Here is a 41,234-nt window from a genome sequence, read left to right as displayed (position 1 = left end):
TCCTGTCTCCTTCTTCAATGCCTTTTTTCAGTGATTAAATTCACTGGAGATAGAGCGGTATTATCCTGTTTGATTAGCGTAATTATTACGCTAACTGTTAGTTACTTTTTGTCCAAAGTCCAATTAGTATAGCTATCTATAATATCGAGACTGAATATTAATCTAAAATAATAATCACTCAATTGGATGAACCAGTTGAAGGATGTGGTTTTTCAGGAGTTAGGAGATGATGAAGTTGTAGATAACTAAGGGTCTTGAACCATGTCTTATCTCAACTTCAGCCAAGTCCACACTAGAAACCAAGAAGTTTATTCTCAGCTTTCAGAAGCAATTTATTTAGTTAGATATAGCAAAGCAAGCATCTTCTGATGCCACAGCTCTTCATTCAATTCAAACAACTATTGAACAATTAATTAATTTACGAAATCGTGTTGGTTCAGGAGAGCTTTGAATCTATAAAATACCTATAAAAAAATTTTATTACACCAATTCAATTTTGGTGGAGTAAGGCAGATAATAATATGATTCTACAACAAGTGCCAAATTATTCCTGCCTTTCTCCGTTTTAATCTTTTATAATTTATTGATAATTTAAGGTTTAAATCACTTCTTAAACTGACAAGCTACCGCCTTTATTCTGAGTCGCAAATCACACAAATTTTACGATGTAATATAGCTAAATAATGCCTTAATCAAATATTTTTTCTTTCTACTTTCCCTATGGAAATTTGACTCACAATTTGGTGGAGTATCAGGAATAAACTTGAGACTGAAAACTTGACTTCAAGATATTCATTTAGAGACTCATCATCAAATATACAAATTAATTAATTTTGCGTCACTACTTAAACATCTACTTCCTAAACACAAGGTCAACTCATACATTTACTTTTTTACTGATTCAATGTAAAATCCTATATCATTTTAGTTTAGCGGAAAATTAAGAGCGATCGCCGATTATGAAATCTCAAATTTTAACTATAAAAAAAAAAGGCACAACAATTCAAAATCTTCAAGTTACAAAAGTAGTTGATGGTGACACAATCAAAGTTTTATTAAACGATAAACGAGAATTTATCAGAATGGATTATGTTGATGCTGAAGAAAGCTATTCTGAATATTCCAAACCAGTGACAGACATGGGTAAAGCAGCATCAGAAATGGCAATAAAATATTTCATATTACCTGACGGTGAACTTGCTCAAGTCGATCTTGAATTTGATACAAACGACCCTGTAGAAAATTGTTTAGAAAAATATCGCGACCATCAAGGTCGTTTAATAGCTTATGTAAATAAAAATGGAGAAAACTTTAATATTAAACTAATTAGAGAAGGCTGGAGTCCCTATTTTATTAAATATGGGAATTCTAGACTTTATCATCAAGAAATGATAGCTGCAGAAATAGAAGCTCAAGCTAATAATCTTGGTGTTTGGAATCCTCAAGTAAATCGAGGTAAACGTAAAAGAAATTATAATTTGCTAGTACCTTGGTGGTCATTAAGAGCTTCCATTGTAGATAATTATCGTACCTATGGAATAGCTTCTGGAGTTCTAGAAGTGAGATTAGATTTTCCCAAGATTTTAGCAGCAGCAAGAGCTGAAGAATATGTAACAGTTTTCTATGATTTACAGGGAGGAGTTTCTAAGTGGTTAGATAATGGTGCTTTAATTTATGATGGAACTAAAGACCATCGTTTAAAATTATGGATTCCAAATACTAATACTGAAGAAATGAAGCCATTATTACAACTATTAAAAAATCGTTACTTTGGTTTAGGTAGAGGATATGTTTATATCACTGGGCAACTACATATGTATAGAGATAAACCAGAAATTATTCTTTCTGGAATAAACCAATTATCAGATTTTCCACCTACAGTATGAGGGGGTTAACGAAGTCAGAAGTCAGATAGGGGAGCCGTCGGATTGGCGACGTACAGAAGTTAACCCACCCCTAACCCCTCCCAGGAGGGGGATGCGTGAGCAACTCTCCAAAAATATTTGGCCTTAAAAGGCGAGGTTCGCAACCCATATTATTTTGATAAAAACTATGATTTTAAGCATTCCGCAGGAAAGCAGAAGGCTTGAAATACTTAATTTTCTTTTCTCTTGGTCAAGTAAGATGCTTGAATACTATCTTTTTCTTACTCACATTTAAGCGCCTTTAAAATTTTAGGACTACTAATTTACTTGACTGGGTATAGAAGTTTAATAAATAAGGGCGCATTCATTAAAAAAAGTAGCAAAATTGACCGCTAATAGCTGTTTGCGCAGTATTCCGCAGGAAACGCCTAAAATATTCTTCAACTGTTATTAACCGTTCAGCAAAATTTTTATCTAATAGACATCTCCAGAAAATAAACTTGCTCTTTATTTAAGATAAGCTAGAGTTGTAAAAGTCACTGAAAAATCATTTTTCGTAATCTTTGGCCGTGAACATCTATGTCCCTGTTCTCTGTTCCCTAATGTGTGCAAAAAGTCTATATCTTTTTAACCAGAGGTTTAATAATTATTATTTACCGAATAATTAAGGTTTAAAGCCTCTCCTTTAAAGGAGAAACAAGAAAAAATTTTCATGATTAGTCAATCCTCTTCTTTTCAAGGAGAGGAAATAATTAATAATTAATAATTAATTATTAATTGTTGAATTTAGCCCTCATATTGAGTTAATATTTCTACACCTGTTTCAGTAACAGCAACAGTATGCTCAAATTGTGCAGATAATTTACCATCCTTAGTAATAGCAGTCCAACCGTCGTCAAGTACCTTTGCTTCCCAAGTACCTTCATTAATCATCGGTTCAATAGTAAATACCATTCCAGCCCGCAACTTTTTCCCTTTTCCTCTGGTACCATAATGAGGAATCTGTGGTGCAGTGTGGAAAATATTGCTCACACCATGACCAACAAAATCTCTAACTACAGAAAAACCTTCTGCTTCAGCATATTCTTGAATAGCAGCTCCAATATCCCCAATTTTATTTCCAGGTTTAACTTCAGCAATGCCTAAATACATAGATTTTTCTGTAACTTCAACTAATTTTTTAGCCAATGGAGAAGGTTCACCTACGAAAAAAGTTTTAGAAGTATCCCCATGATAACCATCAAGAATTGGAGTCACATCAATGTTAATAATATCTCCCTCTTTTAAGATTTGTTTTTTGTTAGGAATACCGTGACAAACTACCTCATTAATACTCGTACAGATAGACTTAGGAAAACCATGATAACCAAGGGGAGCGCTACGAGCGCCATGAGCTTGCGTCCAACGTTCTGCTTCTTCATCTAATTCTAGAGTGCTTACTCCAGGCTTGACAAGAGGTTCAAGATGATGTAATAATTCTGCAGCCAAACGTCCTGCCCGACGCATTTTTTCTATTTCTCTTTTTGATAATAAAACGATAGTTTCAGTTGCCATTGGTTATTTGATTAATCCTGTAAGCTATACGGTTGATAGACATAGCTTACTTTAGCATATAAATAGCGACGGAGTTCTCAGGAGTCAGGAGTCAGGAGGAAAAAAGAAGAAAGTTTTTTATCTAAGATTTACGCAGTACAACCTATTTTCCTCATTGTGACTGACAGGGAAGCAATCTCAAATCCTAATTTTTCCTACATCATGGGTAATATCATGTCCGGATAATTAGTTATAAAAAAACTTTCTCCTTCAACTCCAGTTGTTCTTCTTTATTCCCTCTTTCCTCTTTCCTCCTGACTTCCCCTCCACCGGAGGGGTTAGGGGTGGGTTGACTCCTGAGGACTCCGTAGTTATTTATTTATCACTGTTTAACCAGACATGATATAAGTCCTGATACAGTTATCGCAACCTCTACTTCTATTAATTTTATATATAATAGACATCTCTAAAAATCAAAAATAAAATCAATTATTACCCATAAATTATCAATTACTCCCCTCCACCGGAGGGGTTAGGGGTGGGTTCCCTGTTCCCTGTTCCCTGTTCCCTCTTTTCTGGAAAATTATCTGATGTCTCATCATCATAAAAGCGATAAAACAAAGGCTCATCTTTAAAATTATGTTCGTCTAAAACATGATGAATTATGCCCTGTTCTAACATTAATTGACCCATTAAAATAGCTTCTTCCCGAGTAGCTCGTTCGTGAATCATTAGCCACTCTACCGCATCCGAACCAAAAAATACATTTTGAAATTTCTTAAATTGAAATTTGCGGTCTTTGATAGAAACTCCGTTAGCTCCACGCATGGCAGTGGCGATCGCCCCCCAGTCGTACTCTTCTTTGATAGCAGGTGGCTCGATAGATGGAATTTCTTCAGGTTGGGATTGATATTCTACAGGAGTTTGCGACCGCAACCAAGCATAGATTTCTGGGTCGAGGTCTTTGATATGTAAGTCTTGTTGAGGACGAGCTACTTCTACTCCATACTTTCGCAAATATCTTTCTATTTGGTTATAGAGGTGGGTTCTCACCTTTGGTTGCTTGAGAGGGTCGCGGATAAAAGCTACTACCCGAAACTGTAACCCATCCTCTGTATATTGCCGAAATTTTACTTTCGGGGGTGGATGACGGAGAATATCTGGATGTTCTACTTGAGCAGCAGCAAGCAAAACTTTGTAGACAAAATCAATATCTGTTCCATAAGGAACTTTCACATAAGTTTTCACTCTAGTTATACCACTGCGGTTCCAGTTGAGGACTTCCCCTTCAATAAACCGAGAGTTGGGAATGGTAATAATGTAGCGTTCGATATTAGAAATATCAGTTGTTCTGGCACCGATACGTTGGACTAAACCTTGAAATTCTCCAACTTGAACTAATTCTCCAACTTTTACCGGACGAGCGACAATTAAAATTAACCCACATATGAAGTCTTTGACAATATTTTGTAATCCAAAACCAATTCCCACTCCGAGCGCTCCAAGCAAAATAGCTAGAGACTGAAAGTCTACTCCTCCAGCATTAAGAATTAAAACCGCTCCTACAGAAAGCAGTCCGTATTGGACAAAAAAAGCGATCGTGTCTTGGTGACTGCGTTCAGCTTCTGTAAGGGGGAGGAAGCGAGATTTGAGGATTCTCACAAACCAGCTTACCCCTACCCAAAGTGCGACTATAGTTAGGGCGATAGTTAATATTCTGGTTAGGGAAATGCTTTCTTCTCCCAGTTGAAACATTCTAGAATTAAATGTACTGTCTAGAAGTTTGAAAGCTTCATAAAACCAAGCTCTAGTTATGGGAAATAGTTGAATTCCATACTTGATAAATGTTGCCCATACTCCCACTTGCAATAATAGTAAACCTAATAGTTGTAGGGAGTTCCAGCGTCTCTGAGGATTTTGTAGTTTCTGGCGTTGAATGTAACGAAATAGTAATACGAGTCCCCCCTGAAGTAACAGAGTAATCAAAAAGGCAATTATCAGCTTTTTGACTGCCCAACGGGTATAAGCAGGGGTGCGTTCCCGCCAACTTTGATTTAAACCCTGCTGGAGTTTTTCCTGCCACATTTGTACCTGCATCTCTGAGTACATGGAGTTGAGGACATCCGCTTCTGTCACCTGCATTAAGGGGCGACTATCGATTTTCAATACCACTTCTTGATTAGAGCGGATTACTTTTATCTGTGGTGGTGTTCCTCGTTGGATACTCTCAGCTAAGGCTGATTTCAGAGTTGATGTCATTAATGCGGCTCTCTCCTGGGCAGTCACTTTTTCAAAAGGGCCAATTTCTAAAAGTTCTCGACCATCTAATACTACGGGAGCTTTTACACTTGTTGCATCTTCTGCTAGGACGGGAGAGAATAGAAATATTGATAGTAAACAGATGCACAGTGCCAGAATTAACCTAAACCCATATTTCTGAAGTTTTGAGACATAGTTGAAGGAAGAAGGAAGAAGGAAGAAGGAAGAAGGAAGAAGGTTGATATTTCGTTGTTTTAGATGTTCCATAAGTCAAATTAAGGAAGGAGGAAGGCTTTAGTTATCTAGGATAAAGGAAGAAGGAAGAAGGTTGATATTTCGTTGTTTTAGATGTTCCATAAGTCAAATTAAGGAAGGAGGAAGGCTTTAGTTATCTAGGATAAAGGAAGAAGGAAGAAGGTTGATATTTCGTTGTTTTAGATGTTCCATAAGTCAAATTAAGGAAGGAGGAAGGCTTTAGTTATCTAGGATAGAAGATTAAATAATATTAGGTTGTTTAAACTATTCCATAAGTCAAATATAGTAATGCTACTGCTATATCTTATAGCAAAGAAAAAGGGAAAAGTGGATGAAGAGAGTCTTCGACAAGTGACTTGTCTAGATGCTGGTGCATTGTAATGGTGGTCTATTGTAATTATTTTGCTCAAGGACAAAAACAGTGGGAGCATCTTGCTCCCTTACTTGTATCTTGCTCCCATAAAGTGGCATTGTTCATCCCCATCTAGCATTTAGTATTACGCGAGCAGGACTACCCGTGTCTACAAACGCTAACCAATTGTAGATATATCGTTTGTCAAGTTACTGAGGTACAGTTGTTTTTTTTATTTTCTGCTCCCGGTAGTTCTGCGTAGTAAATGATATATGTAGATTAACAACGGCGCTTCATGGGAGCAAGATGCTTCATGGGAACAAGATGCTCCCACTACCGTGTCTGGTAACAAAGATTATTACAATCTACCAGATTTATGTTTCAATTAATCTAGCAGAACTAAAGCTAAAATAGTTAGATAATTTATGTTTGAACTGAGATAAAGTAAGCCAATCAAAATTAATTATGTACTGCTAATTAAGCCTATTAAATCAAAACAGCAAATCTGAATTTTTTACCAATCTATGCACAAAAAATTATATGAAAAAATCAATACTATATTTGACGGTTCTAATCATCTGTGGGTGCCGTGACTTATCTACTACTGAAAATCCATTAAACTTGCCTACCACATCACCTACTCCTACCTTTGTAGAATGCCCACAAAAACCAATAATTCGTCTGGATAAAACAGACGCTAAATCTTTATCTTTAACTGAAAATATTATTACTATATCCGATACTGTTAACTCTGAAAAACAACTTAGCTATAAATTCTATGCTAGAAGGGATAAAGATTTTAACTATAGAATTAGCAGCAATGTTTGTATTTGGATATTTGCCCCAGATACGAAACTATTACAACGTCGAGAATTAATCATCGCTGAACAGAGGGATTCACCAATTTCTGGAGAACAAATGTCTATCGATCTACCTCTAACAGGAGAATATATTGTACAAGTGTCAAGCCCTAGTGAATCTACAGAATTCAACCTAGAAATGAGTTTAGGAGATTTACCAACACCAGAACCTTCTACAGTTAATATAGACGAAACTTCATCAACGTCAAAATCAGAAACAACACCTCAAGAATCTACTCCTAAAACTTCTAGTGAAGCAGCAGTAAAAAATTATTATTCTAATCTTAATCAAGGTAAATATGAGCAAGCTTGGAATCAACTATCAACAAGTTTTCAAGATAATCAACAACTACATCCAGATGGTTATAATTCCTATTATGACTGGTGGACAGGAATTAATAATATTGCTATTCAAGATGTTAAGCAGGTCAGCACAAGTACAGAAACGGCTACAGTAAATGCTCTGGTAAAATATACAAAAAAATCAGGAGAAAATATTGCTCAATCTCTGGAGTTATTTTTAGTTTGGAATTCTACAGATCAAAAATGGAATATAGATACAGTTAGCCTAAATTAGTTAGAATTATTATGGTAGAATATTCTTTGACTCTCACAAACAAAAATACTAATCAAATATCTAGATATATTCTAGACTTAGAAGAATATTATGAAAATCAGCCTGCCAGTTTTTTTACCCCAATAGTATGCAATAAAATTAGAAATGAACTACAAAGTCAAGGTAGCTTTCACATTAATGATATGTACTTACAAATAATTATCAAAACATGGATTCAAGATATCAAAGAAGGATATAGAGATAGTAATGTTGTTCTAGATTTACCTAAAATTAATCATCGGAATATTAACAGTCTCAAAGAATCAGGAAATCAAGAAATTCCCCAACTTATTTATCCAGATTTATCTGATATAGAACCAAAAATTGGCGCCTTACCCCCCCTAGACTTTTCTTAAAGAAAGAAGGAAGGAGCAAGAAGGAAGAAGGTAGATTAAGTAGGGTGTGTGACGAGACCCTTACCGTTCTGGAATAATGGTCGATTTTATTGTCACGCACCGCGTGCTGTGGGATGGTGCTACAGGATCTAATATTTATTTGACAAGCGCTCTCTAAAGTAATATCAAGTCTCATTAATTAGCCATAATAAAAATGTTCTTCTTTTGAGAGAAAATATTTTTTCGGTGCGGAATGCGGAGCAAACAAATTTCCCCTGCTTCCCTGCTCCCTGCTCCCTACTCCCTAAATTTTTCCGGGTTATTCAAAGAGAGATGATATAAGAAAGAATGAAGGAGCAAAAAGGAAGAAGGTAGTTAGCTCAAGACTGTTACTAAACAAAAACATCAAATTAAAAATTATGTTGTAGAAAGGGAGTTAAAATAAATTTATTTTTGAGGAGGATTATGGCTATTAATTGTAATGTATGTTTCTACGATAGAAATTCCGACAAAAATCAATTTTGCGAAGTTTGTGGTTCAGAAATACAACCATCAATTACTTTGTTTGAGGCTGGAGAAAAAGGTATTCAAGAGGGAGAAAAACAAACTGTTTTACAAACATATGAACAGACAGTAAATTCTCATCAAAGGATTAATAAAAATATTAATCAAAATATTAATAATAATCCTGTTACTCCACCTGTTTATACAAATATTCAAACTAGCTCACCTCCAACTCTAGAAACTGCTAAAAAAGCAAATATTTTACCTAAAAATTCTGCTAATCCTACTCTGATTACTGGAACAATTGCTAAACTTATTCCGAAACAAGTAGGTTCCCCTGTACCAGAATTTATTATCGATAGTAACAATGCTCTTATTGGCAAATTTGACCCAAATATCGGTCCTGTAGAAATTGATTTAGATGGATTTTATGGAGATGAAACAGTTTCTTCTACTCATGCAGAAATCTATTTTGAAAATAATCAATGGCAGATTAAAGACATGGGTTCTACTCATGGTATTTATATTAAACCTACAGGTAAAACTAGGTTTGGATACCGGACTAATAAACCAGAAATTTTAAACTCAGGAGATGAAATTGCTATAGGTAAAATTCGGTTACTATTTTTGATTATTTAATTTAGAAGTCAGTCCTCAGGAGTCCAGGAGTCGTATGGGAATGGCTTCAATACCATTTTTTAGGTCATAATTCTCTTTTTTATCAAAGAGACATCTCCTGCAAAGTAGGGGCGTTAGCGGCAGCTCTGCGTTAGCAAATGGCCATTCGCCCTTACCAAATAATTAAGGTTTAAAGCCTCTCCTTTAAAGGATAAAAAAGCGGTCGTTAGCGAAGCTTCCCGTAGGGTAGGATGGCGTTTGCTACCGCAAAGCTTTCCGTTCCGGAATGCTACCGCAAATGCTAACAGCGGAGCAACTCTGATAATGGTACTTAGACATTTTTTGGTAGGAAAAATGCGTCAAAGTCAGTCTAGACAAGGGAATTACGTCAAAGCCTTAAAAATGGCTAGAACCCTTAGTAACTCAGGATTTATGCCTTTTCGACGTGAAAACCTCTACCCATCTATATCTGAGCCTATTTTCTGCCTTTATTTTATGTAAGTCCCAATGAGAGCGGGTCTCGGAGCTGGCCGACCATCGACCAAGAAAAGAAAAAATTTTCCTTTTATTCAACCCTCTTCTTTTCAAACAGAGGTAATAATTAATAATTAATTATTAATTATTAATTATTAATTGTTGAAGCCTTCCTTCTTCCCTCTTCCTTCCTCAATAAAATAAGGATACAAAAATGTCGATCAACTGCCCAGTTTGTGGCGCAGAAAATTCTGATACTGCCATTACCTGTCGTGCTTGTGGTTGCCCTTTAACGAATATAAATTCTGTAGGATATCAACTACCTAGTGGCACTTTACTTCAGCAAGGTAAATATAGAATAGAAAAAACATTAGGTGAGGGTGGTTTTGGCATTACTTACAAAGCAACTGATTTAGAAAATTTTACCGATGTTGCGATTAAAGAACTTTGCCCAGATAAGTTTCTGAGACATGGCATAAATATTATTTGGCCTCCTTCTATTACTGCCAAAATTAAGCAGGAACAAATCCAAAAATTTAAGATAGAAGCAGAATATTTACAAAAATGTGTCCATCCCAATATTGTTAAAGTAATTAATTGGTTTGAAGCTCATAATACAGCTTATTTAGTAATGGAATTTGTCAGAGGTAAACCCCTGTCTAAAATTTTGCAAGAAAAAGGTAAGCTACCAGAAAATATCGTCAAAAAATATTTTATTCAAATTGCCGAAGCTTTACAATTGGTTCATGCCAATAATTTTCTGCATCGCGATATTAAACCGGATAATATTATTATTAATTTCCTAGATAAAGCTATCCTAATTGATTTTGGTTCCGCTAGAGAATTTTTGGCAGGTTTCACTCATAAAATGACCTCTATGTTGACGCCTGGATATGCACCAATAGAACAATATACTAACTTCGGAAAACCCAATCCTAGTGCAGATTTATATGCTGTTTGTGCTTCAATTTATCATGCTTTAACAGGTAAAGTACCAGTAACATCATCTGCTCGATTAAGTTCAGAAACTTTGATTTATCCACGGCAAATAGAACCATCAATTCGTCCTCAAACAGAACAAATTATCTTAAAAGGAATGAAGATGAATATAGAGGAACGTTTTCAAAGTGCTGAGGAATTAATTAATGCACTTAAAGGTAAGTTTATTTCTCAACAATTAAGTCAAGCTAGACAGATTTTAAAACAAGGAAATTTGACAGAAGCAGTCACAACTTATCAACAATGTTTGTTAAAAGAACCCGATAATGGTATTGCTGCTGTAGAACTGGCAATGCTGTTAGTTTATATTGACGATCGCCAAGCTATTTTTGCTGCTAATCAAGCTATTAAAATTAATCCAAATGATGGTAGAGGCTATGGAGTTTTAGGGCTAATTAGTTGTCGTCAAGAAAATTGGGTGCAGGCACTTCAACAGTTAAAAAAAGCTGTAAATTTATCTCCGGAAGAATCTTGGATACAGGCTAACTATGCTTGGAGTTTAGCAAAATTATCTAGATGGAAAGAAGCATTAATAGTATGCGATCGCTCCTTGAAAATAGATAGTAATTCTGCTTTTGCATTAGGATTAAAAAGCTGGATTTTAGCTAATCAAAAACACTGGTAAAAAGTCATCGGTACTATTCGTCCTGCAATAAAAAATTCCCAAAAATATAATAGTAGCGATGGGTAAGCATTCAGCAGTCAGCTATCAGCTATCAGCTATTGCTTTTAGTTTTAGATAAAAGCTTTAATAATTGAGGCAGAATTTATACTTACTACCAAAGTCGGCTGTAAAGTCTATATTAATTTGAACCTCCTCATAAGAGCTGAGAGCTGACAGCTAATAGCTGAATACTTACAGCGATGGGCAAAAATTACTTTCTTGGTTATACCCTTCTTTGATGTTTGCTATAGACCAAGAATTACTAGGTAAAACTACTCCAGATATAGATAAATGTATTGAATAATGTATTGAATAATTTATTACTAAATTGCCTAACAGTAGTTTTGCTTGGGGATGCAAAGGTTGGAAACTAGGCTGCAAAAATCAATGGCAAGAGGCTATTATTTCTCTAGAAAAAGCTACCAATTTATCTGATATTAAATCTTGGATATTTTTAAATTTAAGCATTGCTTATGAACATCAGGGAAACTATCAAGCTGCCATTCAAATATATAAAAATTTCAGTCAGAATCATCAAAATGAAATTGCTCTATTTCGTTTAGGCACTTTCCTTGGTCGTCAACAACAATGGTTACTCGCTAAATCCTTCCTCGAAAAAGCAATTAAAATCAATCCAAATTATGCAGAAGCTTATCATAATTTAGGGTGGGTGTTGTTAAATATTAAAAATTCTCATGGAGAGATTCAAAACTTACAAGCAATGGAATCAGCTTATGGTCAAGCTATTGAACTTTATGAACAACAAAATAAGTTAAATTTAGCTAACAGTATTAAACAAGCATTTCAAGTATAGCTGGTCACTACAAATACGAGGCATTTTTAACCAACTTGCCCATAAATGATAGTTGGGCAGAGAAATGTCGAGTATGAAAAATTAACTCCTTACACCTCTAAGAATAGAGAATATACCCATAAATAGTTATTTTAGGTTAAGAAAAATTAGATATTTTGCTTCTCTGCCCATTGCTTCAACTCTTCTAAAAAAGAAAGTGTTGTTTTCCCAAAATCAGTTATCTCGTAGGTTACAGCAAAAGGTCTTGTACTAATTACCTCACGCTTAACCAAACCATCATTCTCCATCTCTCTTAGCCTTTGAGTTACCATCTTTTTGCTTGCTCCGCGCAGTTGACGAGCTAAATCTCCAAAACGCACTGGTTTATCCTTGAGATGCCAAAGAATAAATCCTTTCCATTTTCCACCTATAAGCCTCATTCCGCGTTCAATTGGACAGGGTGTAAGACAAGGTTCAATTGCCTGCTTGCGACCTAGATCGTCGGTTTCAATTTCAATTTTAGAACTCATTTCCCACCTGGTTACTAAAAGTATACTAGTTGACTATGGTAACTTAATTTTGTATCTTTCAATTATGGCAGTGACAAAGATCAAATTAATCAGGACAACTAATGAACACTCTGCTTTTAATTTTAGGCAAAGAAACTAACGAATTTGCTAAAGGTAGCTACAATCAAAGTCTTTTTGAGACCGCAGTAGAAACTTTAAGCAATCGTTATAAAATTTTGACTACTATTGTTGAAGATAGCTACAAAGTTCCAGAGGAAATTGCTAAATTCAAACAAGCTGATGCAGTAATCTTTCAATATCCAGTTTACTGGTTCATGATGCCATCAACCTTAAAACGATACCTAGATGATGTTTATGCTTATGGTGAGTTTTTTGCGTTTAGTGGTGGTGAATATGGATCGGGTGGACTGATGAAAGGTAAAAAGTTTATGCTCTCTACTACCTGGAATGCACCCATCGAAGTCTTCAATAATAAGAATCCGAATAGCTTTTTTGAAGGGCGATCGGCAGAAGAAGTATTGCTACCAATGCGTAAATCTCAGGAATATTGTGGTTTAGAGGAGTTACCTCATTTTTCTTGCCACAACATTATTAAAAATCCTCAATTTGAGTCCGATCAAGAGCGGTATATTCTTCATTTAACTAAAGTTTTTCTCGATTTCAATCCTTTTATAAACGCAGACACTCAACAAGTAGCATCTATAGTCAGTAATCCTGGTTAATGCTCGATTTATCCTCGAAAAAACACTATTGCAGGATGGCGGAAATAACTGACCAGTTACAAAATCCGGCGTTGGTAAGTTAAGCTATGATATTAATCTTAATTACTTAGGAGTCAGGAGTCAGGAGGAAAGAAAGAAGAAGAAATAAGGAATAGAAGGAGAAAGTTTTTTGTTTGCGCTCTTATCCGGACAATATATCATACCTCTTTTCACCAACGCCCAAAATCCTAAAACAATTACAAATCAATACTTTTGACTTTTGAATTTTAACTTCCGCGTAGCGGCACTATTAATTTAAAACTGAGAAAAGATCGTGACCAAACAACCAGATATTCATCTTTATACAGCTTCTACTATGAACGGATGGAAGCCAGTAATTTTTCTTGAAGAAGCTGAAGTTGAGTATGACATGACCTATATTGACTTTTCTAAAAAGGAACAAAAGTCAGATTGGTACATGAAGCTCAACCCAAACGGACGTATTCCAACGATCGTAGACCGGAGTAATGACGATTTTGCTGTTTTTGAGTCGGGTGCAATTCTCTGGTATTTGGCGGAAAAATATCAAAAGTTTCTCCCTCAAAATGAAAAAGCTCGCTCTCAAACACTTCAATGGTTAATGTTTCAAATGGGTGGCATCGGACCAATGATGGGACAGGCGATGTATTTTCAAAGGATTGCCGAACCACAGGGACATCGAGATGAGTTTGCTATAGAGCGATATGTAAAAGAGTCGCGCAGGTTACTGGAAGTATTGGATAAACAACTTGAAGGTAAAACCTTCTTGGTGGGAGATGAATTTACGATCGCCGATATCGCTACTTATCCTTGGGCGAGATCCTACTACTGGGCAAAGGTTTCTGTAGACGGACTGAACAATCTTCAAGCTTGGTTTGACCGTATTGACGAACGACCTGCGACCCAAAGAGCTTTAGAAAAACCCAAACCCGTACCTGAGTTTTTTGGTCGGGGTGATGTTGATACTGCCCAAGCTGCCAATGCAGCTAGATTTAAGGATAACTGATGCACCAACTCCAATCCTAGTAACCAATAGAAAATTAGAGACAAAGAGTAAAGATAATGAGCGAAAAACTATACACTGTTGCCGTATTGAAGGCTCAACAGGGAAAGTTTGACGAGCTAGTTGCGGTTCTAGAAGAGCTAGCAAGACAGAGTCGCCAGGAAACAGGGGCGTTGCAATATGGGTTTTATCGTAACCAAGAAGATCCTAACACCATACTATCTTTTGAAGAGTGGCAAGATACGGATGTTGAATCTGCACATTGGGAAACACCCCATCTTACTTCAGCGGTTGAAAAATTCAAGGACATTTTGGATGGCGAACCGATCGTCTATAAAGGTCATCAAATCATCTAAGTTTGTTTCATAAATCAAAGTATTTTTTCCAAGAAAGGAGATTTCTCATGAGTAAGACAATTTTAATGACGGGTGCAGGTTCGGGATTCGGTAAAGGTACGGTGCTGGGGTTGGCAAAAAAAGGTCATAAGGTAATTGCTACCTGTGAAAACTGGCCTCAAGTCACTGAACTCAAAGCAGCAGCAGAACAAGAAGGTGTGGAAATTGAAGTCGCTAAGATGGATCTGCTGAATAAAGAGGAACGCGAATTTGTGTTTGAGAAATATGCCGACGATATCGACATTTTAGCTCCCAACGCAGCTACTGGTGAAACGGGTCCAATCGCTGAAATTCCTGTCGATCGAGTACGTCGCGTATTTGAGGTGAATGTATTCTGCACGCTAGAATTTATTCAGCCCTTCGCTCGTCATTTTGTCAAAAAAGGCAAGGGAAAAATTATCTTTACTTCTTCGATTGCAGGGTTTTCCACCTTCCCATTTCTCGCACCCTATTGCGCATCCAAACACGCCCTCGAAGCAATTGTGCAGTTGATGCGTGAGGAAATGGAAGGTACTGGAGTACAGATTGCAACTATTAACCCCGGTCCATTTCGTACTGGCTTTAATGATCGTATGTACGACACCCTCGACCAGTGGTACGACCCCGAACGAAACTTCACCTCAGAGAAGCCAGTTCGCGATACACAGCAACTATTTGCGGGGGAAGATTTGCAACTCGACCCTCAAGGAATGATTGACTTCATGATCGAGACTATTCCTCAAGACCATCATAAATTTCGCAATGTTTATCCTCCGCGTTTTATTGAGGATGTTAAGAAGTATCAGGAAAGCTTGTGGGATATTAAGGTTTAATATCATGTCTGGTTAAACAGTTATAAATAAATGATAGAGTCCTCAGGAGTCAACCCACCCCTCGCCCCTCCCCCTCCCAGGAGGGGAAGTCAGGAGTCAGGAGGGAAGAAAGAATAAAGAGGAGGAAAAGGAGAAAGTTTTTTTATCACTAATTATCCGGACATGATATTACTACTTTAGTTAACTTTTATCGTCGAAAAATTTGTGTTTTCAACCTTTATTCTCAGTTTAATACCAATTTGATAAATGTTTGCTACAAATCCTGGAACTGTTTCTAGTAGTCAATAGTCAGTAGTCAGTAGAAAGAGCTGTTATTATCATTTTTGACCCTGAAATAATTCTATTCTGCTAAATATATATCTGACTTTAACCATTTTTGTTGACCAAACTATTCGTAACATTCTTTTTTCAAAATGGTATAATTTATTGCTTAAAGTGGTTCCCTAATTTTATATTTAACTTCCTCATTTATTCCACCTATCAAGCAATCAACATAAACATTACTCCTTCTACCTGGTGTACCATCAACTTCTGACCAATTCACTGTTTCTCTTCTAATACGAATCTCGCTAAAATTTTTATCAGTATAGTCATACATACATTCTCCTTCAACTGTCAATATATAATTCTGTCTTTCGTTTTCTTTTGTACTTTTAAAATCTGATAAATGATACTTTAGCTCAAACTCTATAGCTAGTTTCTTTGTAGCCTCTGTAATAAATGCTGAAAATGAAGATAAATCTTGAGATAATTCTACTATTTCAAAACCTATCTCTCGATCCAAGCGAGGAATTCTTTCTTTATCTATTCCCAGAATAATATTTGTTTTATCCAATTCTGGTACATTAGATTTAAGCCGATCTAAACATGATTTTAAATCTTTATATATAAACACTTCTTGACCTAAAGTTTTGCACTCTTCATAGAGATTCTTAGCAAGACGACTATAGTTTTCATTTCTATTCTCAAAAAAACCTTTATCTTGAGTTACAAAATGAACTTCGTAATTTTCTTTTAGTAGAGAAAGAATTGCTTCCCAAATAGCAGAATCTTTAAATTGTTGATTTTTTCCATTAGGTGGTGTTCTTTCATCTACCCGCTGAAGTGCTGACTTAGCCTGTTCAAAAGTAAACGGTACTCTTTTAATCCACGGCTCAATTTCTTTCATTCTGCTTTCTATAGCATCTTTAATTTTACTTTCGTCTGGTACTTGGTAATTAGAGCGTTTTCCCATGATAATTTCAATTTTTTTTAAATTAGAGTTAATTTGTTCAACAGCTTTACATCCATCTTTAATTGTATGTTTTAAGACTTCATTTTCTATAACTTCTGGTAATCCAAGATAGCCATTATTTTGTTTGAGACAATAAAGTAATGCTCCTCCTAAAGGCGTTTTTAGTAAAATATTAGAATCTTGTATCCATGTATTAGTATCAATTACCACACAGAGTTTTTTTGAATTCTCTTCCATTCTTATAAAATGTGTAATTAACTTGTTATTTGTACTGATTTATATGACTATGCTTGATGCTTTTGAAGATATTCTCCCCAGAGCTTATTATCAATGTCAATTTTTAGCAATTGTCTAATAGTCTGTAATGATTAAGAACTTTTAGTTAACTCTTTTAATGAAGTATTTTAACTGTTTAAATTCATTGAAATTACCTTTTTTATGGGAGCATATAAAAATTAAAACGGAATTTCTTCATCAAAATCAGACTCATTTTCCCGTACTTGAGACTCGGCAAAAATTGCCTCTGCCTGTTTAATTTTTTCAAAAATTGTAGCTCTAGAATAAGGTCGTTTTTTCATCAGTCGATCAATTTTGTATTTAGCTTTAATTGCCTCTCGATATTCTTGAGAAATCGCTTCTTCCGGCCAATTCAGATCGCTAGCTTTGATAACTGGTAGCCGAGAACCTAATTTTTCTATTGGCATTTCTGGTAATCGTAGGAGAAAATATTCTCGCCTACGTTTTATATTTTCAGCTCTATTTTCAATTTCTACTAATACACCTAATAACTGACTAGGATGATGTTCATAAATAGCGACTATAACCTCAATATCATCTAAGGGAATACCTAAACTTTTTGCTTTAGCTAAAAATTCATCTGGAATATGATTTATTATCGGAGGATTAATGGCAGCAGAGATTTCTGCCATAGCTTTTTTGATAGTTTCTTGAGCAAATTCAACTGTTTGATAATTAGCTTGATTTGTCGATTTTTCACTGACAATATATTCTAATTTTTGGGTAGCATTTGTTAACAATTGAATTGCTTTTTTAAGATGTGCGTAATTCATTTTTACCGAAAAATTGTGGGTATGTGCCTCCTCTTTTAACGATCACTTATAAGGAACTCCTGAAGACCTTGTGGGACCCACCCCTAACCCCTCCCAGGAGGGGAAGGGGAGCAGGGGAGCAGGGGATAAAGGAGAAAGAATCATAGTAGATAGGAAAAACTACTTAATTTATCAAAAAAAATGTACTTTTTAATACACTTTTTATCTGACAAAAACCTTTTAAAGACTTGAACATAACTTGTATATAATGTCTACGTTTTATGTTAATAAATATGTTGATAAAGCAGAGCTTTTTAATAGGATAAAAAAAGATAATTTTCAAGATTTAAAGCCTCCTTATTGCAGAGGTATTAATAACTAATAACTAATAACTGATAACTGATAACGGATAACTGAAATGACTATTCAATAGCTTCTAATTCTTGTGTTGATTGCCATCCAGGTTTCCAAAGAGAACGGTCTTTTAGTTGTTTAGCATTTAACCAAAATCTCACACTAGAGTCACAGGAAGCTACCATTTCAGCAAATACCCATTGACCTTGATTTTTACGATTTACTACTTGGAAATGTCGCCATCCCCAGGTTTTTTGATTGGCTGTCCATTTTGAACCAACAAGATAAGGAAACTTTTGTTTTTTTGACATTTTTATTGAAGAAGGAAGAAGGAAGAAGGAAGAAGGAAGAAGGAAGAAGGAAGAAGGAAAAATCTTAAATTTCTTAGTTTGACAGCGCTTTTCAGATTGATGAACCACATCATCATAACAAAAATCGTTTAAGGGGAAATGGCCATTCGCCTCTACTGTGGTCTACTGAAATAAAAATTGCTGTAAGCTTTTAATTTCTCCTAACCTTTCCTTCAACTGCTATAAGTCTAAGCGCATTTCATTATTTTGATCAAAGCCAAGATGAGAATATAGAGGTTTACCTTGAGACGAAGCATGAAGAATAGCTTTAGTACAATTAATAGATTTAAGATAAGCGATCGCTTCTCCAGTCAATTTTTTAGCAATTCCTTGACGGCGATAATTTGCTTCAACATAAACACCCCAAATATAACCATATTTTCGATATTCCGGCTTGAGAATATTTGGATACAAACCAGCAAATATTTGACAGCTAATTGAACCAACTATTGTATTATTTACTTCAGCAATAAAACTTTCATAAGATAGTTCTTTTCTAGCATTATCAATATGCTCTTTTGTAATTTCTAACCAGTTAGATTCAATAGAATCAGTAGGTACGCCCATATCTTGCCACATTTTATAAAAATGCTCGGCAATTATATAATTTTCTGATAGATTTGCTGTTCTGATATTAAGATTTTCTAGCATTGAAATTCAAAAAGAAGGAAGAAGGAAGAAGGAAGAAGGAAAAAAAGATTTAGGACTAACCTTGTTGGAAAAATTGGATGGGGATAGTTATTTCAGTTATCACTTGCCATAGTTACCGAATAATTAAGGTTTAAAGTATCTCCTTTATAAATAAAAAATTAAAAATTAAAACTTAAAAGCAATATAAAAATTGTGCTACTTACCAAATAGACATCTCCAAAAATCAAAAAGAAAATCAATTATTATCCATAAATTATCAATTACTCCCCTCCTGGGAGGGGGAGGGGCGAGGGGTGGGTTCCCTGTTCCCTGTTCCCTGTTCCCTGTTCCCTCTTCAATCAATTCTAAGATTAAAAGGCAAACGAGTATAAATTCCATAAGGGTCATTCATAGCTCTCAAACTAGCTAACTCCTGCTGCAACTTTTGAAATTCTGCCGTCAGTGGGTCTACCGGAGAAGTAGATATTTCAGCTTCCGCACCAGAAAGACTGCGGAAAATTCTTTGCTCCAAACTACGAGACTTAGGATATTCTTCAACTTTCCAACTATCCCCCAATTCCGCTTTTTCTGCCGCAAACTTAATCGCACCCTCTATTCCAGTAATCTCATCTACCAAACCTAATTCTTGAGCATTAACACCAGACCAAACTCTACCTTGAGCAATTTCAGCTACTTTCTCCTTTGGTAAATTACGAGCAGTTGCTACATTTGTAATAAAACGCTCATAAATTGAATCCACCATATTTTGAATTAACGCTAACTCCTCCTCCGTTTTAGGACGAGAATTATTATTCAGATCGGCAAATTGACCAATTTTCACTGTATCCCAAGTAATGCCATTTTCATTGCCTAGATCTTGAATATTGAACAAAACACCAAAAACTCCAATTGAACCTGTAATAGTAGTAGGTTCAGCGAATATTTTGTCTGCATTCATGGAAATCCAATATCCACCAGAAGCAGCTATATTACCCATAGATACAATTATAGGTTTTTGCTCCCTTGTCAGTTTGACTTCTCGACCAATAACTTCCGATGCTGAAGCACTTCCACCAGGACTATTCACTCGCAAAACTACAGCTTTAACTTTGTCATCAAATCGCAGTCGTCGCAATTCTTTTGCTAGGCGATCGCCTCCTATTTGCCTAGGAGTACCCGTACCATTAACTATTTCTCCCTCAGCGTAAACTACAGCAATTTTGTTTTTGCTTTTAACATCTCCACTGGCAACTTCTGCAACTTTTGGTACTCTGGTATAGTTGTTGAGACTAATTTGTGTAAAAGTTTTGTCATCCTCTTCTTTGCCAGTTAGCACTTTGAGTTCACTTAGCACTTCATCATAGTAGTCAACTCGGTCTACTAATTTACTATCTTCCGCAGCATCCGCCATCAAAATTCCCTGCTCATTAGCGATCGCCTGTAACTGCTGTATTGTTAACCCCCGACTGGGGGCTATTGTTTGCAGGTATTTACCCCAAATATCCCGTAACAATTGGAGATTTTGCTCTCTGTTTTCTGGACTCATTGTTTCTCGGATAAAAGGTTCAACCGCAGACTTATATTTACCCACCCTCGTTACTTGGACTCCAATACCAAATTTATCAAACGCCCCACTTAAGAACATAGTCTGTGAACTTAAGCCATTGAATTCTATAGCACCGAGAGGGTTAATCACAATTTCATCTGCTACCGAACCTAAATAATATTCTCGCTCTGTCCAGTCTACATCGTAGGCAATGATTTTTTTACCTGTTTCCCGGAACCGTTGAAGTGCCTGACGTATTTCTTGTAGATTTGCCAGTCCTGTTCTTCCTGGTGTACTGCTACCTTTAATGTAAAGACCGATGATTTTTTCATCTTGGGCAGCAGTATCAAGAGCATTAATTGCTTTTCGGAGAGTAATAGTTGCAGGTTGGTCCCCAGAGAGAGCTTCTTGAAGTGCTTCCCCGGTAGTGGAGATGGGTCTGGTGTCTGTAATATTCGTAGCGAGGTCGAAAACTAAGACCGATTTATCTTTAACTTGTGGGCCGATGTCTTTGGCCTTACTCGCGATGGAACCAACAAGAAATATTAGTCCGCCAAATCCTAAGCCGACAATTAGAGCAATTCCTAGTAAACTGCCAATCAGGCTGGCAAAAGTATATTTGAAGAAGTCTTTCATGTTTTCAGGTGGTTGGTTTTGGGTTTTTGGTGGTAGGTGGTAGGTTTTAGTCAAATAAATTAGGACTTACGCAGTACAACTTAATTTTCGTCCGAAGCGACCGACAGGGTTTGCGGAGCAGTCCGGAACAGAAAGCAATCTCAAATCCTAGTTTTTCGTACCTCATGCGTAAGTCCTGTTGGTTATTATAGCGTTTTCATCTGGGTGGTAGGTTTTAGGTTCAGGCGTTGCTGATTTAATGTATGAAATTCAATTAGTGGTAAATTTTCACCCAAAACAATAGTGGAAATTATACCTATTTCTGACTCTAAAGTCATTGGAAAATTCCTTTCTACCTACTGACTCAGTCCTCGGTCTTCCTGTGAAATCAAATCCGGTTGAATACTTATTATATAGTTGGGGGAGATGGGGAGATGGGGAGATGGGGAGATTGAAGTGTGGATAGAATTATCAGGACTTACGCAAATTGACTTTTAAAGCACCATTTGTAGGGGCGTTAACGATAGTTATGCGAAGCAAATGGTATTTGCTAACGCAAAGCTCCGAATGGCGCCCTCGCTATATGTAGAGTCTCTGCGTAAGTCCTGATTATAAACATATACTGTATAACCGGATTCTATATGAAATCATCAGCGAAACACACCGAAAATTAAAATCTAGATGGTGCGTTACATTTGATTAACGCACCCTACTGGACTACTACTCCCTACTCCCTACTCCCTCTTTTCTAGACTGCCAGATTTTTTCAGTTCAGATAAATTAGCATTACCCGTGCAAAAGAGGACTGTTGTAATTTCTGCTATTAAAATATCTACTAATATATTGAGAGATTCTTCTGATTCAGCCGCAGCTTGAAGGAATGGCCAAGCTAGCCCACTGAGGTCTGCACCGAGAGCGATCGCTTTTGCCACATCTACCCCATTGCGCAAACCTCCAGAAGCAATGAGCGGAATGTCTGAGTTGAAGGCGCGGATGTCAGTAATACATTTTGCTGTTGGTATACCCCAGTTGCCAAAAGTTTCTCCTAACCTGCGCTGACGTATATCTGTTGCTCGTTCCCCTTCAATTTTTGCCCAAGAAGTTCCTCCTGCCCCAGCTACGTCAATTGCTGCTACTCCAGCATCTATTAATTTTTGAGCCATTGTTCCGGAAATGCCATTACCTACCTCTTTGGCAATGACTGGTACTGGCAATGAGTAGCATAATTTTGATATTTTGTCAAATAATCCACGGAAATTTGTATCGCCTTCAGTTTGAATACACTCTTGCAAAGGATTAAGATGAAGAATCAGAGCATCTGCTTCTAAGATGTCGATCGCTTGTTGGCACTGCTCTATGCCATAATCATAATTTAGTTGAACTGCCCCTAGATTAGCAAATAGGAGAATATCCGGAGCGAGCGATCGCACAGCAAAAGTATCGGCCACTTGAGAATTTTCCACCGCCACTCGTTGTGAACCCACTCCCATTGCTATTTTATATTTTTGAGCAACTTTGGCTAACCGATAATTAATCATTTTTGCTTGTTCAGTGCCACCTGTCATCGAAGATATCAACAATGGCGCACCTAATTGTTTTCCCAGAAAAGTAGTGTTTGTAGTTATTTCGTTGCGATTTAGTTCTGGTAAACAACAATGGGTAAAACGGTAGCGGTCTAAACCATTAGTAATGTTATGAAATTGGACATCTGATTCCAGACAAATTCTGAGATGGTCTGCTTTGCGGTTTTGAGTTTGGGAGTTTGAATTCATCAGTTATATCATGTTCGGTTGAATACTTACACTTTGGAGGAAGGAAGGCAGTAGGCAGTAGGCAGTAGGCAGTAGGGAATATTGGTTCAAGGCCAGAAGTTTTTTATAACTGATTATCCGAAGATGATATTATGTGTTATTTCAAATGTTGGCATTAGTGAAAACATGTATGATATCATGTCCGGATAAGAGCGGGATAGAACACCGTTCCGCACTCCGCGTTAACGTGCGTTGTGCGCCAGGAAACAAAAAACTTTCTCCTTCTATTCCTTATTTCTTCTTCTTTCTTCTCTCCTGACTCCTGACTCCTGACTCCTGACTCCTAAGTAATTAAGATTAATATCATACCCTAATTTACCAACGCCCAAATGTTTATCAAAAAAATCCATTGCCATATCTATTAAAGCGGGGTCAAAAGCTTCACCTCTACCATGATAATGTCCCCAATCAGGTTTTTTTTCTAACTGAACTTCTACGCCTTTTTCTGATAGAGCATCTGCTAATAAAACACTTTGACTCATTGGTACAACATTATCTTTTTCTCCGTGCATAATTAGAAAAGGTGGATCTTGAGCATCAATATAATTAATGGGGTTAGTAAATGCTGCTAATTCTAATTTTTGCGAGACAGGTCCTCCTAATAACTTATGAGTTACTAAAGTATAAATATACCATTCTTTATCTTTATACTTTTCCTCAACAGCAGGAGTAATAGATTCTTCAAAAGCGGGAGGTACTTTCGTAAAGTCTGTAAGTGGATACCATGCACAAACTGCTTGTACGGCACTAGATATTTCTGGATTATTTGTTCCTTCCAATTCTTTTACTCCTGCTGATGTTCCTAATAAAGCACTTAAATGTCCCCCAGAAGAAGGTCCCCAAGCACCAACATTTTTAGGGTCTAGATCGTACTTATCTGCATTTTTTCGCAGCCAACGAACTGCTGTTTTAACATCCTGAATTTGGGCAGGAAATAGTGCTTCATTACTAAATCTATAGCTAATACAAGCCATGGCATAATTTCTCTGTACCACAATTTTTCCAGGGCAATATTCTTTAGTTCCTTGTAACCAACCACCACCATGAATGTAGATTAACAGAGGTAAAGGTTTCTCTGGTTTTGTTTCTGGTAAATATAAATCTAAAAGTAGTGCTTTTTCCTGATTTTGATAATTATAATTTCCATAAACAAGATTTTGTAAAACCTTAACTTCCATCGGTTTTTGCTGACAACTTGTAATTAATAATGTCAGCAACAGTAACAAAAATCTGAGGCGATGAGTCAACCTCCCAAAAACAATAGCCATCTGTTGTATTTTCTCACGAGAAATAATATAAAAATACACCTTAAATTAAAGAGTATTTTCTCTAACATAGCAATCTGTCTAGAGTTTGTCAAAAAACCAGAATAATATCAAATCCCCGTTTAAAAAACAACTTCTAACTTCTGACTTCGTTAAGCTGTTGGAGTCCAAAGTAACTCAAATACTAATAAATAATCAGGGGTAACTTTGCCTAACTCTTTCAAAGTTTGCTTGAAACTTTCTCTATTATTAACTTCAGCAAATAAAGGATAATCATCCTCCGTTCCCAACAACAAAGTCACAATAATATGACGATCTAGTTGCACATTATCATCAACAGTATTAACCTCAAACTTACACCTCTCAGCAAAAGATAACTGCTCAAAAATTCTTTCAGCTTCCTGTCTACTCTCCACGGTTTCCGAACTAGCAACAACATCAGTCCAATATTCCTTCGTTTGCAGCAGGACGATCGCCGACATCAATAATAACTCTACTCTACCTTCTGGGGTATCAATATCGATCTCCTCACTCATTTTTGCTAAGTTAGATTGAATATTATTTGCTGGTGCAACCATTGTTACCTGTAACTTACTCACAGTTACAATATCATTAACCAAATCTTCTGGTATAGTTGCAACTGGCAATGTTTCCTCAATAACTTCCACATATCCTGGTGACTCCTCAATAACTTCTATATATTCATCTTCCTCAGCTACCAATACTTCTCGACGACCGTCAAAAGCAGGAGCGATCGCCATAATTAAAACATAAAAAATACATACCAGCAAAATTCCAATTAAAAGTATAGTGAGAAACATTGGTAAAACTGTTGCGGGTCCATCGTAGTAGCTGTAAACAACTCGTTCGTGGACAGTAGGTTGGTAATAGTAACGGACTCTAGTAGTTGGATGCACATAATAAAATCGATTTGTACCAGGTTGCTCGTAATAATATCGTCTAGTGCTGCTATCAATAAAATAACGTTGCCCATTATCAATATTCATGTAGTAACGTCGTTGGGTTGCTGGTTGTACATAATAAAATCTCCCTGTACCTGCTTCCTGATAATAACGTTCTTGAGTTCCTGGACGGGTATAATAACGTCGTCCGGTAGCAGGTTCCACAGAGTAACGTTTTTTTGTAGTTGGAGCAAACGATCCACTGCGAGTCCGTCCACCAGTGTTGGTGTTATTGGTAGTGGGGCGAGTATTATTGTTTGGTTTGGTATTGTTGCTAGGTTGAGAAAATGAACCACTGCGCTGAGAGTTACTACCGGAAGTGGGAACTGGTTTTGTTGTGGGGCGAGTATTATTGTTTGGTTTGGTATTGTTGCTAGGTTGAGAAAATGAACCACTGCGCTGAGAATTACTACCGGAAGTGGGGACTGGTTTTGTTGTGGGGCGATTGTTATTGGTCGGTTTAACTATATTATTTATGGTAGGTTTGGGTTTTGAGTTACGAGGTTGAGACTGGGAACGGACAGGTTTACTGCGACTGGGGGAACTACTTCTACTTCTACTCGAACTTCCAGAACTACTTCTACTTGAACTTCCAGAACTACTTCTACTCGAACTTCCTCCTCTTCTTCCTGCGTAAGCAATGGAGGTATCTGTATTAATTAATTCGCTGATGTCATTACTATGGGGATTAATACTAACTTCATTAACCAAAAATAATGAGACAATTGTTGCTAAGATTAATTTAGATTTACGCATTTCCTGATTTTTCCTAATTTATCAAAGTAATTGAGTCTAAAATTCTTCCTTTGAAGGTGAAATATTTTTATAATGGGGATTTTGAACAACCCTCCAAAAATAACTTCTAACTTCTGAGTTTTGACTTCTGACTTCGTTAATAGCTAGCCTTTTTCTTAGCAATTTCTCGATTATTTCGATATAAATCAATTCTGTTTTGGGCAACCTCATATTTAGTGTGATATTCAGGAACTTCTTTCATTAAAACTAAAGCTTGATGCCAAGTTATCGCTACTTCATTCCACTGTGTTTGAGTATTAGCTATTTGAGCAAGTTCGGCTGCTTTTGTTGCTAGATTTATTCCCTCTATAAATGGGTCTGAAATAACTTCGGTTGTTTCTATATTTTTTGCAGTATTTTCGGAGTTAGTAGTAATAGTTGGATTTTCGGGAATATTGGCAGAATTAACCACAAAATTATTAGTTATATGATTTCCTAATGCTCCACTCCCTACAAGAGACAAAATCAAACCAATTATCATCAAGATAAAATTTTTTCTGATTTTTCTCTGACTCCAATTTGTTAGATAAAAAATGACAAAAGCAAAAGGAATAAATAAATAAGCAACACCCCATAATGTGCCTTCACTAAAAGCTTGAACTAAGCCCCATATTCCGCTTACTATTGCTAATATTAGACCTAGAATTAAGAATCCAATTCCTAGAAAAAACATTTTCCCTAAGTATCCTTAACGCAATGTATATTTATATGAGATTTATTTTTTTGTCTGTAATTCTATTTTAGGCTATTGAAAAAAAATATTCTACATTAAAAAAGCGGTTAGCACTCAGCACTCAGCACTCAGCAAGATTATTTTTCTAAAGTTTAGAAGGGGATTTTAATCCAAGCTCAAAAAGCTGATAGCTAGTTAAATATACTGAAATTTACGAAATGGACTAAGTTGTTTAAATACATAGCAGGAAATAGCGGTGCGACCCCGCGTTGGCGACAGATGCAAGCGGTCAGACCCCGCGACGACGACAGCTCGCTTGCGGAATGCTGACTCCTGTGAGGGAACGCGCACCAAGAGAGAGAATAGTGGGAAAAACATTCCCTTGTAATTTGATTCATCATTACTCTATGTCAAATAACAACTTGTTTTTGCTGCTAAATTTATAATATTCAGTTCAAAACGATCTGAAATTAACATCTTTTAGCCGTGTTAATATAATGTATTTCTCAGTGATATTTAAGATATGCAGATGAGAATAAACCACCAATATCAGGTTCACTTGATTAGCGATCGTAAAGTTATATCAAATCCGCCTGAAATTAACATCTTTTAGCCGTGTTAATATAATGTATTTCTCAGTGATATTTAAGATATGCAGATGAGAATAAACCACCAATATTATGAGATTAATTTTAACGACTGCCAGCATTTTTATCTGGAACAGGTGGTTGTTAGTTCTCTTGATGATTTTTTTGTTGTTGAATAATAGCTATTTCAGCTTCAGAAAAACTATCATTTAACTGATTTATTAGTCTTTTATCCTCTCGTAAAAAAGTCATAGTTGTTATGAAAAGTACTACCAACAAAAGAGAATCAAGTTTATTGTCCATAATTTTCTTTCTGGTACTTATAAATATATCAGAAAGAATTTAATGATTTATGCAAACTTAATTATTTTCAGAAATACAATTAAATAAATCTACTTAGAGTATTCATGTGGTAGCATTTTTTCAACTGTGAAAGATTAGTAACTAAGTACAGCAGTAGAAGCAAAGGTCAGGGCAGATATAGAAGCTCTAAAACTTAGGCAATGTAATACTTTTCCTTCTTCCTTATTCCTTCTTCTTTCTTCCTTCTTATCAAAGAAATATTTTCATATTATTTTGATAGCTATTTAACTCGTCACTTAAACTGTATAATTATTGAATTTATGCCAACTCATTCAAATTAGCATTCCGCAATTTATTCTCTAGTTCTTACAATAATCCTGCCGAATCTTGAACCATTGTATACAGACTAAGAATTTTTGCTTGTCGAGTATCTTTTCCAGCTTTTGCTAACTGAATATTTCGTTCTAAACTCGCAGCTAATTGTTCTAAGTGCTGTTGAGTAATATCAGAATTTGACCTTTGCTTACTCTTAACTTCTAATAGTTATCTTTGCAAATCCTCCACAGATAATAATGCCTCATTCTTCGGAATGTTTGCGGAGCATTCCGAAACGGAAAGCAATCTCCGTAATCTTGGCGATTACTCCTCTACAGTCGCAATGACAAGTATTTAACCGGACTTGATATTACGCATAAGGTAGGAAAAATTAGGATTTGAGATTGCTTCGTCGTTGTCGGTCGATTCGGACGGAAATACGTTGCAGGTGCGTAAGTCCTATGTATATCACAGTTGAAGGAAAGGGGACGGACATATCAAAAGTTTAAAATTCAGAAAACGCTGGATTTTTAGAGAACTAAATGCTTTCTTCCTTCTTCTATACTTAATCAATGATCCAATAACCATTTTCTCGCCAATATTGTTCTCTTAAAGCTGATTCTAAGTCATCTTCTCGAATCCAACCTTGAAATAATAAAAGCTCACCAATTTTTTGATCACATGAACTCTGAATATCTATTACTTGATTTAATTGATCTTCAGAAATTAATTGTCTGCGGATGAGAATTTCGCCTATTTTCATGATCATATTTCACCTATTTGAGATTGATGTAATTTTCTATAGGCACCCTCATAATTGACGTCATATATTAAGTGTCTATTTATCTTTATACTTAGTAATCAGCTAATTTCTGGAAATTTATGCAAAATTCGATCTAGCTAGGAATAAATCGTAAGAAATTAAAGCACCTGACTATATTATTCATCAACAAAACATGGCAATTTTACAGATATTACTAGTATCGTTTACAAAACTCAACATTTTAGATGTATAGACATTTCCATTCTACTAAACTCACCCAAAGCATTCAAAAAAAATGATCACTTATTTGACAGTTCTTGATAGGGTATCTCGAGAAAATCAGCCACAACATTAGCTAATTTTTTAACTTTTTCAATTTCAGAATCTCTTATTAAAGTGATTTCCAACTGATGATTTCGATTTTCTGCTGGTATACTAACTCTAATCTATAGGATTTATCTCCATCGCTATCTGTGCGACTTTCTAGAATTAATTCTTTGATTTGGGCAATAGAACTACTAAATCTTTTGTTGTTGAAGTCTTCCATTCCTAATTTTTTTTCTGAGGATATTTTCCCAGAAGGAAACATGGTTTTTTCGCCAATGCTACTATTAATTTTTGGAATCTCTGGAATTATGGTTTTAATTAATTGGTCTACATCTTTGAGCAGTAGAATAGCTGCAATGGATAATCCTGTCAATTCTAAGGGTAGTTTTGCTCGCTGAATAAATTTATACCAAATATTTTGTTGAGTCATTTTATCGGGTAAATATCAATTTTGAATAAAGCCAAAATTTTGGGTGCATCTCAATTTTGAATAAAGCCAAAAATTTATCGCTTTTAAGCAACAGGCAACAGGGAATATATAGGGAAAAAGTATTTTTACATATACAAGATACACCCATTTTATCCTAAGTAAATAAATTAAAATAGTAATTTATTGCTCCAGAATTACAAATTCATATTTTCCAGATTTACCATGAAGTTTTACCTGAACTAATACTGGTTTATCTTTCTCGATAAACTGGCGATCGCCTGACTCGCTAAATCTAATTTTTCCTGTTACTCCTTATCTCCACTTTAGGCAACAGACAACAGCTCCAGAAGGCAACAGGGAATATATAGGAAAAAAGTATTTTTACATATACAAGATACACCCATTTTATCCTAAGTAAATAAATTAAAATAGTAATTTATTGCTCCAGAATTACAAATTCATATTTTCCAGATTTAACATTAGGTTTTACCTGAACTAATACTGGTTTATCTTTCTCGATAAACTGGCGATCGCCTGACTCGCTAAATCTAATTTTTCCTGTTACTCCTTCTAGGGAAAAATTGGGATTAGATAAGATTCTTTGTAACTGTTTACGAGAATAATTACCCATCATTTCATCTACAGCTTTAATAATAGTTTTAGTCGCATCATAAGATTTAGCAGTACGCCAATTAATTTCCGCATTCCAAAACTTTTGAGCTGTTTGACTAAATTGGGAGTTAGGGTGACGATGCCAAGGAATAGCAAGAGTTAAATTTGCTCGGTCTGCTTGTTGACCTGCATCTTTTAATACCCTGGGATTATAAATAGAATCTCCACCCAATAATTTCAATCCTTTAGCATTATTAATGATGCCGATAACATTACTCAAAGTTCTGTCTGTAGCTGGAACTAAAAACATTATTTCTGCTCCTCGATTTTGTGCTTCTTCTACACAGTCACTGGCACTAAAATTCCCGGACGAAATATTGCACTTATATACGAATTTTTCTGGCAGTAATTTATTAAATTCTTTAGTTAAAGACTGACTATAAATATTACCAGGTATATAGGCAACTGCTATTTTTTTATCTGCCCAATTTTGTCGTTCCAAATAATTCCATAGAGTTTGAGCTGCTAGATGATCGTTTGGTGCAACTCTCAAGACAAATTTACCGAAATTTTTCAAAAGAATAGAAGTGCTAGTAGGAGAAATTACTACTAATTCTGCTTTGTTATAAATCTCTCCTGCTTGTAAAGTCATATCACTAGAAGAGTGACCAATAACGGCAATAATTTCTTCCTTTGCTACTAAGGTTTGAGCAATTTTTTCGGCAGTTTCTGGCAGATATTCATCATCAGCAATAGTAACTTTTAAAAATTTACCATTGAAACTACCAGAGCAATTTAGTTGATTTTCAGTATCTTTAATAGCCAGAGAAATTTCCGGTAAACCACAATTAAATTCGCTTTGAGCTTGAGCAACTCCTCGCAAAATTTCCTGGGAAATATCTGATTCCTGACTAATAGGAACGCTAACTGCTATTTCTATCTTTTGCCCAATATTAGTATCAGATTTTTGTTGAGCAATTGCATTATTCAAATAAATCAAAGTTTCCGGGTCATTTTTCTTGACTTGGAGAGACTGGCGAAATTGAGCGATCGCCTGAGCAAAGTTACCATTATAAAATTTTTCAATTCCTTCTTCTTTTGCCGGATTTTTCTCGGAAGAAATTAACAACTTTTCCCCCTGACTAATATTTTGTAAAATTGCTGGTTGTATCCCGATAACCTTAGTTTCAGTGAATTGATTTTTAACTAAATTTATCCCCAAAATTACCAATAAAATTCCTGTCGTTAGTCCTAAAGGCAGCTTAAATTTATTGATAACTTTCTGCCATAAATTGGAAGAAATTAACTGCTGCCAACTCAAAGGATGAGACAAAGCTGTTTCTTGAATACAAAGAGTAGGTAACCACATTGCCCCTGGATATTCAGATTCAAAATGTTCTAATCTTTCTCGAGCTATTCTCATAGATTTAAACAGAGATTGATTATTCGCAAATTCTGCGAAAAAATACTCTAAAAACTTCACTGCCACCAGGTCAGGAACAGGTTCTCGCATGACAATAATTCGTGATAAACCAAGCTTCGCTAACTGATTTGCTAAACCCAAACCATCACAGGAATTAAATATTGCCAACTGCAACCCATTATCTATTGCATATCTCAAAGAATTTTTAAATTCTTTAATACTTAATTTATCCCGTTCGTTCAAATAAATCCAACCAATTGAACCATCTTCTTTACTACAACTATGCCCGGCAAAAATCAATATATGATAACCAGGTTCCTCCCGCAAAGTATCAGATAAAATCTCCTGTGTTGGTTGATTTAAAAATCTTACCTCTGCACCCTTTTCTTTTAACTTTTGAATTACTTCTAAATCCAACTGTGTATTAATACCATCACTCTTACCAACTATGGCAATAATTCTTACTTTTGAAGATTTACGAGGCCGTCTAAATCTTCCTTGACCTCTAACTCGGATAGCAATTTCTGTTTGAGGAAAACGAGATTGAAATAAATTCCATTCTTGCCAAGGAATGCGACATAAATTAGGATTTTGAATATCCAAAAATAGACGAATTTCTGAATCAGAATTTCCTAGAGAACTTAACACAGAAATTAATTCATCCCGTACAGGTTGCCAACTACTCTCACCACTATCTAACCATTGATTAAGACTTATTTTAACTTGTTCTTTTTCCTCATTACTAGAATAATTAACTACTGATTGTGGACTAATCCGAGTTGCTACTTTTCTTACATCTTCTAACTGAGAATAAGCTGACTGCCATTGATTAAACGATTTTTCTAATTCCGCAGGTAGACATGGTAAAAAACCATCAATAGGCTCAAAATTAGCACCGATTGAATTTAAAATCACATGAAACCCATTTTCACCACTATCTATAAGTTTAATCTTAATAATTTTAATAGCTTCCATATTTATCTCCGGTCATCTTAAATTTAAGCATTCAGCCATCAGCTATCAGCCATCAGCTATTACTTTTTTTTTAGTTTTATATCATGTTTCCCCTCCGGGGGAGATACGCTAACGGACGGGTCAGTTATAAATAAAATTTAAGGGCTGACAGTACCAAATAAATACTGAAATTATCCATACTATTTTACCGAATAATTAATAATTAATAATTAAATAATTCTGGTTTAAAGCCTCCCCTTTTAAGGGGAAAAAAGAAATAATATTTCCTTATATTCAATTCCGCAACGGTTTTAACCAGAGGTAATTATCAATTATTCATTATCCATTATCCATTAATGAACATATTTCATAAGCATTCCTCCTTTCTTCCCTCCTGACTCCTGATGACTCACAACAGTTATTTATAAGTATTCAACCGTTAGCGTAGCTTCCCCCGGAGGGGGAACATGATATTAGATAAAAGCTTTACTAATTGAGTCAGAATTAAATTTTACTATCAAAACTGCTTTGAAAGTCTATATTAATTAAAATCTTATTATGAGATTTGAGAGCTGATAGCTAATAGCTGTTTGCGCAGCATTCCGCACGAAATAATTACCCTTAAACTACAAAATTTTCCCTAATTATTTGCTCATTTAAACTCATTTCTACAGTAAATTGTTCTTGAGGTTTACAACCAAACTCTAATTGTATCCAATCATCTGCTTCCCTAGCTTCAGTTTCCATGCAAGAATTACCAGATTCATCCAATATTTGCACTCGTAAACCAGCAGGTAAAAATGGAATTTTATTCGTAGTAGAAAGTCGCACACAAATATCTATTTCCTCCTCAAACTTATCCGTTAGTTTTACCGCTAATTCTGTAGCTTGTTCATTTACTCCACTACCCCAATTAATAATTTTCCCACAACTAATACTTAAATCATCCGTTGGAGATTGAGAAATACTATCCCTTGAAACTCTTAAACTTCTTGTAGATGTAGATAGTGACTGTAAACTTTGCCATTCTGCCGGAAAAAAACCTTCAAACCACCGACCTAAATTAACCCATTTTTGACACCAATCAATTTCGTCAATTAAAGCATCCAAAGATTCTATTTGTGTGAGGGGAATAGAATCTTGAAACCCATCAATATTTCTCACAGAAACAAATCCTAATATTTGTACTTGGTTTAAATCCTCCTCAAATTGAACCGCTATATAACCCATGCGGTTGTCAATAACTTCTGGAGGCAAAAATAATTCTTTTTCACCAGGAAATACCGGACGACATTCCACTTTGCCAATATTTGGTAAAACTAAATCAGCCACATTAAATATTGCTCTTGAACCAGGATGCCAACAATCACCTTGATGAATCGCGGTCTGAATACCTAAACACTTTAAATAACTTTGAACTGCCACAACAGCAAGAGTATTTAGGTAAACTTGTTTTCCTTTTTCAGGAGTTGCTTGTTCTGCTGCAAATTGCTCTGCATAACGATGAGCTTCTGCAGTCACAAAAACTTTTAATGCTTGTGAAAAAGTCATACTCATAATTCTTCTCCAAATTGATTAGCGATTTCTCTTAATAATGGAATACATCTGCGCTTCCAGTGGGAATAAACAGTTTGGTTACTGATATTTATACTTCTGGAAATATCGGCTATTTTTTTTGGTGGTTCTGTAAAATTCAACTGAATTGCTAATACTTGACAATTACATTCAGGATGTTTTTTCGGATGAGATGACCTGAGCTTTTCTTCTGGATCGGTCTCAATATATTGCCTCAAATACTCACCTTTTCTTTGACGTTTTGCTTTTTGCAATTCAGCAATTTTCTGTTCTAGTAAACTTAGACTATTAGCTGGTAAAATTTCTCCTAAAGTTGTTGAATTTTCTCCTTCACTACTAATAAGTTTATCCAAACTTTCATATCTATTATCTGGGGTATATAAGTCTTGGATACGCCATTTCAAATAGCCATTAATCCAAACAACAAAACTTCTTTCCCAGGAAGGAGGCCGAGATTCAAAATTTTGAATATTTTTGCAGACCCATTCTAATGTCCGATTAAAAGCCTCCAGATAATCCTGGTGGGACGAACTATATAGTCCAGGGAGTTGTTGAATTAATATCAATAGACGATTAATAGCTTTCTGGCGTTCTAGACTCGGATTTTGATATTGCTTTATTTGGGTAATTAGATTTTGTAATTGGTCCTCCACAGCGATCGCTCTCCTATCACATAAAGTTGAAGATTATGAGTCGAGCTTATCAAAGTTCTAACTATTTTGGCTTAGACCCCATATATAGCAGAAGGAAGAAGGAAGAAAGAAGAAGGAAGAAGGAAAAAGCTTGTGTTATCTGAGTTTTGAGCTTTTGATATGTCAAACACCTTTCCTTCGACTGCCATATATATATCTGTCCTAGATAAGATTTTTATGCAATTTGTTCAAAAATTATTGAAGAAGGAAGAGGGAAGTAACTCAAAAGTCAAAAGTCAAAAGTCAAAAGTTAAAAGTTAAATTTTATCGGCGCAAAACTTTGATGCTACAGTAATTTACCGAATAATTAAGGTAAAAATCCTCTCCTTTTAAGAAGAAACAAGAAAAAATTTTCCTTTGATTCAATCCTCTTCCTTTTAGGGAGAGAGAGGTAATTATCAATTATCCATTATCAATTCTTGAAGGAAGTTATTTAACATTTAAAAGGAGCAAAACTATTTGTGACATCTTTAAAATTAATTGGTATAAGAAAGAAGAAAATAAGTTATAAGTCAAAAGTCAAAAGTTAAAAGTTAGATTTTATCGGTTCAAAACTTTGATGCTACAGTAATTTACGGAAGTTATTTAACATTTAAAGGAGCAAAACTATTTGTGACATCTTTAAAATGAATTGGTATAAGAAAGAAGGGGTTATTTCAGTTATCAGTTGTAAATGTTGTAAATTTTGAAAAAAAGGGAAATGGTAAGCATTAAGCCGTCAGCTATCAGCTATTGCTTTTAGTTGACGATAAAAGCTTTATTAATTATCTTACTAAATTTGTCTTCTATTCCCTATTCCCTATTCCCTGTTGCCTACTATACGTTATACTGATCATATAAGTGTTTCGTAATGGTTTTTTCAGATGGTAGTAGGTACAACAGAAGCAGCTTTTCTCCTAAAGATCTCAACTGCTAGGGTGCGGGTATTACTGAAAGAAGGTCGGATTAAGGGAGCTAATAAAAAAGGACGATCTTGGCTAATTCCTCTTAATAGTCAAGGGATACCAGAAATTATTCCAGGTAGGCGTGGTCCTGATGGTACTTGGAATAAAGGACAACGTACAAGCAAAACAGTTATTCAGATATTGCCTACCGTTATCAATGCTAATCATCAAAACGGCACTTGTTTACCAGCAATTAATATTCAGCAGGGCGATCGCCATCATTTATGCCATGAAGCTGATATTCTCGGACCTTGCAAAATTATCTATCAACCCTCTCAACATAATTCTCATCATACTGAGGAAACAAATTTATGGATTGAAATTCACCCAGAAGTACAAATTACTCATAGAGTATTCTCTGATGTAGATGAAAGTTTCCAAAAATCTATAGAAAGGGATTCAACAATTAATTATTAATTATTAATTATTACCTTTGCTTGAAAACGGATAGGATTGACCGCTTAAGGAAAATTTTTTCTTTTCTCTTGGTCTCATTGATATGGCGAGAAGACCTCACCATCCCTCGACCGCTTTTCTCCTTTAAATGTTAAATAATTTCGGTAGCATCAAAGTTTTGAACTGATAAAATCTAACTTTTGAATGCATGACTTTTGACTTTTGAATTCCGTGAAACGCTATAACTCAAATAAATTTTCATGTTTGAACAATTTACCTACCACAAAATCCCCACTTCCAATGCCACCATTAATTTAGTCAAAGGTGGAAAAGGTTATCCCCTACTACTATTACATGGCTATCCTCAAACTCATATTATGTGGCACAAAGTCGCTCCCGCTCTTGCCCAACACTTCACCGTCATCTGCACAGACTTACGCGGTTATGGCGAGAGTGACAAACCACCCTCCGATCCTCAACATCTCACCTATTCCAAACGAGTGACTGCCCAAGACCAAGTAGAAGTTATGGCAGCTCTAGGTTACTCCAAATTCTTGGCAGCAGGTCACGACCGTGGAGGTAGAGTTCTCCATCGCCTTTTACTCGACCACCCCCACTGTGTGGAAAAAGCAGCAGTTCTCGATATTGTACCAACCAGGAAAATTTTTCAAACTGTCAACCAACAACTGGCGACTGCTTATTCTCACTGGTTTTTTCTGCTCGAACCCTACAATATTCCCGAACGCCTGATCGGTTCTGACCCAGCATTTTATCTTGTCAGCAAACTAAAACAGTGGAGTTATGACCAAGCTGCTTTTACCGAGAATGCTATAGCAGAATACATTCGTTGTTTTAGCGACCCTGCCAGTATTCATGGAACTTGTGAAGACTATCGTGCCGCAGCTAGTATTGATTTGGAACATGATGCAGAAGATATTAACAGTAGAATAGAATGTCCGTTACTTGTGTTGTGGGGAAAGCGCGGGGTGATGGAAAAATGTTATGATGTGCTGGAAACTTGGCGAGAAAGAGCAATAGATGTGCGCGGTCAAGCTTTTCCATGTGGTCACTTTTTGCCAGAGGAAGCTCCAGAGGAAACAACTCAGGCATTACTTGATTTTTTTATTGAGGGAGTAGGGAGTAGGGAGTAGGGAGTAGGGAGTAGGGAACAGAAGAACATCTTGAGCATATTTGTATAGCGCTATATCTAAATACCACACCCAGTACAGGTACTCAGAAAACAATTATTGAACTGATTCTTGAGTCTGTTCAGTTGCAGTAATGGCTTGAAATCGCTCATCTGAATAGAGATGACTAAAATCAGAGTCTTCCTTAGCCGAATCCTTACAGCGCTTTTCAAATTGATGAACCACATCTTCACAGGCAAAAATCGTGTAGGGGCGATTTCCTACGGAATGCTCCGCAAACGCGAATCGCCCCTACTGTAGTTTACCCAAATGAAAATCGCTGTAAGACTTTTGTCTAATTCCACAGCTATTCTGAGATTTGCCAATGCCAAGCTATCTTCTTTTAATTTTGTCTTCTATTCCCTGTTCCCTGTTCCCTAGAACCAAAAATTTTGTACCTCTCCAGCATGGGAATTTCTATATAAAACTGCCACAGGGAAAAACTCAAGGTAAACTTTTGAATATATAAACTCAAATAAATAACATATAATGATACGATTAAAACTGTGGCAATTAGTAATTTTAGCTTTTCCCCTTGTTAGTGTTGTAGCTTTCCTGATGATATCTGCCGGAATGCAAATCAACCAGTGGGGAATAAACTGGATATGGGGCGTATTTATCCTCCTCTTTGTGGGATGGCGTTGGTTACTGGTCAAATGGACGCGACCGGCAGTTGCACAAATGAAAGAGGTAATGGCAAAAGTTAACAAACAAATAGAATTTACTGATGACACGACAACCCTACCCACAAAAAGTGATGCAACTCTCCAGGTAGAAACTGCTCTGCAAGAAATTCTGAAATCATCACGCAACGACCTTCCTCTGTGGGAAGACTGGCAAACATTTTGGCAACGTTGTCAAGCAGTAATAGTTGCTGTTGCTAATACTTACCATCCGGAGGGCAAATATCCTCTGCTCAATATCTACATTCCCCAAGCTTACGGTCTAATTCGAGGTACAGTTGATGATATGAATCGATGGATGCAAAAATTATCTCCAACCTTGAATCAAATAACTGTCGGTCAAGCGTATCAGGGATATGAAATTTATCGCAAATTAGAACCTTCAGCACGGAAACTTTTCCAAGCTTGGGGTTTAGCACAATGGTTTTTTAACCCAGTAACAGCAGCAGCTAAACTAGCAAGTCGGCGTTACAGTGACCAGGCAAACCAACAGTTATTGATGAATTTCAGTCAGATATTACGGGAAGTGGCATTGCGAAATCTTTGCCAGCAGGCGATCGCTCTCTACGGAGGCAAAAACCTAGAATTTTCTGAGTCTGTTATTCCCAGTCCTAGTCTCCCGAAGGCAGAAACTAAAACTCTCGAACAAATTCTCGAACAAGCTCAACCCGCTGAAACTGTAGAGCAAAAACCTGTTAATATTTTGTTGGTGGGGCGCACTGGAGCGGGAAAGAGTAGTTTGATTAATACTCTGTTTCAAGCTGACTGTGCTGAAGTTGATGTATTACCGAGTACCGATAAAATTCAAAATTATCAATGGCAGCAAACTGGAGAGACTCTCAATTTGTGGGATACACCAGGTTACGAACAAGCAAACCGCCCAGACTTGCGGGAACTTGTACTCGACTATGCTGAAACTGCTGATTTATTGTTGCTGGTTACTCCTGCTCTCGACCCGGCGCTACAAATGGATGTAGACTTTCTCCAAGACATAAAAATAGAAATTGCAGATTTGCCTGCTATTGTGATTGTTACCCAAGTTGACCGTTTGCGACCTATCCGAGAATGGCAACCTCCTTATGATTGGGTTTGGGGTAAAGGTGCGAAGGAAAAGTCTATTCGGGAGGCGACTCAATATCGCGCAGAAATATTTGGGGATTTTTGTAATCAAGTTTTGCCTGTGGTTACGGGGGATATTCAAAGTAACAGAGGTGCTTGGAATGTTGATGCTATTTCTATGTCTTTGCTAGAAGCTATTGGTCCTGCTAAACAAATACGTCTGGCTCGGTTTTTGCGCGATCGCGAGGTTCGTACTGTTGCAGCAGCTAAAATTATCGATCGTTACACTTTTCAAATGGCGACTACTCAGGGGTTAACTGCTTTGTTAAAGAGTCCAGTGTTGCAGTTTGTTTCTACTCTGACAACTGGTTCGCCAACTTTAGCTTATTTGTTGGCAGAAAAAATTCCGGTGGAAGAGTTGCCTGTGGTTATTGGTAAGTTACAAATGGCTTACGATTTATTTTCCCTCTTTAGTGGGGATGCAAATTTAGGTAGTTTTGACTTACTGGCACTTTGGCCTTTGTTATTAGAAAATCCTTCTTCACCAGACCGGAATGCTTGGGCATTTGGTCACGCTTTGGTAGAATATTGGATGCAGAATTTGACAGTTGAACAGTTACGGGAAAGGTTTGATAGTTATGTTCAGCAAAGGTAAAAATTATAGCGATAATTAATTCAATTGTTGTAAAAATTTTAGCGAATCAAATTAATTACTTGATTTTGCTTAGGTCTTTATAACTGTTATTTAATTACAGCGGTCGCCTTTATTCGCCACAGAATTATGAAATTTGTATCTTGAAGATTTAGTAAAGATCAGTCTTTATTTATGAAGATTTAATGAAGTTGGCCTAAAACACTTGCAACTTAAATTTTACTGATGTAAAGTTGAATCACTAAGATATCTGAATAAACAAAAAACTCAATCTACATCTATCATCAGTAATATAAATGAAAAACTTCAACTCATCTTTTCAGGGTCTCCTAATTGCTACAGCTACAAGTGCTATTTCTTTGTTTGCTTTAACTAACTCTGCTATGGCTTTTTTACCCTTAGTTGATACTGAAGATACTTTTCATGTAAGGAGCATTCTCGACCGGGATTTTAATGGTGTATCGCATAATCTATCTGTAAATTCTAATTCTTTCAATGATGTGTTTGGTAATTCTGGAGACTTAACTATTACAGAAGAAAAAACACCTACACTTTGGGAAGATTCTACTGTGTATGCCGATACTACAGTTTCCAAATTCATGACTTTTCAGGGCAAAACTCCTACAGAGACTAATTTACTGATCACGAACTCTACTGTGCCTTTCGATCCATTAAAACCTTTCAATGAGGGGTTGGGTGATTTTGAGGCTAAATTTAATCCATTGACACTAGGACCTATACTGTGGTGGTGGTTCGCTTCTAGTCTTGTGCTAGGTTGTATCACACTAGGGTTTAATGATAGAAGATACAGGAAAAACTAAAGGTTAAAAGGTAAATTATGAGAGGATAAAAGCGGATTTTTCTCGTTCTAGATATTTTCTGATGAGATACCAATTTCTCTTAATTACTCCTAATGATATTTTCGGTGTTGCTGAGAGTAAAACCTATTTTTCTGGAGTTTTTACTCTTTTAATTATTACTATATATGAGCACACCTTTTCCATTATATTTATAATATCTTGTCAAGTATTTGATGTCAAGTCATATTTTCAATTTTTTGAGATTTTTTTGATGAAATTTTTGAGTCAAAGACAGAATAAATCTTGACTTGTTTTTCTTGTCTCTTCAATCTATTTTTTCCTTGATTATTTTTGAGGCGATCGCTACTTGCTCATCTACAACTGCTATATTACTTCTACTGTGGAAAGTTAGGATTTTTTTTGAGGTTTGCCTGGGGATGATAATTCAGTATACTTTCTTATTTCCTGATTGAATCTTTCTGGATTTGATGATTTTTAGCGATGCGATCTCACTGGGTGACAAGCCCTTCAAAACTATTGTATGATCAGGATTTAAAGGATATCCACTCTGCCTAAATTTGACGGTTTTTATGAGAATAATAATTATTCTTAGTAGTGATGTGGGTTCGCGATATAGCTGC

General features: G+C 36.0%; 33 protein-coding genes. 14 read left to right on the top strand and 19 right to left on the bottom strand.

What is annotated here, in order from left to right; translation table 11 throughout:
* Positions 1–959: 959 nt before the first annotated feature.
* Positions 960–1,886: a thermonuclease family protein gene (locus F6K06_RS26930; RefSeq protein WP_124155472.1), complete on the top strand. Its 927-nt coding sequence runs from the start codon at positions 960–962 to the stop codon at positions 1,884–1,886.
* A gap of 765 nt (positions 1,887–2,651) precedes the next feature.
* Here the strand turns inward: F6K06_RS26930 and map are convergent.
* Together map and F6K06_RS26920 are read right to left on the bottom strand one after the other, a co-directional pair.
* Complete coding sequence (gene map, locus F6K06_RS26925; protein ID WP_124144305.1) at positions 2,652–3,419, bottom strand: type I methionyl aminopeptidase; 768 nt, start codon at positions 3,417–3,419, stop codon at positions 2,652–2,654.
* Positions 3,420–3,908: 489 nt separating this feature from the next.
* Positions 3,909–5,924 carry a mechanosensitive ion channel domain-containing protein gene (locus F6K06_RS26920; RefSeq protein WP_287243644.1) on the bottom strand — a complete coding sequence of 672 codons (2,016 nt, stop codon included), beginning with the start codon at positions 5,922–5,924 and terminating at the stop codon, positions 3,909–3,911.
* Between the two features lie 880 nt (positions 5,925–6,804).
* Between F6K06_RS26920 and F6K06_RS26915 the strand changes: the two genes are divergently transcribed.
* From F6K06_RS26915 to F6K06_RS26895, 5 genes are all read left to right on the top strand, one after another.
* Positions 6,805–7,701, top strand: a complete 897-nt coding sequence (locus F6K06_RS26915) for a hypothetical protein (RefSeq protein ID WP_124144303.1) — start codon at positions 6,805–6,807, stop codon at positions 7,699–7,701.
* An 11-nt stretch (positions 7,702–7,712) separates the two neighbouring features.
* Positions 7,713–8,096 carry a hypothetical protein gene (locus F6K06_RS26910; RefSeq protein WP_124144302.1) on the top strand — a complete coding sequence of 128 codons (384 nt, stop codon included), beginning with the start codon at positions 7,713–7,715 and terminating at the stop codon, positions 8,094–8,096.
* A gap of 444 nt (positions 8,097–8,540) precedes the next feature.
* Positions 8,541–9,218, top strand: coding sequence for an FHA domain-containing protein (locus F6K06_RS26905; RefSeq protein WP_124144301.1), 678 nt, complete (start codon positions 8,541–8,543; stop codon positions 9,216–9,218).
* A 667-nt stretch (positions 9,219–9,885) separates the two neighbouring features.
* The gene (locus F6K06_RS26900) at positions 9,886–11,295 is read left to right on the top strand and encodes a protein kinase (RefSeq protein ID WP_287243642.1); all 1,410 of its coding nucleotides are present in this window, start codon (positions 9,886–9,888) and stop codon (positions 11,293–11,295) included.
* Positions 11,296–11,662: 367 nt separating this feature from the next.
* On the top strand, positions 11,663–12,148 hold the full coding sequence (locus F6K06_RS26895; protein WP_287243641.1) for a tetratricopeptide repeat protein: 486 nt from the start codon (positions 11,663–11,665) through the stop codon (positions 12,146–12,148).
* 146 nt (positions 12,149–12,294) lie between these two features.
* Here F6K06_RS26895 and F6K06_RS26890 read toward each other — a convergent pair whose 3' ends face one another.
* Positions 12,295–12,657 carry a helix-turn-helix domain-containing protein gene (locus F6K06_RS26890; RefSeq protein WP_287243639.1) on the bottom strand — a complete coding sequence of 121 codons (363 nt, stop codon included), beginning with the start codon at positions 12,655–12,657 and terminating at the stop codon, positions 12,295–12,297.
* Positions 12,658–12,758: 101 nt separating this feature from the next.
* Here F6K06_RS26890 and F6K06_RS26885 point away from each other — a divergent pair, with 101 nt between their 5' ends.
* The 4 genes from F6K06_RS26885 to F6K06_RS26870 all read left to right on the top strand — a co-directional run bounded on the left by F6K06_RS26885 (position 12,759) and on the right by F6K06_RS26870 (position 15,607).
* Positions 12,759–13,379 (top strand): NAD(P)H-dependent oxidoreductase, encoded by a 621-nt coding sequence (locus F6K06_RS26885; RefSeq protein WP_287243637.1) that lies wholly within the window; start codon positions 12,759–12,761, stop codon positions 13,377–13,379.
* A gap of 313 nt (positions 13,380–13,692) precedes the next feature.
* Positions 13,693–14,403 carry a glutathione S-transferase family protein gene (locus F6K06_RS26880; RefSeq protein WP_124147776.1) on the top strand — a complete coding sequence of 237 codons (711 nt, stop codon included), beginning with the start codon at positions 13,693–13,695 and terminating at the stop codon, positions 14,401–14,403.
* 86 nt (positions 14,404–14,489) lie between these two features.
* Positions 14,490–14,756, top strand: a complete 267-nt coding sequence (locus F6K06_RS26875; protein ID WP_287243635.1) for a putative quinol monooxygenase — start codon at positions 14,490–14,492, stop codon at positions 14,754–14,756.
* Between the two features lie 47 nt (positions 14,757–14,803).
* Positions 14,804–15,607 (top strand): SDR family oxidoreductase, encoded by an 804-nt coding sequence (locus tag F6K06_RS26870; RefSeq protein ID WP_124147778.1) that lies wholly within the window; start codon positions 14,804–14,806, stop codon positions 15,605–15,607.
* Between the two features lie 430 nt (positions 15,608–16,037).
* On the opposite strand, the gene F6K06_RS26865 is transcribed toward F6K06_RS26870, so the two are convergent.
* From F6K06_RS26865 to F6K06_RS26790, 16 genes are all read right to left on the bottom strand, one after another.
* Positions 16,038–17,078, bottom strand: a complete 1,041-nt coding sequence (locus F6K06_RS26865) for a PIN domain-containing protein (RefSeq protein WP_124147779.1) — start codon at positions 17,076–17,078, stop codon at positions 16,038–16,040.
* A 218-nt stretch (positions 17,079–17,296) separates the two neighbouring features.
* Positions 17,297–17,911 carry a hypothetical protein gene (locus F6K06_RS26860; RefSeq protein ID WP_124147780.1) on the bottom strand — a complete coding sequence of 205 codons (615 nt, stop codon included), beginning with the start codon at positions 17,909–17,911 and terminating at the stop codon, positions 17,297–17,299.
* 401 nt (positions 17,912–18,312) lie between these two features.
* A complete protein-coding gene (locus F6K06_RS26855) occupies positions 18,313–18,555 on the bottom strand; it encodes a TIGR02450 family Trp-rich protein (protein ID WP_124147781.1) in 243 nt (80 codons plus the stop codon).
* Between the two features lie 219 nt (positions 18,556–18,774).
* Positions 18,775–19,245, bottom strand: a complete 471-nt coding sequence (locus tag F6K06_RS26850) for a GNAT family N-acetyltransferase (RefSeq protein ID WP_192901225.1) — start codon at positions 19,243–19,245, stop codon at positions 18,775–18,777.
* A 334-nt stretch (positions 19,246–19,579) separates the two neighbouring features.
* The gene (gene sppA / locus F6K06_RS26845; protein ID WP_124147783.1) at positions 19,580–21,406 is read right to left on the bottom strand and encodes a signal peptide peptidase SppA; all 1,827 of its coding nucleotides are present in this window, start codon (positions 21,404–21,406) and stop codon (positions 19,580–19,582) included.
* Positions 21,407–21,591: 185 nt separating this feature from the next.
* The gene (locus F6K06_RS26840; protein ID WP_282433664.1) at positions 21,592–21,723 is read right to left on the bottom strand and encodes a hypothetical protein; all 132 of its coding nucleotides are present in this window, start codon (positions 21,721–21,723) and stop codon (positions 21,592–21,594) included.
* 396 nt (positions 21,724–22,119) lie between these two features.
* A complete protein-coding gene (gene fni / locus F6K06_RS26835) occupies positions 22,120–23,157 on the bottom strand; it encodes a type 2 isopentenyl-diphosphate Delta-isomerase (protein WP_124147784.1) in 1,038 nt (345 codons plus the stop codon).
* A 263-nt stretch (positions 23,158–23,420) separates the two neighbouring features.
* Positions 23,421–24,464: an alpha/beta hydrolase gene (locus F6K06_RS26830; RefSeq protein WP_124147785.1), complete on the bottom strand. Its 1,044-nt coding sequence runs from the start codon at positions 24,462–24,464 to the stop codon at positions 23,421–23,423.
* 149 nt (positions 24,465–24,613) lie between these two features.
* Positions 24,614–26,179 carry a DUF1517 domain-containing protein gene (locus F6K06_RS26825; protein WP_287323315.1) on the bottom strand — a complete coding sequence of 522 codons (1,566 nt, stop codon included), beginning with the start codon at positions 26,177–26,179 and terminating at the stop codon, positions 24,614–24,616.
* Positions 26,180–26,315: 136 nt separating this feature from the next.
* Positions 26,316–26,891 (bottom strand): hypothetical protein, encoded by a 576-nt coding sequence (locus F6K06_RS26820; RefSeq protein WP_287243631.1) that lies wholly within the window; start codon positions 26,889–26,891, stop codon positions 26,316–26,318.
* Positions 26,892–27,622: 731 nt separating this feature from the next.
* A complete protein-coding gene (locus F6K06_RS26815) occupies positions 27,623–27,781 on the bottom strand; it encodes a hypothetical protein (RefSeq protein WP_161564650.1) in 159 nt (52 codons plus the stop codon).
* 880 nt (positions 27,782–28,661) lie between these two features.
* On the bottom strand, positions 28,662–28,859 hold the full coding sequence (locus F6K06_RS26810; RefSeq protein ID WP_124146446.1) for a hypothetical protein: 198 nt from the start codon (positions 28,857–28,859) through the stop codon (positions 28,662–28,664).
* A 391-nt stretch (positions 28,860–29,250) separates the two neighbouring features.
* Entirely contained in the window at positions 29,251–29,616 is a 366-nt protein-coding gene (locus tag F6K06_RS26805) for a hypothetical protein (RefSeq protein ID WP_124146447.1), read from the bottom strand.
* A 436-nt stretch (positions 29,617–30,052) separates the two neighbouring features.
* On the bottom strand, positions 30,053–32,626 hold the full coding sequence (locus F6K06_RS26800) for an ABC transporter substrate-binding protein (protein WP_287243629.1): 2,574 nt from the start codon (positions 32,624–32,626) through the stop codon (positions 30,053–30,055).
* Between the two features lie 600 nt (positions 32,627–33,226).
* A complete protein-coding gene (locus tag F6K06_RS26795; protein WP_124146449.1) occupies positions 33,227–34,162 on the bottom strand; it encodes a DUF1822 family protein in 936 nt (311 codons plus the stop codon).
* Positions 34,159–34,833, bottom strand: coding sequence for a hypothetical protein (locus F6K06_RS26790; RefSeq protein ID WP_124146450.1), 675 nt, complete (start codon positions 34,831–34,833; stop codon positions 34,159–34,161). The genes F6K06_RS26795 and F6K06_RS26790 overlap by 4 nt, the downstream gene beginning before the upstream one ends.
* A 902-nt stretch (positions 34,834–35,735) precedes the next feature.
* On the opposite strand from F6K06_RS26790, the gene F6K06_RS26785 reads away from it, so the two are divergent.
* The 4 genes from F6K06_RS26785 to F6K06_RS26770 all read left to right on the top strand — a co-directional run bounded on the left by F6K06_RS26785 (position 35,736) and on the right by F6K06_RS26770 (position 40,614).
* Complete coding sequence (locus F6K06_RS26785) at positions 35,736–36,233, top strand: helix-turn-helix domain-containing protein (protein WP_124146451.1); 498 nt, start codon at positions 35,736–35,738, stop codon at positions 36,231–36,233.
* Between the two features lie 239 nt (positions 36,234–36,472).
* The gene (locus F6K06_RS26780; RefSeq protein WP_124146452.1) at positions 36,473–37,363 is read left to right on the top strand and encodes an alpha/beta fold hydrolase; all 891 of its coding nucleotides are present in this window, start codon (positions 36,473–36,475) and stop codon (positions 37,361–37,363) included.
* A 525-nt stretch (positions 37,364–37,888) separates the two neighbouring features.
* Positions 37,889–39,796, top strand: a complete 1,908-nt coding sequence (locus tag F6K06_RS26775) for a GTPase family protein (RefSeq protein ID WP_124146453.1) — start codon at positions 37,889–37,891, stop codon at positions 39,794–39,796.
* Between the two features lie 293 nt (positions 39,797–40,089).
* Complete coding sequence (locus F6K06_RS26770) at positions 40,090–40,614, top strand: hypothetical protein (protein WP_287243626.1); 525 nt, start codon at positions 40,090–40,092, stop codon at positions 40,612–40,614.
* Positions 40,615–41,234: the final 620 nt, after the last annotated feature.

It is taken from the genome of Okeania sp. SIO1H4 (assembly GCF_010672695.1).
Taxonomy (GTDB): domain Bacteria; phylum Cyanobacteriota; class Cyanobacteriia; order Cyanobacteriales; family Microcoleaceae; genus Okeania; species Okeania hirsuta.
The sequence above is the reverse complement of the archived record's forward strand: the minus strand, read 5'-3'. Positions and strand labels throughout refer to the sequence as shown.

Bases quoted from the DNA above. Each gene is read 5' to 3' on its own strand.
- F6K06_RS26930 (WP_124155472.1), top strand. From the start codon at position 960: ATGAAATCTCAAATTTTAACTATAAAAAAAAAAGGCACAACAATTCAA.
- map (WP_124144305.1), bottom strand. From the start codon at position 3,419: ATGGCAACTGAAACTATCGTTTTATTATCAAAAAGAGAAATAGAAAAA.
- F6K06_RS26920 (WP_287243644.1), bottom strand. From the start codon at position 5,924: ATGGAACATCTAAAACAACGAAATATCAACCTTCTTCCTTCTTCCTTC.
- F6K06_RS26915 (WP_124144303.1), top strand. From the start codon at position 6,805: ATGAAAAAATCAATACTATATTTGACGGTTCTAATCATCTGTGGGTGC.
- F6K06_RS26910 (WP_124144302.1), top strand. From the start codon at position 7,713: ATGGTAGAATATTCTTTGACTCTCACAAACAAAAATACTAATCAAATA.
- F6K06_RS26905 (WP_124144301.1), top strand. From the start codon at position 8,541: ATGGCTATTAATTGTAATGTATGTTTCTACGATAGAAATTCCGACAAA.
- F6K06_RS26900 (WP_287243642.1), top strand. From the start codon at position 9,886: ATGTCGATCAACTGCCCAGTTTGTGGCGCAGAAAATTCTGATACTGCC.
- F6K06_RS26890 (WP_287243639.1), bottom strand. From the start codon at position 12,657: ATGAGTTCTAAAATTGAAATTGAAACCGACGATCTAGGTCGCAAGCAG.
- F6K06_RS26885 (WP_287243637.1), top strand. From the start codon at position 12,759: ATGAACACTCTGCTTTTAATTTTAGGCAAAGAAACTAACGAATTTGCT.
- F6K06_RS26870 (WP_124147778.1), top strand. From the start codon at position 14,804: ATGAGTAAGACAATTTTAATGACGGGTGCAGGTTCGGGATTCGGTAAA.
- F6K06_RS26865 (WP_124147779.1), bottom strand. From the start codon at position 17,078: ATGGAAGAGAATTCAAAAAAACTCTGTGTGGTAATTGATACTAATACA.
- F6K06_RS26860 (WP_124147780.1), bottom strand. From the start codon at position 17,911: ATGAATTACGCACATCTTAAAAAAGCAATTCAATTGTTAACAAATGCT.
- F6K06_RS26855 (WP_124147781.1), bottom strand. From the start codon at position 18,555: ATGTCAAAAAAACAAAAGTTTCCTTATCTTGTTGGTTCAAAATGGACA.
- F6K06_RS26850 (WP_192901225.1), bottom strand. From the start codon at position 19,245: ATGCTAGAAAATCTTAATATCAGAACAGCAAATCTATCAGAAAATTAT.
- sppA (WP_124147783.1), bottom strand. From the start codon at position 21,406: ATGAAAGACTTCTTCAAATATACTTTTGCCAGCCTGATTGGCAGTTTA.
- F6K06_RS26840 (WP_282433664.1), bottom strand. From the start codon at position 21,723: ATGACTTTAGAGTCAGAAATAGGTATAATTTCCACTATTGTTTTGGGT.
- fni (WP_124147784.1), bottom strand. From the start codon at position 23,157: ATGAATTCAAACTCCCAAACTCAAAACCGCAAAGCAGACCATCTCAGA.
- F6K06_RS26830 (WP_124147785.1), bottom strand. From the start codon at position 24,464: ATGGCTATTGTTTTTGGGAGGTTGACTCATCGCCTCAGATTTTTGTTA.
- F6K06_RS26825 (WP_287323315.1), bottom strand. From the start codon at position 26,179: ATGCGTAAATCTAAATTAATCTTAGCAACAATTGTCTCATTATTTTTG.
- F6K06_RS26820 (WP_287243631.1), bottom strand. From the start codon at position 26,891: ATGTTTTTTCTAGGAATTGGATTCTTAATTCTAGGTCTAATATTAGCA.
- F6K06_RS26815 (WP_161564650.1), bottom strand. From the start codon at position 27,781: ATGGACAATAAACTTGATTCTCTTTTGTTGGTAGTACTTTTCATAACA.
- F6K06_RS26810 (WP_124146446.1), bottom strand. From the start codon at position 28,859: ATGAAAATAGGCGAAATTCTCATCCGCAGACAATTAATTTCTGAAGAT.
- F6K06_RS26805 (WP_124146447.1), bottom strand. From the start codon at position 29,616: ATGACTCAACAAAATATTTGGTATAAATTTATTCAGCGAGCAAAACTA.
- F6K06_RS26800 (WP_287243629.1), bottom strand. From the start codon at position 32,626: ATGGAAGCTATTAAAATTATTAAGATTAAACTTATAGATAGTGGTGAA.
- F6K06_RS26795 (WP_124146449.1), bottom strand. From the start codon at position 34,162: ATGAGTATGACTTTTTCACAAGCATTAAAAGTTTTTGTGACTGCAGAA.
- F6K06_RS26785 (WP_124146451.1), top strand. From the start codon at position 35,736: ATGGTAGTAGGTACAACAGAAGCAGCTTTTCTCCTAAAGATCTCAACT.
- F6K06_RS26780 (WP_124146452.1), top strand. From the start codon at position 36,473: ATGTTTGAACAATTTACCTACCACAAAATCCCCACTTCCAATGCCACC.
- F6K06_RS26775 (WP_124146453.1), top strand. From the start codon at position 37,889: ATGATACGATTAAAACTGTGGCAATTAGTAATTTTAGCTTTTCCCCTT.
- F6K06_RS26770 (WP_287243626.1), top strand. From the start codon at position 40,090: ATGAAAAACTTCAACTCATCTTTTCAGGGTCTCCTAATTGCTACAGCT.